Origin of the sequence: Saccharothrix tamanrassetensis (assembly GCF_014203665.1) — a bacterium.
GTDB lineage: Bacteria > Actinomycetota > Actinomycetes > Mycobacteriales > Pseudonocardiaceae > Actinosynnema > Actinosynnema tamanrassetense.
The window spans coordinates 573,693-630,445 of sequence record NZ_JACHJN010000001.1; the positions used below are offsets into that span (position 1 = coordinate 573,693).

53 protein-coding genes (2 of these 53 cut by a window edge) are annotated in these 56,753 nt (G+C 71.6%); 23 read left to right on the top strand and 30 right to left on the bottom strand.

The window, feature by feature from the left end:
- Positions 1-502, bottom strand: partial view of an aspartate aminotransferase family protein gene (locus FHS29_RS02255; protein ID WP_184687693.1) — the 5' end (the start) only. It extends 1,073 nt beyond the left edge of the window; the window shows 502 of its 1,575 coding nt (coding positions 1-502); its start codon is at positions 500-502; the stop codon falls past the left edge of the window.
- A gap of 109 nt (positions 503-611) precedes the next feature.
- Between FHS29_RS02255 and FHS29_RS02260 the strand changes: the two genes are divergently transcribed.
- Positions 612-1,124, top strand: a complete 513-nt coding sequence (locus FHS29_RS02260) for a flavin reductase family protein (RefSeq protein ID WP_184687695.1) — start codon at positions 612-614, stop codon at positions 1,122-1,124.
- Between the two features lie 54 nt (positions 1,125-1,178).
- Here the strand turns inward: FHS29_RS02260 and FHS29_RS02265 are convergent, their stop codons facing one another.
- Entirely contained in the window at positions 1,179-2,369 is a 1,191-nt protein-coding gene (locus tag FHS29_RS02265) for an acyl-CoA dehydrogenase family protein (protein ID WP_184687696.1), read from the bottom strand.
- Positions 2,370-2,575: 206 nt separating this feature from the next.
- Between FHS29_RS02265 and FHS29_RS02270 the strand changes: the two genes are divergently transcribed.
- Entirely contained in the window at positions 2,576-3,817 is a 1,242-nt protein-coding gene (locus tag FHS29_RS02270; protein ID WP_184687698.1) for a cytochrome P450 family protein, read from the top strand.
- Between the two features lie 49 nt (positions 3,818-3,866).
- On the opposite strand, the gene FHS29_RS02275 is transcribed toward FHS29_RS02270, so the two are convergent.
- The 6 genes from FHS29_RS02275 to FHS29_RS02300 form a co-directional block, all read right to left on the bottom strand.
- Positions 3,867-5,351 carry an aldehyde dehydrogenase family protein gene (locus tag FHS29_RS02275; protein ID WP_184687699.1) on the bottom strand — a complete coding sequence of 495 codons (1,485 nt, stop codon included), beginning with the start codon at positions 5,349-5,351 and terminating at the stop codon, positions 3,867-3,869.
- 185 nt (positions 5,352-5,536) lie between these two features.
- Positions 5,537-6,973, bottom strand: coding sequence for a flavin monoamine oxidase family protein (locus tag FHS29_RS02280; RefSeq protein ID WP_184687701.1), 1,437 nt, complete (start codon positions 6,971-6,973; stop codon positions 5,537-5,539).
- A gap of 118 nt (positions 6,974-7,091) precedes the next feature.
- The gene (locus tag FHS29_RS02285) at positions 7,092-8,276 is read right to left on the bottom strand and encodes an acyl-CoA dehydrogenase family protein (protein ID WP_312864710.1); all 1,185 of its coding nucleotides are present in this window, start codon (positions 8,274-8,276) and stop codon (positions 7,092-7,094) included.
- Positions 8,273-8,665: a YybH family protein gene (locus FHS29_RS02290; protein WP_184687703.1), complete on the bottom strand. Its 393-nt coding sequence runs from the start codon at positions 8,663-8,665 to the stop codon at positions 8,273-8,275. Before FHS29_RS02290 ends, FHS29_RS02285 begins: the two co-directional genes overlap by 4 nt.
- Before the next feature lie 173 nt (positions 8,666-8,838).
- Positions 8,839-10,359: a long-chain-fatty-acid--CoA ligase gene (locus FHS29_RS02295; RefSeq protein ID WP_184687704.1), complete on the bottom strand. Its 1,521-nt coding sequence runs from the start codon at positions 10,357-10,359 to the stop codon at positions 8,839-8,841.
- Positions 10,356-11,912, bottom strand: a complete 1,557-nt coding sequence (locus tag FHS29_RS02300) for a class I adenylate-forming enzyme family protein (RefSeq protein WP_312864711.1) — start codon at positions 11,910-11,912, stop codon at positions 10,356-10,358. The genes FHS29_RS02295 and FHS29_RS02300 overlap by 4 nt, the downstream gene beginning before the upstream one ends.
- Before the next feature lie 226 nt (positions 11,913-12,138).
- On the opposite strand from FHS29_RS02300, the gene hemA reads away from it, so the two are divergent.
- The 3 genes from hemA (at position 12,139) to FHS29_RS02315 (ending at position 14,760) form a co-directional block, all read left to right on the top strand.
- A complete protein-coding gene (hemA, locus tag FHS29_RS02305) occupies positions 12,139-13,374 on the top strand; it encodes a 5-aminolevulinate synthase (RefSeq protein WP_184687706.1) in 1,236 nt (411 codons plus the stop codon).
- A 260-nt stretch (positions 13,375-13,634) separates the two neighbouring features.
- Positions 13,635-14,156: a DUF6630 family protein gene (locus FHS29_RS02310; protein WP_184687708.1), complete on the top strand. Its 522-nt coding sequence runs from the start codon at positions 13,635-13,637 to the stop codon at positions 14,154-14,156.
- Between the two features lie 49 nt (positions 14,157-14,205).
- A complete protein-coding gene (locus FHS29_RS02315; RefSeq protein WP_184687710.1) occupies positions 14,206-14,760 on the top strand; it encodes a sugar O-acetyltransferase in 555 nt (184 codons plus the stop codon).
- 168 nt (positions 14,761-14,928) lie between these two features.
- Here FHS29_RS02315 and FHS29_RS02320 read toward each other — a convergent pair whose 3' ends face one another.
- Positions 14,929-15,771, bottom strand: a complete 843-nt coding sequence (locus tag FHS29_RS02320) for an alpha/beta fold hydrolase (RefSeq protein WP_184687712.1) — start codon at positions 15,769-15,771, stop codon at positions 14,929-14,931.
- A 143-nt stretch (positions 15,772-15,914) separates the two neighbouring features.
- Here FHS29_RS02320 and FHS29_RS02325 point away from each other — a divergent pair, with 143 nt between their 5' ends.
- On the top strand, positions 15,915-16,472 hold the full coding sequence (locus FHS29_RS02325; protein ID WP_184687714.1) for a TetR/AcrR family transcriptional regulator: 558 nt from the start codon (positions 15,915-15,917) through the stop codon (positions 16,470-16,472).
- 64 nt (positions 16,473-16,536) lie between these two features.
- Here the strand turns inward: FHS29_RS02325 and FHS29_RS02330 are convergent, their stop codons facing one another.
- The 9 genes from FHS29_RS02330 to FHS29_RS02370 all read right to left on the bottom strand — a co-directional run bounded on the left by FHS29_RS02330 (position 16,537) and on the right by FHS29_RS02370 (position 24,697).
- Positions 16,537-18,750, bottom strand: coding sequence for an AMP-binding protein (locus FHS29_RS02330; protein WP_184687716.1), 2,214 nt, complete (start codon positions 18,748-18,750; stop codon positions 16,537-16,539).
- Between the two features lie 94 nt (positions 18,751-18,844).
- Entirely contained in the window at positions 18,845-18,988 is a 144-nt protein-coding gene (locus FHS29_RS02335) for a hypothetical protein (RefSeq protein WP_184687718.1), read from the bottom strand.
- Entirely contained in the window at positions 18,985-19,188 is a 204-nt protein-coding gene (locus FHS29_RS02340) for an MbtH family protein (RefSeq protein WP_184687719.1), read from the bottom strand. Before FHS29_RS02340 ends, FHS29_RS02335 begins: the two co-directional genes overlap by 4 nt.
- A 314-nt stretch (positions 19,189-19,502) precedes the next feature.
- Complete coding sequence (locus FHS29_RS02345; RefSeq protein ID WP_184687720.1) at positions 19,503-19,988, bottom strand: hypothetical protein; 486 nt, start codon at positions 19,986-19,988, stop codon at positions 19,503-19,505.
- Positions 19,981-20,175, bottom strand: a complete 195-nt coding sequence (locus FHS29_RS02350; RefSeq protein ID WP_184687721.1) for a hypothetical protein — start codon at positions 20,173-20,175, stop codon at positions 19,981-19,983. Before FHS29_RS02350 ends, FHS29_RS02345 begins: the two co-directional genes overlap by 8 nt.
- A 601-nt stretch (positions 20,176-20,776) precedes the next feature.
- Positions 20,777-21,535: an ABC transporter permease gene (locus FHS29_RS02355; RefSeq protein WP_184687722.1), complete on the bottom strand. Its 759-nt coding sequence runs from the start codon at positions 21,533-21,535 to the stop codon at positions 20,777-20,779.
- Entirely contained in the window at positions 21,532-22,347 is an 816-nt protein-coding gene (locus FHS29_RS02360; protein WP_184687723.1) for an ABC transporter ATP-binding protein, read from the bottom strand. Before FHS29_RS02360 ends, FHS29_RS02355 begins: the two co-directional genes overlap by 4 nt.
- A gap of 1 nt (position 22,348) precedes the next feature.
- Positions 22,349-23,338 carry an ABC transporter substrate-binding protein gene (locus FHS29_RS02365; protein WP_184687724.1) on the bottom strand — a complete coding sequence of 330 codons (990 nt, stop codon included), beginning with the start codon at positions 23,336-23,338 and terminating at the stop codon, positions 22,349-22,351.
- Between the two features lie 33 nt (positions 23,339-23,371).
- Positions 23,372-24,697 carry an LLM class flavin-dependent oxidoreductase gene (locus FHS29_RS02370; RefSeq protein WP_184687725.1) on the bottom strand — a complete coding sequence of 442 codons (1,326 nt, stop codon included), beginning with the start codon at positions 24,695-24,697 and terminating at the stop codon, positions 23,372-23,374.
- A 395-nt stretch (positions 24,698-25,092) separates the two neighbouring features.
- Here FHS29_RS02370 and FHS29_RS02375 point away from each other — a divergent pair, with 395 nt between their 5' ends.
- The 6 genes from FHS29_RS02375 (at position 25,093) to FHS29_RS02395 (ending at position 29,376) form a co-directional block, all read left to right on the top strand.
- Positions 25,093-26,736: a choice-of-anchor B family protein gene (locus tag FHS29_RS02375; protein WP_184687727.1), complete on the top strand. Its 1,644-nt coding sequence runs from the start codon at positions 25,093-25,095 to the stop codon at positions 26,734-26,736.
- An 86-nt stretch (positions 26,737-26,822) separates the two neighbouring features.
- A complete protein-coding gene (locus FHS29_RS36540) occupies positions 26,823-27,209 on the top strand; it encodes a hypothetical protein (protein WP_246439776.1) in 387 nt (128 codons plus the stop codon).
- Positions 27,206-27,691: a DUF8832 domain-containing protein gene (locus FHS29_RS36545; protein WP_246439778.1), complete on the top strand. Its 486-nt coding sequence runs from the start codon at positions 27,206-27,208 to the stop codon at positions 27,689-27,691. The genes FHS29_RS36540 and FHS29_RS36545 overlap by 4 nt, the downstream gene beginning before the upstream one ends.
- Before the next feature lie 159 nt (positions 27,692-27,850).
- Positions 27,851-28,186 carry a hypothetical protein gene (locus tag FHS29_RS02385; protein ID WP_184687729.1) on the top strand — a complete coding sequence of 112 codons (336 nt, stop codon included), beginning with the start codon at positions 27,851-27,853 and terminating at the stop codon, positions 28,184-28,186.
- Positions 28,187-28,486: 300 nt separating this feature from the next.
- Positions 28,487-28,921 carry an Hsp20/alpha crystallin family protein gene (locus FHS29_RS02390; protein WP_184688597.1) on the top strand — a complete coding sequence of 145 codons (435 nt, stop codon included), beginning with the start codon at positions 28,487-28,489 and terminating at the stop codon, positions 28,919-28,921.
- A 104-nt stretch (positions 28,922-29,025) separates the two neighbouring features.
- Positions 29,026-29,376 (top strand): J domain-containing protein, encoded by a 351-nt coding sequence (locus FHS29_RS02395; RefSeq protein ID WP_184687730.1) that lies wholly within the window; start codon positions 29,026-29,028, stop codon positions 29,374-29,376.
- A 17-nt stretch (positions 29,377-29,393) separates the two neighbouring features.
- On the opposite strand, the gene FHS29_RS02400 is transcribed toward FHS29_RS02395, so the two are convergent.
- On the bottom strand, positions 29,394-30,407 hold the full coding sequence (locus FHS29_RS02400; protein ID WP_184687732.1) for a coiled-coil domain-containing protein: 1,014 nt from the start codon (positions 30,405-30,407) through the stop codon (positions 29,394-29,396).
- Positions 30,408-30,786: 379 nt separating this feature from the next.
- On the opposite strand from FHS29_RS02400, the gene FHS29_RS02405 reads away from it, so the two are divergent.
- Positions 30,787-32,556, top strand: coding sequence for an oleate hydratase (locus FHS29_RS02405; RefSeq protein WP_184687734.1), 1,770 nt, complete (start codon positions 30,787-30,789; stop codon positions 32,554-32,556).
- Between the two features lie 88 nt (positions 32,557-32,644).
- Here the strand turns inward: FHS29_RS02405 and FHS29_RS02410 are convergent, their stop codons facing one another.
- Positions 32,645-33,520 carry an NAD(P)-dependent oxidoreductase gene (locus tag FHS29_RS02410; RefSeq protein ID WP_184687736.1) on the bottom strand — a complete coding sequence of 292 codons (876 nt, stop codon included), beginning with the start codon at positions 33,518-33,520 and terminating at the stop codon, positions 32,645-32,647.
- A gap of 118 nt (positions 33,521-33,638) precedes the next feature.
- Here FHS29_RS02410 and FHS29_RS02415 point away from each other — a divergent pair, with 118 nt between their 5' ends.
- The gene (locus FHS29_RS02415) at positions 33,639-34,001 is read left to right on the top strand and encodes a winged helix-turn-helix transcriptional regulator (protein ID WP_184687738.1); all 363 of its coding nucleotides are present in this window, start codon (positions 33,639-33,641) and stop codon (positions 33,999-34,001) included.
- Between the two features lie 262 nt (positions 34,002-34,263).
- Complete coding sequence (locus tag FHS29_RS02420; RefSeq protein ID WP_512700863.1) at positions 34,264-35,559, top strand: ATP-grasp domain-containing protein; 1,296 nt, start codon at positions 34,264-34,266, stop codon at positions 35,557-35,559.
- A gap of 462 nt (positions 35,560-36,021) precedes the next feature.
- Here FHS29_RS02420 and FHS29_RS02425 read toward each other — a convergent pair whose 3' ends face one another.
- From FHS29_RS02425 to FHS29_RS02440, 4 genes are read right to left on the bottom strand one after another with little or no spacing between them, the layout of a single operon-like run.
- Complete coding sequence (locus FHS29_RS02425) at positions 36,022-37,107, bottom strand: hypothetical protein (protein WP_184687742.1); 1,086 nt, start codon at positions 37,105-37,107, stop codon at positions 36,022-36,024.
- Between the two features lie 26 nt (positions 37,108-37,133).
- Complete coding sequence (locus tag FHS29_RS02430) at positions 37,134-38,159, bottom strand: carbon-nitrogen hydrolase family protein (RefSeq protein WP_184687743.1); 1,026 nt, start codon at positions 38,157-38,159, stop codon at positions 37,134-37,136.
- A gap of 8 nt (positions 38,160-38,167) precedes the next feature.
- A complete protein-coding gene (locus tag FHS29_RS02435; RefSeq protein WP_184687745.1) occupies positions 38,168-40,411 on the bottom strand; it encodes an oxidoreductase in 2,244 nt (747 codons plus the stop codon).
- Positions 40,408-40,950, bottom strand: a complete 543-nt coding sequence (locus FHS29_RS02440) for an acyl-CoA thioesterase (protein WP_184687746.1) — start codon at positions 40,948-40,950, stop codon at positions 40,408-40,410. Before FHS29_RS02440 ends, FHS29_RS02435 begins: the two co-directional genes overlap by 4 nt.
- Before the next feature lie 98 nt (positions 40,951-41,048).
- On the opposite strand from FHS29_RS02440, the gene FHS29_RS02445 reads away from it, so the two are divergent.
- Genes FHS29_RS02445 through FHS29_RS02465 form a run of 5 tightly spaced genes read left to right on the top strand, consistent with a single transcriptional unit; the run spans position 41,049 to position 46,388 of the window.
- Positions 41,049-42,158: a cupin domain-containing protein gene (locus tag FHS29_RS02445; protein WP_184687748.1), complete on the top strand. Its 1,110-nt coding sequence runs from the start codon at positions 41,049-41,051 to the stop codon at positions 42,156-42,158.
- Between the two features lie 25 nt (positions 42,159-42,183).
- Positions 42,184-43,059 (top strand): fumarylacetoacetate hydrolase family protein, encoded by an 876-nt coding sequence (locus FHS29_RS02450; RefSeq protein ID WP_184687749.1) that lies wholly within the window; start codon positions 42,184-42,186, stop codon positions 43,057-43,059.
- A gap of 47 nt (positions 43,060-43,106) precedes the next feature.
- The gene (locus FHS29_RS02455) at positions 43,107-43,829 is read left to right on the top strand and encodes a maleate cis-trans isomerase family protein (RefSeq protein ID WP_184688599.1); all 723 of its coding nucleotides are present in this window, start codon (positions 43,107-43,109) and stop codon (positions 43,827-43,829) included.
- Between the two features lie 53 nt (positions 43,830-43,882).
- Positions 43,883-45,523, top strand: coding sequence for an AMP-binding protein (locus FHS29_RS02460; protein ID WP_184687751.1), 1,641 nt, complete (start codon positions 43,883-43,885; stop codon positions 45,521-45,523).
- 4 nt (positions 45,524-45,527) lie between these two features.
- Entirely contained in the window at positions 45,528-46,388 is an 861-nt protein-coding gene (locus FHS29_RS02465) for a PaaX family transcriptional regulator (RefSeq protein ID WP_184687752.1), read from the top strand.
- Positions 46,389-46,390: 2 nt separating this feature from the next.
- On the opposite strand, the gene FHS29_RS02470 is transcribed toward FHS29_RS02465, so the two are convergent.
- Positions 46,391-47,932 carry an MFS transporter gene (locus tag FHS29_RS02470; protein ID WP_312864713.1) on the bottom strand — a complete coding sequence of 514 codons (1,542 nt, stop codon included), beginning with the start codon at positions 47,930-47,932 and terminating at the stop codon, positions 46,391-46,393.
- Between the two features lie 79 nt (positions 47,933-48,011).
- Here FHS29_RS02470 and FHS29_RS02475 point away from each other — a divergent pair, with 79 nt between their 5' ends.
- Entirely contained in the window at positions 48,012-48,728 is a 717-nt protein-coding gene (locus FHS29_RS02475; protein ID WP_184687755.1) for a TetR/AcrR family transcriptional regulator, read from the top strand.
- 23 nt (positions 48,729-48,751) lie between these two features.
- On the opposite strand, the gene FHS29_RS02480 is transcribed toward FHS29_RS02475, so the two are convergent.
- Positions 48,752-49,141 carry a hypothetical protein gene (locus FHS29_RS02480; protein WP_184687757.1) on the bottom strand — a complete coding sequence of 130 codons (390 nt, stop codon included), beginning with the start codon at positions 49,139-49,141 and terminating at the stop codon, positions 48,752-48,754.
- Positions 49,142-49,305: 164 nt separating this feature from the next.
- Positions 49,306-50,283, bottom strand: a complete 978-nt coding sequence (locus FHS29_RS02485) for a M64 family metallopeptidase (RefSeq protein WP_184687759.1) — start codon at positions 50,281-50,283, stop codon at positions 49,306-49,308.
- 186 nt (positions 50,284-50,469) lie between these two features.
- On the opposite strand from FHS29_RS02485, the gene FHS29_RS02490 reads away from it, so the two are divergent.
- Positions 50,470-51,429 (top strand): LysR family transcriptional regulator, encoded by a 960-nt coding sequence (locus FHS29_RS02490; protein WP_184687760.1) that lies wholly within the window; start codon positions 50,470-50,472, stop codon positions 51,427-51,429.
- 7 nt (positions 51,430-51,436) lie between these two features.
- On the opposite strand, the gene FHS29_RS02495 is transcribed toward FHS29_RS02490, so the two are convergent.
- From FHS29_RS02495 to FHS29_RS02505, 3 genes are all read right to left on the bottom strand, one after another.
- A complete protein-coding gene (locus FHS29_RS02495) occupies positions 51,437-52,225 on the bottom strand; it encodes an SDR family oxidoreductase (protein WP_184687762.1) in 789 nt (262 codons plus the stop codon).
- Entirely contained in the window at positions 52,222-53,430 is a 1,209-nt protein-coding gene (locus FHS29_RS02500; RefSeq protein ID WP_184687764.1) for a Leu/Phe/Val dehydrogenase, read from the bottom strand. The genes FHS29_RS02495 and FHS29_RS02500 overlap by 4 nt, the downstream gene beginning before the upstream one ends.
- Before the next feature lie 109 nt (positions 53,431-53,539).
- A complete protein-coding gene (locus FHS29_RS02505; protein ID WP_184687766.1) occupies positions 53,540-55,135 on the bottom strand; it encodes a PHA/PHB synthase family protein in 1,596 nt (531 codons plus the stop codon).
- Between the two features lie 586 nt (positions 55,136-55,721).
- On the opposite strand from FHS29_RS02505, the gene FHS29_RS02510 reads away from it, so the two are divergent.
- Positions 55,722-56,753 carry the 5' portion of a long-chain-fatty-acid--CoA ligase gene (locus FHS29_RS02510; RefSeq protein ID WP_184687767.1) on the top strand. Its footprint extends 696 nt past the window's final position, so the window shows 1,032 of its 1,728 coding nt (coding positions 1-1,032); its start codon is at positions 55,722-55,724; the stop codon falls past the right edge of the window.

Sequence of the window (56,753 nt, forward strand, 5' to 3'; positions counted from 1 at the left end):
CGGCGTCGGGCAGCACCGCGGTGCCGTCGGCGAGCGCGGCCCGCGCGGCACCCAGGTGCTCGGTGATCCCGTCGGCGAGCGCCTTGACCTTCAGCACCCGGTCGAACTCGGCGTGCTTGAGCGCGACCTCGATGGACTCCGCGCCGCTGTTGGAGAACACCGCGAAGTACGGCTCGTCGACGCCGAACTCCCGGCGCAGCACCGTGTTCAGCGCGGTGGCGACCCGGCTCGCGGCGGTCTGGCGGGACGCCTGGGCGAGCACGGGCGTGCCCGCGTCGAGGAACTCCCTCGCCGCGCCGACGATCCCGGGGTGGTTGTGCCCGAGGATCAGCGAGCCGTAGCCGCCGGCGTAGTCCAGCACCGGGACCTCGGCGCCGTCCGGGCCGACGAAGTAGAGGGTGTTGCCCTCGCCGCGGACGAACTCGACATCGACGCCGAGCGCGGTGAGCCACTGGAGCATCATGGGTTCGGCGAGTTCGAACTCGGCCGTTGCGGTGGACATGGGTCGACCGTAGGTGCGCGCGGTCACACACCGGTAAGGCCCCGGCCGGTGTACCCGGCGTGACCGGACGATGGGCGGCGCCACCGCGGCCTGCGGAAGAGTCCGGACCATGTCGACCACCGGAGGAGCCCCCGCGGCGATCGCCCCGGACTCGCTGCGCCGCACCATGGCCCGGTTCGCCACCGGCGTCATCGTCATCACCGTGGGCGGCGAGCACGCCCACGGCATGACGGCCAACGCGTTTTCCTCGCTGTCCCTCGACCCGCCGCTGGTGCTGTGCTGCGTGGCGCACACCGCGCGCACGCACGCGTCGCTGACCGCCGAACGCCGGTTCGCGGTGTCGGTGCTCGGCGCGGACCAGGAGCCCGTGGCCCGCTACTTCGCCGACAAGCGGCGCCCGCCGGGCGCCGCCCAGTTCTCCCGGGTGGACTGCACGCCGGGCGAGCACACCGGCGCGCCGGTGCTGGCGGACGCCTTGGCGTGGCTGGAGTGCGCGCTCGTCGACGCGCACGACTCGGGCGACCACACCATCTTCGTCGGCGAGGTGCTGGCGGCCGGGCGCGGTGCCGGGGACTCGGCACTGCTGTTCTTCGACGGCGGGTACCGCAACCTGCCGGTATGACACCGGGACCGGCGACGGCATCGCGCGCCGTCGCCGGTCCCGGCCCCGTTCGGGTCAGAGCATCTCGGTGCCGGGGTCCAGGCCGAGCAGCGCCCGGCCGTAGACCTCCATGTTGGTGGCGAACACGATCCACCCGTGCATGGACAGACCCTCGATGTCACGGCGGAACCGCTGCAACGGCTGGTCGCGGCGGATCGCCGTGGCACCCGCGGCCTCGTACAGCTCCTCCACGGCTTCCTTCGCCAGCCGCACGGCGAACGCGCTCTGCCCCCGGATCTCCACGCGCTCGGCGAGCGTCGGCTCCTCCCCCGCGTCCGCCCGCTCCTGCTGGATGCGGTACATCCGCTCGGCGAGCGCCTCGGCCGCGGCGATCCGGCTCGCCGCGACGCCCACCTTCACCTGGGTGACCGGGTGCTCCCGCTGCTCGGTCCACGACGTGTAGCTGATGCCGCGTCCGGGCAGGCGTTCGGTGAACAGCTCGTACGCGCCCTTGGCCAGCCCGATGAACGTCGACACGGCCTGGGAGAACAGGAACGGGTACAGGCTGTAGGCGCGGCCCGGCGGCAGCGCGGCGAGCAGCTCCGGGTGCTCGGCGAGCTGCGCGGCGGCCTCGGCCGGGATGACCACGCGGTGCGCGGGCACGAACACGTCCTCGGCGATGGTGGTGCAGCTGCCGGTGGCGGCCAGCGCCGAGGCGTGCCAGTCGTCCACGACGGTGAACTCCGACATCGGCACCATCGCGACCGCCTCGTCCACCCGGCCGTCGGGGTGTTCGAGGAGGGTGATCATCATGTTCCAGTCGGCGTCCTGGCAGCCGGAGTTGAACCGCCACGTGCCGTTGAGCCGGTAGCCGCCGTCCACCGGGACCAGCGTCCCGGTGGGCATGAAGCCGCCCGAGATGCGCGGCGCGGGCGTGGCGAAGACCTCCCGCTGGAGCTCCTCGGGGTAGAGCGTGGACATCCACGCGCTGGACAGCCACACCATCGCGACCCAGCTGGTCGAGCCGCAGCCGCGGGCGATCTCGGCGAGCACCCTCGCCTGGTCGGCGAGGGAGAAGTCCAGGCCGCCGTAGTGGCGCGGGGTGGCGATGCGGAACACCCCGGCCCGCTCCAGCAACTCCAGGTTCTCCGCCGGCACCCGCCGCGCGTTCTCCGCGGCCAGGCCGTTCGCCCGCAGCCGGGGTACGGCCTCCCGCACCGCGGCCACCACCACGTCGACGTCGGCGTCGGTTTCCACACTGACCATTGAAGACTCCCTGGAACTCGGATGCGGTCGGGGGTCGACAGCCCCGGTGGCGAGCCTGGCAGCCGGGGCGGAAGGCCCGGTCACACCGCGGTAACCGGCGGGGTGCGCACGGCCGCGTCCGGAGTGCGCGCGCGGTTACAACTCCTCCCTACGGTGGGAGCGCCGCGGCCCGTACGGCTCGGGTCCACCGGAGGAGAGGGCAGCACATGACCCAGACCGGCCTGCACGTGCTCGACACCACGGGTCGCGACATCCAGGGCGAGGCGGCCGCGCTGCGGGCGCGGGGCCCGGCGGTCCAGGTGGAACTGCCCGGCGGGGTCGCCGCCTGGCTGGTGACCGACACCGCGTTGATCAAGCAGCTGCTGACCGACGAACGGGTCTCCCGGGACGCCTACCGGCACTGGCCCGCGTGGCAGAACGGCGAGGGCGAGCTGGCCCGGACGTGGCCGCTGGCGATGTGGGTCGCCGACCGCAACATGATCACCTCCTACGGCGAGGAGCACCGCAGGCTGCGCAAGCTCGTGGCGGGCGCGTTCACCGCGCGCCGGACCCGGGACATGCGGCACCGGGTGGAGGCGATCGTGGCGGCGCTGCTGGACGGGCTGGCGGCGCACGGCCCGGACCGGCCGGTGGACCTGCGCGCCGAGTTCGCCCAGGCACTGCCCGCGGCGGTGATCTCCGAGCTGCTCGGCGTGCCCGACCGGGTGCGCGGCGAGCTGCTGGGCGTGATCGGGGGGTGGATGACCGCGCAGGACGAGGCCGCCCTGGTGGAGTACACCCGGCGCGGGTACGAACTGCTGCGCGACCTGGTGGCGCTCAAGCGGGTGGAGCCGGCGGACGACCTGGTGAGCGCGCTGATCTCGGCCCGCGCCGAGGACGGTGCGCGGCTGTCGGAGCAGGAGCTGGTGGACACCGTGCTGCTCACCTTCACCGCGGGGCACGAGACCACCACGAACCTGATCGACCAGGCCGTGTTCGCGCTGCTGACCCACCCCGACCAGCTCGCCGCCGCCCGGTCCGGCGCGGTGGGCTGGGCGGACGTGGTGGAGGAGTCGATCCGGCTGGAGGCCCCGTTCGCGAACCTGCCGATGCGGTTCGCGGTGTCCGACATCGACCTCCCCGGCGGCCCCACCATCCGCGCGGGCGACCCGATCATGATCTCGTTCGCCGCCTCCGGCCGTGATCCGCTGGTGCACGGCGACGACGCGGACGAGTTCGACGCGAGCCGCCCGACCCGCGCCGACCACATCGGGTTCGGGCACGGCGCGCACTACTGCCTCGGCGCCCCCCTGGCCCGGATGGAGGCCGTGGTCGCGCTGCCCGCGCTGTTCGCCCGGTTCCCGGACCTGGCGCTCGCGGTGCCCCCGCAGGACCTGCGCCCGCTGGAGTCGTTCGTCTCCAACGGTCACCAGCAGCTCCCCGTCCTCCTGGGACGGTCCGCGTCCTGACCGGGAGCGCGGAGGGCCGGGTCCGCTGTGGACCCGGCCCCCTTCCGCGTCACGGCGTGCCGTGCACGACCCAGACCGTCTTGGGCTCCAGGTAGGCGTCCAGGTTGGCACGACCCAGTTCCCGGCCGATGCCGGACGCCTTCACCCCGCCCCACGGCGCGGCCGGGTCGCCGACCGCCCAGGCGTTGACGTAGAACATGCCGACCCGCAGCCGTGCGGCCAACGCGTGCGCGGCGGCGAGGTCACGGGTCCACACGCCGGCGGCCAGCCCGTACGGGGTGTCCTCGGCGAGTTCCACCACCTCGTCCAGGGTGTCGAACGGGGTCACCGCGACCACCGGGCCGAACACCTCCTCCCGCGCGAGCGCGGCGGTGGCGGGCACGTCGGCCAGCACGACCGGCGCGATGAAGTACCCGCCGGCGGGCACCGGCGGGGGCAGCGCGCCCGCGACCACCCGCGCGCCGCGCTCGACGGCGTCGACCAGGTAGCCGCGCACGCGGGTGTACTGCTCGGCCGACACCAGTGGTCCGACCACGCCGGCCGGGTCGAGCGCGGGCCGGACCGGCACGCCCGAGGCCGCCTCGGCGAGCCCGGCCAGGACGTCGTCGTACACCGCGCGCTGCACGTACAGCCGGGCGCCGGCCACGCAGCTCTGACCGGTGTTGAAGAACGCCGCCTCGGCCGCGCCCGCGATCGCGGCGGGCAGGTCGGCGTCGGCCAGCACGATGTTCGGGCACTTGCCGCCCAGCTCCAGGCTGACCCGCTTGACCGCCGCGCCCGCCTTGGCCGCGATCTCCCGGCCGACCGCGGTCGACCCGGTGAACGCCACCTTGGCCACGCCGGGGTGGTCCACCAGGGCCGCCCCGGTGGTGCCGTCGCCCGTCAGCACGTTCACCACGCCCGGCGGGAAGCCCGCCTCCTCGACCAGCCCGGCCAGCCACAGCGCCGACAGCGGCGTCTGCTCGGCCGGCTTGAGCACCACGGTGCAGCCCGCGGCCAGTGCGGGGGCGAGCTTCCAGCCCGCCATCATCAGCGGGAAGTTCCACGGGATGATCTGCGCGCACACCCCGACCGGCTCCAGCCGCGTGTAGCAGAGGGTGTCGGGCAGTGCGACCGGGAGCGTCGCGCCTTCCAGCTTGGTGGGCCAGCCGCTGTAGTAGCGCAGGTGCGCGACCGCGCCCGGCACGTCCACCGCCGACGCGATCGACAGCGGCTTCCCGCCGTCCACCGCGTCGAGTTCGGCCAGCACCGCCGCGTCCCGCTCCACCAGGTCGGCCAGCCGTGCCAGCAACCGTTCCCGGCCCGCCGCGGGCACCGCGCCCCACGGCCCGTCCAGGGCCGCGCGGGCGGCCGTCACCGCCGCGTCGACGTCCGCCGGCCCGGCCAGCGCGACCTCGGCCAGCGGTGTCCCGGTGGACGGGTCGACCGAGGTGAACGTCCGCCCGTCGGCGGCCGGCCCGAACTTCCCGTCGACGAACAACAGCTTGTCCTGCCGCAGGAACTCCGCGACCTCCGCGCCGACAACCCTGTCCACGGTGTGCTCCTCTCCGATGACGCGGCCGGTGGCCGGCACCGCGTCACACGACGTCGACCGCGTTTCCGACCCGGCCGTCCCGGGTCACCGCACCGGCTCCGACACCCGCACCGGACCGGACGCGCGGCTCGCGGGTGCGGGCCGCGCGCCCGGTGTCGGGGTCGGGGTGTCGGAGCGGGTTCCCGCTAGTGCGCGAAGGCCGCCGCCGCCGGCCGCGCCACGGACGCGGCGTAGGCGGCCGCGGCGGCACCGGACTCGATCGCGCCGTCGATGTAGCCGCTCCAGCCGTTGGCCAGGTCGCTGCCCGCGAACGCCAGCCGCCCCCGCGGCTGCTGCACGGTGGTGAACGCGCCGCTCGCGAGCTGCCCCGGCCGGCGCACCGACCACCCGCCGAGCGCGTACGGGTCACGCGCCCAGTTGTGCGCCTTCACCGCCTTGACGCGCACGTCGGGCACGACCCGCCGCAGGTGGCTCTCCACGGTCGCGCGGTCGTTGAAGTTGACGTTCGGGTCGTAGCCGAAGCCGAACATCACCACGCCCTCCGGCGTCCGGGTGTGCGGTCGCACCGCGCCCAGCACCGTGCCCTCCGGCGGCTGGGTCGAGAACTGGCCGTCGGCCTCGTCGACCAGCAGCCACAGCTTCTGCACGTTGGGCGCGCCGATGCCCTGGGTGGAGATCTGCGGGTAGGCGGCCGGCAACGCCGGGCTGAACGAGATGTTGCGCCACACGTTGACCGGCACCGCGATCACCGCCACCGGGGCGGTGAACACCTGGCCGCCCTTGGTGGTGACCTTCACCCGGCTGCCGGTGTGCTCGACCGACACGACCGGCGAGTTGAGCCGGACGTCCGCCCGCGCGTCGGCGAGCATGGCGTTCAGCAGCGCCCGCGTCCCGGCCTCCGGGTGGTAGGTGTTGACGCTGAGGTAGCCCTGGAACGTGTGCCCGGACAGCGCCCACGACTGCATCAGCATGGTGTACGCGCCGTGGTCGGAGTTGCCGCCCGCCAGGCCGCTGAGCGACCCGCTGACCCACAGCCGGTCCTGGGTGGACAGGCCCATCTGGTCGAGCCTGGCCTTGAACGACCGCGAGTCGGCGGGCAGCACCAGGTCCGACCGGTAGAGCGGCTCGTAGGGCCGCGGGAACATCTCCCGCGAACCGTCGAAGAACGGCGTGAACAGCTGGGCCATCCGAGGCCCGACCTCGGCCGGGGACAGCGCGTTGTACACGCCGAACTCCGACGGCATGTACATCCGCTGCGCGGGCAGCGTGGTGCCCAGCGGGATGCCGTAGCGCTGCACCTCGCGCCACACGTTCGGCTGCTTCTCGTCGACGGCTTCGCCGCCCATCTCCACCGTGATCCCGGCGAAGTCGTCCGTCCAAGTGCGACCGCCGACGCGGTTGCGCGCTTCCAGGATCAGCGGGCGGAGGCCCTTGGCGCGCAGGTCGCGCGCCGCGGTGACGCCCGCGAACCCGGCGCCGATGACGATCGCGTCACAGGCCCCGACCTCGGTGTCGGCGTGCGCGGCGCCGTACCCGGTCCCGGCGAGCAGGGCGCCGGCCCCCAGCCCCTTGATCAGGGAGCGGCGGGACAGCGTCGGACGGTCTAAGTGTCTGCTGGACAACGTTATTCCCCCATGTCGGGCGGCGGTGTTTTCCGGTTGTGCGCACACGTGCGGCGGTCGGGCGGGAAAGGCTGGTCTCCCCCGCTCCGACCGCGCAGCGTGTGGGTATTTCCTCGGGCTACAGGAAGAGCGTGTCCGGCTCGTGTCCGAGCAGGACCCGGCCCTGCAGCTCCAGGTTCGTGTTGGGCGTGAGCATCCCGTGCCGGGACAGGCCCAGGATGTCGCGGTGGAACCGCTGGAACGGCTCCTTGCGCAGCAACGTGGACGCCCCCGCGACCTCGTGCAGCGCCTCCACGGCCTCCTTGACCAGCTGGACCGCGAACCCGGCCTCGCCCCGGACGCGGACGCTGTCGGCGACCGAGGGGTGCTCCCCCGCGTCCGCGCGGTCCTGCAACGCCCTGATGAAGTTGTCCGTCAGCGCCTCCGCCGCGGTGATCCTGTTCGCGGCGGTGGCGACCTTGATCTGGGTGAGCGGGTGGGCCGACAGGTCGGCGTGGTCGGTGTAGGCGATCGGACGACCGGGAGCCCGTTCGACGAACGCGTCGTACGCGCCGCGCGCCGCACCGGTGAACACCGCGGCCGACATCGCCATCACGTAGGTGATCAGGCCGTAGCAACGGCCGGCCAGTCCCGCGTTGGACCGGTCCCCGGTGGTGCCGGTGACCAGTTCGGCCGCGCCCGCGACCCGGTGCTTCGGGACGAACACGTCCTCGGCGGACGTGGTGAAGCTGCCGGTGCCGGCGGCGGCGCTGACGTGCCAGTCGTCGGCCACGGTCAGCTGGTCGACCGGGACCATCGCGTACACCGGCGTGTACCCGCCGTCCTCACCGGGCACGACGGCGGCCAGGAAGTCCCAGTGCGCGCCCCGGACGCCGGTGTTGAAGCCCCACGAGCCGTTGAGCACGTACCCGCCGTCGACCGGGACGAGGGTGGCCGTCGGGGCGAGCCCACCGGAGATCCGGGCCGTGCCGTCGGCGAACACCTCCTCCTGCGAGGCGTCCGGGAACAGGCTCGCCACCCAGCCGCCCTGGATCCACGCGCTCGCCACCCACCCGGTGGACGCGCAACCCCGGGAGATCGCGGAGACCACCGCGACCTGGTCGGCCAGCGGCACGTCCAGCCCGCCGAAGCGGGTGGGCACGGTGAGCCGGAACACGCCCGCCTTGTCCAGCAGGTCGATGTTGTCCTGCGGGATCCAGCGGTTGTCCTCGGCCTCCCGGCCGTTCTCGCGCAGGGTCGGGACGAGGCTTTCGACCGCGCCGAGGACCTCTGCCGCCGCGCCCGCGGCCACCGGGGAGCTCACTGCTCGCCGTAGGGGTTGTCGACGGCGAACAGCCACCGGCCGTCGCGCCGCCGGAGGACGTCCAGGCCGACGCCGCTGAACCGCTGCGAGCCGCCGTCCGCGGTCGCCACGTCGATCGCCCAGTCCACGACGAGCAGCGCGGTGTCCCCGGTGACGTGCGATTCCCGCAGCTTCGCGGTCATCTTGGGCTTCTGGGCGATGAACTCGCGCAACGCGTCCTTGCGCGCCTGGCCGGACAGCGGGGCGCCGGGCTCCCACACCGAGATGGCGTCCTCGGTGTAGAGGGTGTCCAGCGTGGCGATGTCGCCCGCGTTGAACGCCGCCACGTACCGGAGGCCGTGTTCCTCGGCCTCGCGGACGAGGTCGACGGTGTCGACTGTGCTGCTCATGACAGTGGTTCCCCAATCCCTATGCGCTTCGGGCGGTCTTGGGCGAGGCGGCAAGCCAACCGCACACCGCCCATCGGACGTCCACTCCCGACCACCGGGGGCCGGTGGGCTCGGAGTGGACCTGCGATTGCCCGGCGGTTACCGCCGGGCCGGTGTCGTGCCGCGATGCCTGGTCATCCGCGGTACCGGGAGACCAACTCGCGCTTGAGGACCTTCCCGCTGGGGCCCAGCGGGAAGGCGTCGACGAACTCGAAGCGGCGCGGGTACTTGTAGGCCGCCAGCCGCGTCCTGGACCACGCCACCAGTTCGGCGGCCAGGTCCGAGCCGCCGGACACGCCGGGCCGCAGCGCGACGACGGCGCACACCTCCTCGCCGTGGCGCTCGTCCGGCACGCCGATCACCGCGACCCGGTCGATCTTCGGGTGCCGCGAGAGCACCTCCTCGACCTCGCGCGGGTACACGTTGTAGCCGCCGCGCAGCACCATCTCCTTCTTGCGGTCGACCAGTCGCAGGTAGCCGTCGGCGTCGAGCACGCCCAGGTCGCCGGAGCGGAACCAGCCGTCCACCAGCGCCTCGGCGGTCGCCTCCGGGCGGTTGAGGTACCCGGCCATCACGTTGTGGCCGCTGATCACCACCTCGCCCACCTCGCCGACGGGCAGCAGTTCGACCCGCGCGTCGAGTTCGGCGCGGGCGATCGCGACCCGGACGCCCCAGACGGGTTTGCCGACCGTGCCGGGTCGGCGCGGCCAGGCCTTCTGGTTGTACGTCACGACCGGGGACGTCTCGGTCAGCCCGTAGCCCTCGTACACCGGGCAGCCGAACACCCGCTCGACGTCCTCCAGCACCCGCACCGGCAGCGCGGCACCGCCGGAGTAGGCGCGCTCCAGCCGGGGACGGCGGCGCGCGGTCTCGGCGACGGCCAGCAGGTCGTAGTACATCGTCGGCACGCCCATGAACACCGTGCAGTCGTGCTCGGCCATCAGGTCCAGCGCGGGCCCGGCGGCGAACCGGGACGCGAGCACCAGGGTGGCTCCGGCGGCGAAGCACGTGAGCATCCCGCATATCTGGCCGAACGTGTGGAACAGCGGCAGGCAGCCGAAGAGCACGTCGTCCGGCCCCATGTCGAACGGGGAGCGCATCGTCGTGCCGACGTTGAGCAGGACGTTGAGCTGGGTCAGCATCGCACCCTTGGGACGCCCGGTGGTGCCCGAGGTGTAGAGCACCAGCGCGAGGTCGTCGGGTGCGCGGGGCACGTACTCGGGAATCGGGGTGACGGGCCGGTCGAGCCGGTCCGGCCCGTCACCGGCCGGCACGGTCAGCACCCGCGCGCCGGTGCGGTCCGCGGCGGGCCTGCCGGTGGCCAGCAGGGACTTGGCGCACACCAGGTGCCGGGCACCGGAGTCGGCCAGCAGGTAGGCGATCTCGTCGGCCGTCAGCAGCACGTTCACCGGCACCGGGACCGCGCCGAGCGCGAGCACCCCGAAGTAGACCTCCGGGAACACCGGGTGGTTGGGCAGCAGCAGCGCGACCCGGTCCCCCGGTCCGACGCCGCGCTCGCGCAGCACGGCGGCGCGGGTGCGGGCCCGGTGCCACAGCTCGGCGTAGCCGACGCTCTCGCCGTCGTGCACGACCGCCGGGTGGTCGGGCCTGCGGGCGGCGGACTCGGCGAGCACCGCGGCCACCGACACGCTCATCGCCGGTCACCCGCCGCGGCGCGCAGCGCGGCCCGGTCGGGCTTGCCCGCGGCGTTGAGCGGCAGCTCGGCGCAGAACCGGATGTCCACCGGGACGTGGTTGGGCGACAGCACACCGCCGATGTGGCCGCGCAGCGCGTCCGGGGTGGGCGCGGCGCCCGGCCGGGGCACGACGGCGGCGTGCACGTGCTCCACCCGGTCGGCGTCGAGCACGCCGAACACCGCCGCACCGAGCACGTCGGGGTGCCCGGTCAGCACGTGCTCGACCGCGACCGGGTGCACCTTGATGCCCCGGCTCTTGATCACGTCCGAGATGCGGCCGTGCAGCCGCAGGTAGCCGCGCTCGTCGAACCGGCCCAGGTCGCCGGTGCGGTACCAGCCGTCGGCGTCGCGCACCGCCTCGGTGGCGGTCGGGTCGGGCCAGTAGCCGAGCATCGCGAACGGCGTGCGCACCCACACCTCGCCGGTCCGCCCCGGTGGCAGCTCCCGCAGCCCGTCCGGGTCGCGCACGACGACCTCGGCGAAGGTCGGCCGGCCCGCGCTGTCCAGCAGCGCCGGGTCGTGGTGGTCGGCCGGGCCGAGCTCGGTGATCGGTCCCAGCTCGGTGGTGCCGTAGGTCTGGGTGAGCACGTCGCCGAACACCGTCACCGCCTCGGCGAGCCGGGTGGGCGCGGCCGGGCAGCCCGCGTAGGTGAGGGTCCGCAGCGCGGACAGGTCGACCGGGTGGACCGCGAGGTGGTCCAGCAACGCGTACAGCTGGGGCGGGGACACCGTCATCCGGGTCACCCGGTGCCGTTCGACGGCCGCCAGCGCCTCGCCGGGGTCGAACCGCGGGTGCAGCACCACCGAACCGCCCGCGACGAGGGTCATGTCGGCGACCGCGCCGCTGGTGTGGCTCAACGGCAGGGTGGACAGGTAGACCGTGCCGGGGTCGGCGCTCAGGCCGCGCACCGCCGCGCGGCGCACCGCGAAGGACACCGCCACGCCCTTCGGCCGGCCGGAGCTGCCGCTGGTGTAGGTCACCGTCGCGGGCGCGTCCGGCGGCACGGGGGGTTCGACGAAGTCCGACGGCCCGTCGGCCAGGTCGACCACGTCGGCGGCGAGCGGCCCGAGCCCGGCGAGCGCGGGCGGCGCCGCGAGGGCGTCGCGCAGGGCGCGGGCGGCGTCGACGTGCTCGGCGTCGACCGCGAGCACGTCCAGGCGGGCGGTGTCCAGGGAAGCGCGCAGTCCGGCGAGGTCGATGCGGTCCAGCGGGTCGACCGCGTTGGCGGTCTGGAGGTGCACCGCGGTGGCACCGGCGAGGTTCGCCGCGTACCGCAGCACCAGGGTCTCCGGGGTGTTGGTGACGGTGAGCAGGCCGACCACCGGCGGCGCACCGCCCGACCGTTCCGCGAACACCCGGCTCAGGTTGCGCGCCGCGGTGGTGACCCGCGTGGCCAGCTCGCGCCCGGTCACGACCCGACCGCGCCAGTGCAGCGCCGGGCGGTCCGGGCCGCCCTCCGCGGCGGTCAGCAGGTCCCGCACGTAGTTCCCGGCTCGGTCGTTCTCGCTCACCCGCGGCCCCCTGTCGGCTTCCTCGCTCGTCGGCGACGATGGCACGAATTCCACCGGAGAAATCCACCTCCGACCCCAACAAGCGGTAACCGGGGCCGGTGGGTTCACGGTTACCGGGACCGGGAGCCGGGTCGTTAGCTTTCCGGGTGTCAGCTCCCTGCGACGCGGAAACCGGTCACCGGCGTCCGCGCCGATCCCGCCGTCCCCTGAGAGAAAAGGCGAGCCCGTGATCCAGCACCTGGAAATCTTCGAGCGCCGGATGAACGCGGTCGCCGACAGCAGGCGGGAGTTCCTCGAAGTCGGCCGGATCGCGGGCCGGTACCCGGCGGCCAGCGCGCGCGTCGAGCAGGACGGCGCCCTGTCGGAGATCCGGATCTGGTGCAGCAACGACTACCTGGGAATGGGCCAGCACCCGGAGGTGCTGACCGCCATGAAAGAGGCGATCGACAATTACGGGGCCGGTTCCGGTGGCTCCCGCAACATTTCCGGCACCAACCACCACCACGTCCTGCTGGAACGGGAGCTGGCCGGGCTGCACGGCAAGGAGCAGGCCCTGCTGTTCAGCTCCGGGTTCTCCGCCAACGACGGTGCGCTGACCGTGCTGGCGGGCACCATGGAGAACTGCGTCGTGTTCTCCGACGCGAAGAACCACGCGTCGATCATCGACGGCCTGCGGCACAGCGGCGCGGAGAAGCGGATCTTCCGGCACAACGACGTGGCGCACCTGCGCGAGCTGCTCGCCGCGACGGACCCGACCCGGCCGAAGCTGATCGTGCTGGAGTCGGTGTACTCGATGAGCGGCGACATCGCCCCGCTCGCCGAGATCGCCGAGCTGGCCCGCGAGCACGACGCCGTCACCTACCTGGACGAGGTGCACGCGGTCGGCATGTACGGCCCGCAGGGTGCGGGCATCGCGGCCCGCCTGGGCATCGCCGACCGGTTCACGGTCGTCATGGGCACGCTGGCGAAGGGCTTCGGCACGGCGGGCGGCTACGTGGCCGGTCCGGCCGCGGTGATCGACACCATCCGCACCTTCTCGCGGCCCTTCATCTTCACCACGTCGCTGCCGCCCGCGACCGCGGCGGGCGCGCTGGCGGCCGTGCGGCACCTGCGGGCGTCCGACCGGGAACGCGATCGCCTGTGGGAGAACGCGACCCTGATGCACCGCCTGCTGACCGAGCGCGGCATCCCGTTCATCTCCGACGAGACCCACATCGTCTCGGTCCTCATCCGCGACGAGCTCAAGTGCAAGAGGGCCTCCGACCTGCTCCTGCGCGACCACGCGATCTACGTGCAGTCCATCAACGCGCCGAGCGTCCCGGCGGGCGAGGAGATCCTGCGCATCGCGCCGGGTGCCACCCACACCCCGGACGACGTCCGCTCGTTCGTGGACGCGCTGGACGACGTCTGGCGCGCCGTGGACATCCCGCGCATCGCCGAGCCCGTCGCCAACCCGGCCTGACGGGTCGGGTGAGCCGCACGCCGTCCCTGAGGGTGGCGTGCGGCTCAGGTACGGACACGTGTCCCCGGAGCCGATCCCATCCGTGGTTCCGGCCCGGTCGTGTCGATGATCGGGCGAAGCGGCACCGGCCCGTGCGAGGTGTCGATAGGATCGTCGGCGTCAGGTCGCGCCGGCTCGCCGGTGCGGAACCGGCAGCCGGGCGGTGGTCCGGGCCGACCCCTGTCATCGCCTAGCTTCCCCGGTGCACCAGGAGGACCCGCGTGTCGTCGACCGTCCGAGACGCGCTGACCGCGCTCGCCGCACTGCTCGCGCCCGACGAACCGGACGTGGCCGGCCGGGTGGTCCGTGCCCACGACGACCCGGCCGCCTACCTGCGCGCGCACGCCGACCGGCTCGACGACCGGGGCATCGACGAACCGGTCCCCAACCTGGCGTGGATCGCGCTGGTGGACGCGCTCGCCGACCACCGCCTGCTGGCCGAGGTGGACTGGAAGGAGGACCCGGCGGAGGTCCTGTCGCAACTCCGGGCGCTCCGGTCCAGCCCGACCAACGCGGGAGCCTGGATCTGGCTGGACGACGCGAGAACCGACGTTCCCACCTACGACTTCCTCCAGTCGGCGGGCGACGGGCTGCGTGACGGCGGCACCGCCCTCGCCGTCCTGGACATCGAGTCCGACTGCTACCCGCTCGTGCTGCTCCGGGCCTCCCGTGCCCGCGAACTCGTGGACCTGGCCACCACCGCGGGATTCACCGCCGGCGTTCTCGGCACGTCGGAGGTCTGACGGTGGTGCCCGGCAGCCAGGTCGATCCGACCGGGCATCATCAGAGATCATGGGTGAACACAAGGATCGTCTGCTGCGTGGCGAGTGGTACCTCGACGAACCCGACCTGGTGGAGGAACGGCGGCACTGCGCGCGGGTGCTGGACGACTTCAACGCCACCGGTGCGGACGACGACGCCGAGCGGCACCGCCTCCTGAGCGGGCTGTTTGGCGGGTTCGGTCCCGGCGCCCGCGTCCTGCCGCGTTTCCAGTGCAGCTACGGCTTCCTGACCACCATCGGTGCGAACAGCTTCGTCAACACCGACGCGATCTTCATGGACGACGCCGCGATCACCATCGGTGACGACGTCCGGATCGGACCGCGGGCGCAGTTGCTCACCGCTTTGCACCCGGTGGAGGACCACGAACGCCGCCGCGCCGGCTGGGAACGGGCCGCTCCCATCACGATCGGCGACAACGCGTGGCTCGGCGGCGGTGTGATCGTCTGCCCCGGCGTCACCATCGGGCGCAACACGGTGATCGGTGCGGGCAGCGTGGTCATCCGCGACCTACCGGACCACGTGTTCGCCGCAGGCAACCCGGCGAAGGTGATCCGCCGGCTGTGAGGACACTATCCACAGTGGACGCGACGCAGATCGTCTGCACGGCGCCGGCCCTCTGTCCGGTCACCCTGGTCGGGGTGGGTAGAGCCGGGTCCGTTCTAGGCGGTGTCCGGCCTCGGGCGGTGGGGGGACCGACCGGTTCGCCCCACCGTGCCACCGCCCACGGGTGTCTCAGCCGGCCAGGAAGCGCACCAGCAGGTCGGAGATCTCGTCCGCGTGGGTCCACAGGAACCCGTGCGGCGCGCCCTCGATCTCGACGTACTCGGCGGCGGGCAGGCGCTTCGCGAACTCGCGACCGCTGGCGTCGATGGGCAGGATGCGGTCGGCGGTGCCGTGCGCGATGAGCACCGGCACCCCGGTCTCGGCGACCTTGGCGACGTCGTCCCGGAAGTCGGTCAGCCAGGTGGACACCACGGCCCAGGACGCCTTGGCCCCCGCACCCGCGGCGACCGCGTAGCTGGTCCGCACCGCGGCCTCGCTGATGCGGCTGCCCAGGTTCTCGTCGAGGTTGTAGAAGTCCTGGTAGAACTGGTCGAACCAGGCGTAGCGGTCGGCCTTGGCGGCGGCCCGGATGCCGTCGAACACGCTGCCGTCGACGCCGGTGGGGTTGTCGTCGGTCTTGAGCAGGAACGGCTCCAGCGACGCCAGGAAGGCGGCCTTCGCCACCCGTGCGGCGCCGTGCCGGGCGAGGTAGCGGCCGACCTCGCCGGTGCCCATGGAGAAGCCCACCAGCGTGACGTCGGTCAGGTCGAGCGTCGTCAGCACCTTGTCCAGGTCGTCGGCGAAGGTGTCGTAGTCGTAGCCGGTGCTCGGCTGGTCGGACTTGCCGAAGCCGCGCCGGTCGTAGGTGATCACGCGGTGGCCGGCGTCGAGCAGCGCCTGCTCCTGCTTCTCCCACGACGCGCCGGACAGCGGGTAGCCGTGGATGAGCACCACGGGTCGGCCGACGCCCCGGTCGGTGTAGTGCAGGGTGATGTCGGCGCTGTTCTCGCGCCCCACGGTGATGTACGGCATCTCGGGTCCCCTCCGGTGCTTCGTCAGGTCGTGACGGTGGCGACGCTATTACCGAACGATCGGTAAAGCAACGTGACAGGTTTGACATCACCCTCCCGGTCAACGCGCTTGCGCGTTGACCGTACGTTCGGTATCCATGGGGGATGGCGCGTCCCCCGTCCGTGCGTGACGACGACCTGAGCGACCGGCTGGCCGAGGTGTTCCGCGAGGCCGGATACGAAGGCGCGTCGCTGGGCGCCTTGTCCGAGGCCGCCGGACTGCGCCGGGCGAGCCTCTACCACCGCTTCCCGGACGGCAAGGTGCAGATGGCCGAGGCGGTGCTGGAGCGGGTGGAGCGGTTGTTCGCCCACGCCCTGCAGCCCATGCGCGAGGACCCGGACGTGCGGGCCGGGATCACCCGGTCGGCACGGCTGATCGACGGGCTGTACGGCGGCGGCCTGCTGTCGTGCGTGATGGACAGCATGACGCTCGGCGGCGTGCCCGAAACCGTCCGGCAGCGGGCCGCCGAGATCGCCGAGTCCTGGATCTCGACGATGGCCGACGCGGCCCGGCGCGGTGGCCGCTCGCGCAGCGCCGCGCGGACGTCGGCCGAGGACGCCTTCGCCTTGGTGGAGGGCGGTTTGGTGCACGGCCGGCTGTTCGGGGACAGCGGCCCGTTCCAGCGTGCCCTCACCCGCCTCCCGGACCTCTTGCTCGGCTAGGCGCATCGGCCTGGGGCCAGGAAGCGCGCGAACACGTCCGCGAGGTGGTCCCCCAGCACCGCCCTCACTCCTCCGGTTCCACGCGCACCCCTCGCACGTTCACCTGTTCGTCGATCCGCCCGAGGTAGCGGAGTCGACCGTCCGCCGTGCGGCAAGCGAGATCACCGGTGCGGTACAGCCGCGCGCCGGGCACCGCGGAGAACGGGTGCGGGATGAAACTCTCGGCCGTACGGGCGGAAGCGCCGAGGTAGCCGTAGGCGAGGCCTGCACCGCCCACGTGCACTTGACCCGGGAACCCGATCGGCACGGGCTCCAGGTCGTCGCCCAGGAGGTGGATGTCGGTGTTGGCGATGGGGCGACCGATCGGCACCGGCCCGGTGTCCCGGTCGGAAGCGGTCACCTCGTGCGCGCAACAGCCGGCGGCGGCTTCCGTCGGGCCGTACTCGTCGATCACCCGAGTGTGCCCGCGCCACGCCGGGTCCGCGTGCACCGCCCGCCCGGTCACCAGCGGGAGGAACAGGCCGGTCACCGTCAGGTCGAAGCCGATGGACGAGTGCAGGACACTGCCTTCGCCATTCGAGGCGTAGTTCTCGGCGCACCAGAGGAGGTAGTTGACCACCGCCCGGTGCGGCACGACCACTCCCTTGGGTTCTCCGGTCGAGCCGGTGGTGAACAAGACGTACGCGACGTCGTCGGTCCGCACCGACACCCGTGCGTCCGCCGACCCCGCAGGCACATCGGAGAAGGAGAAGTCCTCGTCCAACACGATGTCGCAGCCACCGAGCGCGATGAGGCGGTCGCGGCGCAACGCGGGGAGCACGGGATCGACCGGCACATAGGCTCCGCCGGCTTTCAACACCCCCAGCAGCACCGCGAGCAGGCCGGAGCCGTGACCGAGGGACACCGCGACCCGCTTGCCGGGACCGATCCCCTTGTCGGTCAACCACAACGCGATCCGACCGGCCAGCGCGTCCAGATCACGATAGGACAGCCGCCCGCCCGGATCCGCGACGGCGAGGGCGTCCGGAGTCCGGGCGGCCTGTTCCTCGAACAGTTCGTGGAGCGTCCGGTCCACCGGGCGCACATCACCTTGGACGAACCCGTCCAAGAGTTCGCCGCGCGTGCGCGGGTCGAGCGCACCGACCCGCCGGACGGGCGTCGAGCCGTCTGCGAGCAACCCGGCCAACAGGGTGCGGTACTGGCTGTCCAGGTGCCGCAGGTATTCCGAACCGAACCGGTCGGAGTGCCACACGAGCCGATCTCCGATGCACGTCAGCCTGACGTCGCACGGCTCCGCGTCGACGTCGTCCCACACCACCGGGAAACCTCGTGTCGGCACGGCGGGCACGTACTCGAACGCGGCCGTCCACCCGGTCGGATCCGCGTCCCGGATGAACTCCTCCACCTCCTCGGTGGCCGTCAGTTGCGAGTCGATCGCGGCGACCACCGCGCCGAAGCCGGTGGCGTCGCCGATCGAGGACCGCGTGCCGACCCAGAGCGTGAACGGACCGGGGCAGTCGCGCAGCTCCTCGTGCTTGCGGGCCGGGAACGCCGTGCCGACGGACACCTCCCGTTGACCGCTGATCCGGTGCAGCAGCACGTGCCAGACGGCGAGCAGCACGCTTTCCACGCGCACCCCACACGACCGGGCGTAGTCCCCGACCGCCGACCGCACGCTCTCGAACGCTCCCGCAACCCCACCGGGCAACGGGAACCACACCAGTGCCGCATCCGCGCGGGCGGTGACCAGCGCTGCCGTGCCGTGGGTATCGGCCAGCTCGTGTTGCCTCTCGGCGTACTGGACGTACCGCAGAGCCTCACCGGGCGTCCGACCCGCGTAGTGGTCCGCGGTCCAACCGACGACCAACCGCAACGTCGCACGGTCGGCGGCCATGGGGCACAACGTGATCAGCAGTCGGCGGGTACGTACGAACAGCGTCGCGCGCACCACGGGTCCGTGTTCAAGGTCGAACGGCCGCGCACGCTCGTCAGCCGCGATCCGCTCCACCGCACCGTCCACTTCGGACCATTCGAGTCCCATGTCGTCCCGGACCACCTGCACGGCGGTCCGCACCCCGGGGACGCGGTGGTACGTCGTGCGCAAGATCTCGTGCTCCCGCACCACAGCACGCAGGGCGGCGGCGAGCCGGGACGCGTCGAGCAACCCCTCGATCGCGACCAGCGCCTGAGCCGAGCACGGCCGCCCGGACTCCAGCACCCGCCACACCCGCCGTTGCTGCACCGAGAGCCGGTGGCCCTCCACCCGCACGCCGGTCACCGGAACCGGACCACGTCGCCCATGGCGGCCAACAGCTCACGCTCACCCCGGAACGGGTTGCGGGCGTGCGCTGCCGAGATGTTGTTTACCACCATCACATCACCGCGCTGGTCTGTCGGCACTCCAGCGCCGGCGCGAAGCCCGGGTTGCGCACCGGGTTTCCCGGGCTGATCCAGTCGGTGACCCACAGTCGCTCCTGCGCGAACGACGGCACGGCGAAGTCTGCGTACCCGTTCACCGGTCCGCGCTCTCCCGCTCGATCCTCCGGCGCAGGCTCAGGGGCCGGAGGTCGGTCCACACCCGCTCGATGTGCGCCAGGCACTCCTCCTTCGTGCCGCTGACACCCACATCGGACCAGCCCGGCGCGTTCGCGCGGTCGGTCGGCCAGATCGAGTACTGCTCCTCGTGGTTGACCACGACCTTGTAAACGGCCCCCATGTCGGGAAATCCCCCTCGGCGAGAACTGGATGCGGATGCGCGGTGCCCGCCCCACGGCGGCGTGACCGGTGCGGTGCAGCCGGTCGAGCTCCCGCGCCAGATCGGCGATCTTCGGGTGGTCGAACACCAGGCTGATCGGCGCACGCACCCCGACCACGCCACCACGACAGACGACCAGCGCCCGCAGGTGGTGCACCCGAGCTTTGGCCCTGCCCTCCGACCACCGGTGGCTCCAACGCACGTCGGACGTCGCAACGACGATCGCTTCGGGAGTCGCGACCGCCTGCGCGGCGACGCGTTCGTGCGCAACGGTGTCACGCCGGCACACGAGCGGCCTCCTCCAGTTCGGGGTACCGCGACCTGATCGGCGTGAACAGGCCCACGACGACCACGGCCGACAACACAACCGCCACCCCGAGCAGCGGGCCGCGAACACCGAACGCGGCCACCAGTGCGGTGAGCGCGCTCGCGCCGAGCGGGGCGAGCGCCGTGTGGACGGTCCAGAACGCCGACGTCACGCGGCCGAGCAGGTGGTCGGGCGTGACGGACTGGCGCAGTGACATCGAGGAGATGCCGGCCAGCGCCATGCCGAACGCGTAGCCGAGCACCGCGCCCGCCACCACCAGGGCCGACCCGGACCCCGCCAACACCGCGACGGCCGCCGCGCACAGCAGGACCAGCAGCGGCAGGGCGACCAGCGCGAACGAGTTGCCCAGCTCCGACAGCGTCTGCCCGGCCCAGAAGACCGTGAAGTCGCGGTCCGCCCGCAGCGGCCGGGAGGAAGCCGTCCGCTCAGCCATCGGTTCCGCCGTGCGGTTCGGCCATCGCCACCGCGATGCGGCGCGGACCGGTGTACGGCTCGTCCGCGTACACCTCCCGCAGGCCGCGTCGGACGGCGTCGGGCAACGTCGTCACGGGGAACATGGCCGCGTGGTCGAACCACACCCGAGCGTCGGTCACCGGGTCCACGTGCACCGCGTCCCGCACCGCCCGGACTCCCGCCGTACGCCGTCGGCGACAGCGCGACCGATCGGGAAATCGGTGGCCCGGACATTCCGGATGCGATCGCGCGGGCCAACTGGAGTGGAATTGCGGACACATTCACGATCCACCGACACCAGCCCCCAGGTCTCGCCGGTTCGACCGGCCACCCCCATAGCGGCCGATACTTCGCATAGTAACGACGACATGCCTCCTGGCAACCCCCGTTCGAAACCGATCGACCGCCCCTCAAATCCACCACCAGGTGCCCCGATGGCCCGCTTGACGCCCCGGAAGTCCTGTGTCACGTTGGAGTCGGCCCTGGCCGGCCGCGCAGTCCGCGGTGACTGCGGGGACCGACCTGACCAGGGCAGGAGTCGATCCAGTCGGGGGCCGACGACCAGTTCGACGCACCCGTCACCTTCCTCGCGACACATTCGGACCACTGATCACCCGACTGGCCGCAGGAACTGCCAGGGAAATTCCCGACCGGCTTCCGAAAACGGTCGCAACTGAGGAAAAGCGATGATTCCCCGGGCCCGCCGGGCGTCCACCAGTGGCCTGCCGTCGCCATAGCGCTGCTATTGCCACACCGCGCCGACGGGTGCTACCCGCTCGCCTTCCACGACGTGAAACGGCGTTCCAGCGCGACCAGCGCCTGGTTGAACACCAGGCCGATGATCGAGATCGTCACGATCCCGGCGTACATCTGCGGCACGGCGAAGTTGTACTGCGCGGAACTCACCAGGAACCCCAGCCCCGCCTTGGCACCCACCATCTCGGCGGCCACCAGCACCAGGATGGACACCGCGCCCGCGATCCGGATGCCGGTGAACACCGTCGGCACCGCCGCGGGCAGGATCACCTTCCGGAACAGCCGGTGCGGCGGCAGGTCCATCGACCGGGCCAGCCGCAGCAGGGTCGGGTCGACGTCCCGCACCGCGCTGATCGTGTTGAGCAGGATCGGCCACGTGCAGGCGTAGCACACGATCGCCACCTTGGACGTCTCACCGATCCCCAGCAGCAGCACGAAGACCGGCAGCAACGCGAGCGCGGCGGTGTTGCGGAACAGCTCCAGCAACGGGTTGAGCAGGTCGGCCAGCGGCCGGTACCAGCCGATCAGCAGCCCCGACGGGACGGCGATCGCCACGGCCAGCCCGAACCCGGACAGCGACCGCGTCAGGCTGGCCCGGACATCGCCGGCCAACCGCCCGCCCACCAGCAGTTCCCACCAGGCGGCGACGACCTCCGAGAACGGCGGCAGGAACGTCCGGTCCACCAGCCCCAGCCGGGGCGCCGCCTCCCACAGCGCGAGCAGCACCACGACGGTCGACAACCTCCGCGCCACCGCGAGCAGCACCGTCATCCCGACACCCCCGTCAGCCGTTGCGCGCGGACGACCTCGTCGTGCAGCAGAGTCCAGATCTCGTGCCGGTGGCGGGCGAACTCGGGGCTGGACCGCAGGTCCGCGACGTCGGCACGCGCGCCGAGGTCGATCGGCACCACCCGCTTGACCCGCCCCGGCCGCGACGTGAGCACCGCGACCCGGCCGCCCAGGTACACGGCCTCCTCGATGCCGTGCGTGACGAACACGACCGTCTTCCCGGTGCGCTGCCAGATCCGCAGCAGCTCGTCCTGCAACGACTCGCGGGTCTGGGCGTCCAGCGCGGCGAACGGCTCGTCCATCAGCAGCACGCCCGGGTCGTAGGCGAGGCTGCGCGCGATGGCGACCCGCTGCCGCATCCCGCCGGACAGCTCGTGCGGGTGCCGGTCCTCGAACCCGGTGAGCCCCACCAGGTCCAGGAACTCGCGGGCGATCCCGGCCCGCTCCCGGCGCGGCACCCGGGTGGCCTCCAGCCCGAACTCCACGTTGCCCTGGGCGGTGCGCCACGGCAGCAGGGCGTACTGCTGGAACACCATGCCGCGGTCCAGCCCCGGCCCGGTGACGGGTGCGCCGTCGACCAGGATCCGGCCCGAGGTGGGTGCGGTGAGGCCGCCGAACAGGTCCAGCAGCGTCGACTTGCCGCACCCGCTGGGTCCGACGACGACCAGGAACTCCCCCGCCGCCACGTCGAGGTCGACGCCCTCGACGGCGGTCAGCTCCGCCGGCCGACGGGTCCGCCGGTCCCGCACCCGGAACTTCTTCGTCACGCCCCGCAGGCTCAGGTGCGCGGTCACGTCACGACCCCACGCCGTTGAACTCGTTGGTGTAGCAGTCGGACGGCGTGACGCGGCTCCGGTCCACGTCGCCCCGGTCGGCCAGCCAGTCCAGCCACAGCGACATCTCGCGCTCCTGGATCCACCCGCCGGGACGGGCGACACCGGTCGACTTCCAGTACTTCAGCGACGACGCGTCCTCGTTCCGCTCGCGCTTCGCCATGATCTCGGTGAACCGCGCCACGACCTCCTCGCGCGGGCGGCTGCGGGTCCACTCGATCGCCCGCGCCACACCGGTGACGAACGTCCGCACGGTGTCCGCGTTGCCCTCGATGAACCTCTCGGTCAGCACGTACGTCCCGGCGGTGAACGGGCCGAGCAGCCCGAAGTCGGTGAACAGCGGCCGGAGCCCGCCCGCCGCGACCGCCTTCTCCCGCATGATCCCGCCGAGCACCGCCACGTCGACCTGCCGCTGCCGCAGCGACTGCTCGGTGCTCACCGGCGGCACCGCCACCACCTCCACCGACGCCGCCTCGTCCGGCGAGAAACCGTTGCGCTGCAGGTAGAGCCCGAGCATGGCCGCGGAGTGCGCGCCGAGGCTGTTCATCCCGACCGTGCGGCCGACGAGGTCGCGCGGTTCCCGGATCGGCGAGTCCTCCGGCACGTAGAAACCGTTGTAGGTGTCGTTGTCGATGCCGTAGTACCCGATGACGGACCTGACCGGCGCGCCCGCGCCCACGAGCTTCACCACCGTGCCGTTGAACGCGCCACCGAAGTCGATCTCGCCGGTCGCGGCGGCCTGCACGTCCTGCGGTCCGCTGGTGGTGTTGCCGACCCACTCCAGGCTCACGTCCTCCAGGAAGCCGAGGTCGGCGGCGAGTTCGGGCTGCAGCACCAGCCCCGACCAGCCCTGGTACCGCAGCGACTTCGTCTCCCCCGCGCCGCCGGAGGTGGTGCCGCAACCGACCGTCGCGGCGGCGAGCAGGGCGAGGAATCCCCTCCTGGTGGTCATGGCCGCCCTTCCCGATCGGAGGTGCCCGGAACGTCAGACGGACAGCGGGAACCTGTTGCGCGGCTCGGTCAGCCCGTAGTGCTCGCGCAGCGTGCGGCCGGTGTACCCGCTGCGGAACAGGCCGCGCCGGCGCAACAGCGGCACCACGTGGTCGACGAACTCCTCCAGCCCGGACGGCAGCAGCGGCGGCATCACGTTGAACCCGTCCGCCGCCCCGCCCCGGAACCAGGTCTCCACGTGGTCCGCGACCACCTCGGGCGTGCCCACGACCACCTTGTGCCCCCGTCCGCCGCCGAGCCGGCGCAGCAGCTGCCGCAGCGTCAGCGCCTCCCGCGCGGCGAGGTCCCGGATCAGCCGGAACCGGCTCCTGGCCCCGTTGACCCGGTCGACCGGCGGCAGCGGCGGCACCGGCTCGTCCAGCGGGTGCCCGGTCAGGTCGACCCCGAGCAGTTCGCTGAGCCGCCCCACCGCCCGCGCCGGCACGATCAGGTCGTCCAGCTCCTCGGCCAGCCGGCGCGCCTCCTCGGCGGTGGACCCCAGCACCGGCACGATCCCCGGCAGCACCACCACCTGGTCCGGAGCCCGCCCGCGGGCCGCGACCCGGGTCTTCAGGTCCTGGTAGAACTCCCGCGCCTCCTCGACCGTCTGCTGCGCGGTGAACACGGCCTCGGCGTGCGCCGCGGCGAACGCCCTGCCGTCCTCGGACGATCCCGCCTGCACCAGCAGCGGACGCCCCTGCGGGCTGCGCACCGCGTTGAGCGGCCCGCGCACCCGGAAGAACCTGCCCCGGTGGTTGATCTCGCGCACCTTGTCGGGGTCGGCGAACACCCCGGAGGCGGCGTCGAGCACCAGCGCGTCCTGGTCCCAGCTGTCCCACAGCGCGGTCACGACGTCCACGAACTCGGCCGCCCGCTGGTACCGCTCGTGGTGCTCGACGTTCACGTCGAGGTTGAAGTTCTGCGCGGACCGGTCGCCGGCGGTGGTGACGATGTTCCACCCGGCGCGGCCACCGCTGATGTGGTCCAGCGACGAGAACCACCGCGCCAGGTTGTAGGGCTCGGTGAACCCGGTGGACGCCGTGGCGATCAGTCCTATGTGGTCGGTCACGCAGGCCAGCGCGGTCAGCAACGTCAGCGGTTCGAACGCCCCCGCCACGCTGTGCCGGACGTCGCCCCACAACTGGACCCCGTCGGCCAGGAACACCGAGTCGAACGCCCCGCGTTCCGCGATCGCGGCCAGGCGCTGGAAGTGCCCGACGTCGGCGACCAGCCCGGGATCGGTCCGCGGGTGCCGCCACGCGGCCTCGTGGTGCCCGACGCCCATCAGGAAGGCGTTGAGGTGCAACTGCCTCTCCAACATGGAATCACCACCGTCGCAGTGCCGGACGAAAGCCGGTTCCCAGCATGTTGATCCCGGTCGGGCCGGTCAACCGCACGACAGGCGAACCGACTGCGCCTTCCAGGGGACGGGCCGTCTCGATCGACAGACTTCCCCGACCGGACTGGTGCCGATGATTCTTCGCGACGTGTCCACCAGCGCTCGGATTCCCCGAGTACGCACGCGATCGGTCGATATTTGTCCACAGTGGATAGAGCAGGGGCGTTACCAGGCCCGCCGGTGTGGAAAACCGGTCAGGGAACAGACGATCGGAGGTTCATCTCCGGCTGCCTCTTCTTCTAACGTCGTGAGCAGATCGGAAACCCTGCTTCCGGCCCGCAGTCGCGGTCCGGTTCTCCGGTGAGGAGAAAAACACCATGAGGACCCTGCGAACAACGGGGTTGGCCGTGCTCACGGCCTCCGCGCTCGCGTTGTCGATGACAACGGCGTCCGCGCACGACCCCGAGACACCCGAAGGACAGGCGGCGGCCCGCGCGTTCATGGCCGACCACCAGCCGGCCGAGCGCCACGCGGTGGTCGGCACCGCGGCCGGCGTGCCGTGTGCGGGCGGCAAGGCCGACATCTACCCCTGCAAGAACGTGGACCTGCTCAGCGTGCTGCCGCTGTCGGCCATGGGCGGCGGCAACGGCAACGACGTCTGGGGCTGGACCGACCCGTCCTCCGGCAAGGAGTACGCCATCGTCGGCCGCACCAACGGCACCGCGTTCGTCGACGTCAGCACGCCCACCTCGCCGAGGTACCTGGGCAACCTGCCGTCCAACGGCGGCAGCAGCAACTGGCGCGACATGAAGGTCTACAAGGACCACGCGTTCATCGTCGCCGACTTCATCACCGGGCACGGGATGCAGGTGTTCGACCTGACCCGGCTGCGCACGATCACCACGCCGCAGACGCTCACCGCCGACGTGCTGTACCGGGAGTTCGGGCCGGCGCACAACATCGCCATCAACGAGGAGACCGGTTTCGCCTACGCCATCGGCTCCAACACGTGCAGCGGCGGACCGCACATCGTCGACGTCCGGACGCCCAAGTCTCCCAAGAGGGCCGGCTGCGTGTCCCAGGACGGCTACACGCACGACACCCAGTGCGTCGTCTACCGCGGCCCCGATGCGGCATACAGCGGCAAGGAGATCTGCTTCAACTCCAACGAGGACACGCTGACCATCGTCGACGTGACCAACAAGGCCAACCCGGTGCAGATCTCGCGCAAGGGCTACTCCGGCTCGCAGTACTCGCACCAGGGGTGGCTGACCGAGGACCAGCGGTACTTCCTGCTGGACGACGAACTGGACGAGCAGAACGGCTCGGACAAGCGCACCAAGACCTACATCTGGGACCTCGCCCGCCTGTCCGCCCCGGTGCACACCGGCACCTACAACTCGCCCGCCACCGCGAGCGACCACAACCAGTACATCCGGGGCAGGTACTCGTACCAGGCCAACTACCAGGCCGGCCTGCGCATCCTGGACGTGGACAAGGTGTCCTCGGCGCAGCTGACCGAGGTCGGGTACTTCGACATCTACCCCGCCGGTGACGCGGCGCGCTTCAACGGGGCCTGGAGCAACTACCCGTACTTCGCCAGCGGCATCGTGCTGGTCAACGGCATCGAGCAGGGGCTGGTCGTGGTCAAGCCCAACCTCGGCGGCAGCCAACCCGGTGGGAAGTTCGAGAACGCCGCGGACGTCGCCATCCCGGACGGCGGTTCCGCGGTGACCTCGTCGGTGACCGTGACGGGCGCGTCGGGCAACGCGCCGGCGACGCTGAAGGTGAACGTGGACATCAAGCACACCTACCGCGGCGACCTGGTGATCGAACTCGTCGCGCCGGGCGGTTCCGTGTTCCGGTTGCAGGGTTCCAGCGCGGATTCGGCCGACAACCTGCTCACCAGCTACACGGTGGACGCCTCGGCCTCGGCCGCCAACGGCGAGTGGAAGCTGAAGGTGCAGGACGTCTCCGACAACGACACCGGCTACATCGACGCCTGGAGCCTCCAGTTCTGAGGTGAGACCCGTGCGTGACGGGCGACCCTGTCGCCCGCCCGTCACGCACCAGCTCCCCAGCCGGCACCGCGACGTGAGGAGTGACGATGCGCAATCTGCGGTTCACCGACTGGGTGTTCGTCGTGGCGGCCGTCGCGATGGTGGTGGTGGCGGCGCTGACGTTGTTCCGCCCGACGCCCGGCCCGGCGCACTCGGCGCACCAGCGTGCGGCACCCGCGGACCTGTTGCCCGCCGCGCACAGCGACGGCCTGTCGGAGACGGAGGGCGGGTACCGGTTCGAGCGGGTCACCACGCCGGACACCCGCGGGCCCGCCGTGCCGGTCGCGTTCCGGATCATCGGCGAGCGCAGACCACCTTCCTGGACAACCAGACCAAACAGCTGCACTTCTTCGCCGTCCGCGACGACCTGCACGTCTTCCAGCACGTCCACCCGACGCTCGTCGGCGACACCTGGCACACCACGCTCGCGTTGACCGACGGCGGCGCCTACCGGATGTTCGCCGAGTTCGTGCCACGCGACACCAAGGACGCCCGGCACCCGGTGGTGCTCGGCGTCCCGTTCAGCGTGCCGGGCGACACCACACTGCTGCCGGTCCCCGCACCCGGCGCCGAAGCGGTGACCGACACCGGGTTCACGGTGGTGCGCACCGATGAGCCGACCCGGCCCGCGCCGATGCGGCCACAGGCGCTGAGGTTCGCCGTCCGCGCCCCCGACGGCACCCCGGTGCGCACGCTCGACCCGCACCTGGGCGCCTACGGGCACATGACCGGGTTCCACACGATGCTGCTGTCCGCCACGCACCTGCACCCGCTGGAACCACTGGGCGCCCCGTTGATCGACGGCGAGCTGACCTTCCAGGCGGTGTTCGCCGACCGCGGCGAGTACCGCCTGTTCCTGGAGTTCTCGCACGGCGGGAAGGTGCACACCGCCGCCGTCACGGTCGCCGTGGCCTGATCGGCCCGGTCCGCCTGCACGTCATCCGTCGGCGCGGTGCCATCGGGGAGACACTGTGCTCACCAACGAAGATTATCCACGGCCCCTGGTTGACAGAACCTGCACTGCGAACTATAAGTAAGTTACTTCGATCAGGTACCTAGTGACGACTCCCTGGGAGTGATCGACGTGGACGGCGAGATGACGCGCGCCCGGCCGGGGCTGGTGGAGTTCGCCGAGGTGGTCTACCGCGACCACCGGTGGCTGAACGCCGAGTTCGACGCGATCGTGGCCGCCAACTTCGGCGCCACCGCTCGGCCGTGGACGCCCGTTCGCCGCCGGAACCAGCCCCTGCGTGAAGGCGGGTACAACGCCGGTCGGCGGGATGCGCTCCTGCCCGCGCCCGTGGCGGTCGCCGGGTACGGGTGGATCGCCCGCCTGGTCGGCGCTCGGCAGCGTTCCCCTCCGCGGCGGACCGGCGGCCGCCCTGTGCCGAACGAGTGTCAGGAGTGTTGATGACAGGGAGGTGAGCACAGGCGACGCGCGGCTCGACCGCCGCAGCGGCACCCGGTGGTTGTCGCCGCACCAGTTCGCCGGTTCCACGGCGAAGGACACCGGCCCGGCGTCTCGTGACGCGATCCGGCGACAACCCCGCGGCACGACGGCAGGCCACGCCCGCGCGTACCGCAGTCGCCCTTCTGACCCAGCGATCCGAACCGCCCGCCCCGGTCCGCTCCGGGGCGGGCGCCCGGACGCGCTGGTTCGACGTAGCTGCACCGGTTGGAGCGAGATGGTTGCTGGAAGGAGACCGTGGAGATGTTGATGCGCACCGATCCGTTCCGTGAGTTCGACCGGCTGACCCAGCAGTTCTTCGGTGGCAACGGAACCCTCACACGCCCCGCGGTGATGCCGATGGACGCCTACCGCTCGGGCGAGCAGTTCGTGGTGGAGTTCGACCTGCCCGGGGTCGACCCGGCGTCGATCGACCTGAACGTCGAGCAGAACGTGCTGACCGTCAAGGCGGAGCGGTCCGTCACCGACGGCGACCGGACCGAGTTCCAGGTGGCCGAGCGGCCGCGCGGGACGTTCAGCCGGCAGTTGTTCCTCGGCGAGGCGCTGGACACCGACCACATCCAGGCGGGCTACCAGGCCGGCGTGCTGACCCTGCGCATCCCCGTCGCCGAGAGGGCGAAGCCGCGCAAGATCGAGATCAGCGCCGGCGACGGCGCCAGGCAGATGATCAACGCCTGATCCGGCGTCGCGTGCCGCCCCGGGGTGTCGCTCCTCCGGGGCGGCACGGACCGCTTCGGGCGACGCGCGGAGGATCGTCGACAGCCGGGAGGTGACCACCCGCGATGCCGCGCTCCGCAGAGCCTCCAGACCCCTACCGCACGCTCGGCGTCCCGCGCGGCGCCCCACCCGAACAGGTCACGGCGACCTACCGCGCGCTCGTCCTGGCCCTGCACCCGGACACCCGGCGCGAGCCCGCCGACCCGACGCGCCTGGCCGAGGTCCTGGCCGCCTACGCGCTCCTGCGCGACCCACAGCGCCGCAACGCCTACGACCGCGAACACCCCGAACCGCGCGAGCACTCCGAACCGCCGCCACCCGGCCGGGTAGCTGTTCCGGTGCGCGTCCACCACGGCCGGCAGGCCGCCCGGCAGCCCGACATCCGGGTCGGCCCCGTCCGTCACCACCCGCACTGACACCGCGCCGACCGGTTTCACGGCACCAGCGGCACCGACCGGGACGGTCCCCTACCGGCGAGCCGGCACTCGGGACGGATCACCTGCCTGAGCGTGGACCGCGTCGCGGTGTCCTGCGACGACACTTCCCGCGCCGACGTCTCCCGCAACGGCACTTCCTGCGCCAACAGGTCTTGTGGCGACAGGTCCTCCGGCGACACTGCCTCCGGTGACGCCTCCTCCGGCAAGGGGTCGAGGAGCGGCTCCACCTCGGCGAGCAGGTGCTGAGCGGTGCGCAGGTCCTCGGCGAGCCGATCACGGTGTCCGCGCAGCACGTCGACCTCCCGCCGCGCTTCGGCGACGATCCGCTGCGCGTGCTCCTCGGCCTCGCGGACCAGCCGGTCGGCGCGGGCCTTGGCGGCGCGGTCCTGCTCGGCCAGCGCGTGCAAGGCCTCGGCGCGGCGGGCGGCCATGGCCAGTTGGAAGTCGGTCTCCACCTGCTCCCGCAGCCGTGCGGCCTGCTCGTCGAGTTCGCGGCGCCGCCGCACGGCCTGCCGGGCCATCGTCGTCACCTGCTCCCGCGCCCGGCTCATGAGGTCGGCGTGTTCGGTCTCCATCTCCCGGCGTCGCCGGTCCAGCTCGGTGACCAACTGCTCCGCCCGGCCGCGCAGCCGGGCGGCGGCCCGGTCGGCGGTGGCCCAGCTCTGCTCGGCCGCGGCCCGCGCCCGCGCGGTGACGTCCGAGGCTTCCTCCTCGGCCAGTTCGACCATGCGCCGCAGCCGCCCGGTCAGCGCGTCGGGCTCGACCGGCGTCCGGCAGATCCGGTCGAGGCGCCCGCGCAGCTCCGCGATCTCGGTCCGGGCGGTTTCCAGCTGCCGGGCGAGGTCGTCGGCACGGGCGACGGCGGCGTCCCGGTCGACAGCGGTCAGCCGCAACTCGGCTTCCGCGCTGTGCACGTAATGCCGGACCTGATGGCGGTCATAGCCGCGCCACACCAGGTCGAAGTCGGTCCGCAGCGGCACCAGGTCTCCACGGGTGTCCGCAGCCGTCACCATTCCTCACCGTCCTTTCGCCCTGATATCGACAAACGCCCGCGCGGTCTCGCGCGATCACCTCTTATGACGAACCTGCGTCGCGCTGTGTTCCCGCTCTTGAGCCCCGTCGACTCACCGCCGTACACGGTCACCGGATCACCCATTGGTGTCGAGCTCGGTAACGCGCGGGCAGCGGGCACCTCTCGCCCGCGCGCAGTGGAGTTGCGGTAGTCGGGGTGCGAGGTACGTTCACCGACAAGCGCACCTGCTACGGAAGGGAAAGCGCCGGACGGGTGATTTCCCGGCCTGTTCGTCCCGTTCCGGATCCACCACCTCGCCGGTCCGGACAACGCGTACTCGGCGGAAGCCGAACGGCACACCGGAGGGCACGGTTTCGATGTACTACAGCAACGGGAACTACGAAGCGTTCGCCCGTCCGCGCAAACCCGAAGGGGTGGACGAGAAGACCGCGTTGTTCGTGGGCGCGGGGCTCGCCTCGCTGTCGGGCGCGGCGTTCCTCATCCGCGACGGGCAGATGCCCGGGAACCGGATCACCGTGCTGGAGCGGCTGGACCTCCCCGGTGGCGCGCTCGACGGGATCAAGGAACCGAAGAAGGGCTTCGTCATCCGCGGCGGACGCGAGATGGAGAACCACTTCGAGTGCCTGTGGGACCTGTTCCGCTCCATCCCGTCGTTGGAGGTCGGGGGTGCGAGCGTGCTGGACGAGTTCTACTGGCTCAACAAGGAGGACCCGAACCGCTCGCTCCAGCGCGCCACCGTCGACCGCGGCCAGGACGCGCACACCGACGGCCTGTTCACGCTCAGCGAGAAGGCGCAGAAGGACATCATCAAGGTCTTCCTGGCCACCCGCGAGGAGATGGAGGGCAAGCGCATCGACGAGGTGTTCGGCGAGGACTTCCTCAAGAGCAACTTCTGGCTGTACTGGCGGACCATGTTCGCCTTCGAGGAGTGGCACAGCGCGCTGGAGATGAAGCTGTACCTGCACCGCTTCATCCACCACATCGGCGGGCTGCCCGACTTCTCGGCGCTGAAGTTCACCAAGTACAACCAGTACGAGTCGCTGGTGCTCCCCCTGTACAAGTGGCTGCTGGACCAGGGCGTGGTGTTCCGGTTCAGCACCGAGGTGACGGACGTCGACTTCGACATCACCCCGGAGCGCAAGCAGGCCACCCGCGTCCACTGGGTGCGGGACGGCGCGGAGGGCGGGGTGGACCTCGGCCCGGACGACCTGCTGTTCATGACCATCGGGTCGCTCACCGAGAACTCCCGCAACGGCGACCACCACACGCCCGCCCGGCTCGACGAGGGCCCGGCGCCCGCGTGGGACCTGTGGCGGCGGCTCGCGGCCAAGGACCCCTCGTTCGGGCGCCCGGACGTGTTCGGCTCGCACATCCCGCAGACCAAGTGGGAGTCGGCCACCGTCACCACCCTCGACCGGCGCATCCCCGAGTACATCCAGAAGATCTGCAAGCGCGACCCGTTCAGCGGTCGGGTGGTCACCGGCGGCATCGTCACGGCCAAGGACTCCAACTGGCTGATGAGCTGGACGGTCAACCGGCAGCCGCACTTCAAGCAGCAGAAGCCGAACGAGGTCGTGGTGTGGCTCTACTCGCTGTTCGTGGACAGGCCGGGCGACTTCGTCCCGAAGCCGATGCAGGACTGCACGGGCGAGGAGATCACCCGGGAGTGGCTCTACCACCTCGGCGTGCCGGTGGAGGACATCCCCGAACTGGCCGCGACCGGGGCCAAGTGCGTGCCGGTGATGATGCCGTACATCACGTCGTTCTTCATGCCCCGCCACGCCGGCGACCGACCGGACGTGGTGCCGGAGGGCTCGGTGAACTTCGCGTTCATCGGCCAGTTCGCCGAGACCAGCCGCGACTGCATCTTCACCACCGAGTACTCGGTGCGGACCCCGATGGAGGCCGTCTACACGCTGCTGGACGTGGACCGCGGCGTGCCGGAGGTGTTCGGCTCGACCTACGACGTCCGCGCGCTGCTCGCGGCCACCAGCCGGCTGCGCGACGGGAAGGAGCTGCACGTGCCCGGGCCCGCCCTGCTCCGGAAGTGGCTGCTCGGCAAGCTCGACGCCACCGAGGTGGGCGAGCTGCTGACCGAGTTCGGGTTGGTCCCGGACAAGCCGTAGACCGGGGGGCGGGCACGTCCGCGACGTGCCCACCCCGTGAGCGCGAGCTGCCGACGGATACCCGGCGCTGTCACGCCGGGACCGTCGTTCAACGCGGGTGCTTGATGCTCTCGATGATGCGGGCGAAGCCCTCCTTCCCGTGGCCGGCGTCGATCTGGCGTTGGATGAGGTTCTGCACCATGTCGATGGCCTCGGTGCTGATGCCCTGGGCGACGCTGGCGTCGATCATGTTGCCCAGGTTGGAGAACTCCAGGCTCTGCTGCCCCGCGACGGTGTAGTCGCCACCGTCGATGACCGCGGCGTACCCGGCGAACCCGCCGGTCATGGCGGTCAGCCAGGACCCGGCCCGCCGGGCGAAGTCGCCGGCCGTCACCCCGGCACCCGCGACCATGGCCGCGCCGTGCGCGAACCCGGCGAACATGATGTACATGGCGGCGAGCAGGGCCAGGTCGTACAGCGACGCCAGGCCCGCGTCCTCGCCGAAGTAGACGCTCTCGCCCCAGAGGTCGAGCAGCGGCCGGTACTGCTCGAACGCGGCCTCCGACCCGCTGTAGAAGATGGACGAGCCGGGCGAGCCGATCATCTCCGGGACGGCCATGATGCCGCCGTCGAGGTACACCACGCCGTGACCGGCCGCCCAGGCGGCGATCTCCACGGCCTGCTCGGGCGAGGTGGTGGTCACGTTGACCAGGGTCCGACCGGCGAGCCGGTCGGCCACCGGGTCCAGGACCTCGTGCACCGAGGCCGCGTCGAACAGGCACGCGATCACCACGTCGCCGGCCGTCAGCGCCTCACCCACCGTGTCCGCGGCGGTCGCGCCCAAAGCGACGAGTGCGTCGGCCTTGCCCGCCGACCGGTTCCAGACCGTGGTGGTGTGCCCGGCTTCGACCAGGGCGGTCGCGAGGGCGGCGCCCATCGCGCCCAACCCGAGAACGCTCACCCGGACACCGTTGCTGGCACTCATGTCGTGACTCCTCCGTGTTCGTCGAGTGCCTTGATCATCGCCCGTGCCGGTAAAGTCGACCAGTACCGACTAATTAGTCCGGTACCCACCTTTTGGTAAGCATGGCCGAGGAGAGCAGATGGCGACGAAGGCGCGGCGCGGTCCCTACTTCTGCGGCATCGACGCCGCGATGGACGTGGTCTCCGGCAAGTGGAAGTCGCTGATCCTGTGGGAGCTGAACGACCACGGCGTCCGCCGGTTCGCCGAACTCCGCCGCGGCCTGCCCGGCGTGAGCGAGAAGATGCTGACCCAGCAGCTGCGGGAGATGGAGGAGGACGGGCTCGTGCACCGCGAGGTGTACCGGGAGGTGCCGCCGAGGGTGGAGTACTCGCTGACCGAGCACGGCACGTCGCTCAACCAGGCGCTGGCCTCGCTGGGCGACTGGGGCGTCGAGCGCATCCGGCGCATCGGCGCGGAGAAGGTGACCGTCAGCGCGTCCTGAGCGCGCCCATCGGCGTGGCGTGCCTGGTCACTTCCGCACGGTCCGGGAACCAGGACGGGGACCGGGCTCGCGGTGGGTGGTCGGTCCGGTCGCGGCCGGGTCCGGTGCCGCCGGTTGGGTGCCGCGGCGAAAACATGAGACCCTGTTACCACACGGCCCGCATCCGGGTTGTTCGCCCACGGTTTCGCAGAATCCGGCTCGCGGTCGTCGACCCGGGCCCGGCAGTGGACGCCTCTTCGTCAGGTCCGCTCCATCGTTCCCGGTGCCCACCGCACTGCACGGTCCACGCTGCGCCTCGTCCTCACCACCCGAGCGACGAGCGCGGCCGACTCGACTCACCTCACGGGGGATCCCCATTAGCGTTTCCACCCTGTCGTCGCCATCCGTCGGTGCCCCTCGTGCGCTCGCCGACGTCTACGGCCCCGGCGTCGCCGTCTCCGCGCGGCCGGCGCTGGAGGCCACCGTGCCGCTGAGCAGGCACCGCACCACCCGCGACTCGCTCTCCGCCAGGCCGATCGCGGTCGCCGGGGACACGACGCTGATCTGCAGCGCGGGCGGCACGGACCCGGTGTTGCTGGCGCAGTTGCGCGCCGGCGGCCTGCCGGTCGGCACCGACCTGCGCGAGTTCCGCAGCGAGGACGAGTTCGCGGTCCGCGTGAACGAGGCGATGGGCGACGGCCTGCTGATCGCCATGGAGTACCCGCAGCCGACCGCGCTGTGCCCGGACGAACGCGCGGTCAAGACCGCGCAACTCGTCGGCTACCTGAACAACAAGGCGAGCATCAGCACGTTCGTCGACCCGCGCTTCCAGGCGCGGCGCAGCGTCGTGCCGCGCGGTGAGTTGGCCGAGGCGACCCCCGAGGAGAAGTCCTGGGTGCTCAAGGCCGCCACCAACGACGCGCACGGCGGCAGCCTGGACGTGTACCTGCACCGGGCCGGCGAGCAGATCGCCCTGCCCGCGTTCACCGACCTGCTCGGCGAGTTCGTGGTCGAGGAGTACCTGCACATCCTGCGCAACTGGGGCATCCAGCTCTACGTCGGCGCGGACGCGGTGGCGCGGCTGCTCGCCGTCACCGAGCAGCGGGTCGACGAGACCGGCGTCTACGTCGGCGGGCGGTTCGGCGGCGTCACGCCGCTGCCCGCCGAGCTGCTCGCCGAGTGCCTGGCGATCACCCAGCGCGCGGCCGACGTCGGGTACCGGGGCCTGTGCAGCCTGGACTGCGCCCAGACCCGGGACGACCAACTGGTGATGCTCGACCTGAACTTCCGGATCACCAGCGGGTCGATCCCGTTGCTGGCGCTGGAGTCGGTCCGGCCGGACGCGCTCGAAGGACACGCCGAGTCGGTGAAGCTGACGGTCGCCGCCCCGATGGCCGACCTGCTGGCCGGACTGCGCCCGGCGCTGGCGGCCGGCGGCCTGCTGGTCACCTCCGGCCACGACACCACCCGCACCGACAACGACGTCCGGCAGAGCACACTGCAACTGCTGGTCTACGGCGACGACCCGGACGACGTGACGACTCGTCGAAGCGCACTGGAGGCGTTGATCACCCGCTGACCGGCGGCCGACCTGCGTGTCCACCTCGTCCACGACTCTGCGTCCAAGCTTCTGAGATGGTCTACGGCAGCTTGACGGCAGAAGAGGGACCACGGACAACGGGCTCCAGAAGACCTACGAAGCTCGAAGCACCTACGAAGCTCGGAGCGACTTCGAGGCTCGGAGCGACTTCGAGGCTCGGAGCGACTGCCGGGCTCGGAAGCGTCGCGCAGGTGCAGGCTGCAAGAGCGCGCGGCTTGGCACGCTGGGGGGGTGCGTTGCAGGCGGCGTGCCCCGCTGAGACCGGTCCCCCGGCAGCTCTTGGGGCCGGAGCAATGTGGTCCCGTTGCTCAGTGTTCCCGGCTTGAGTCCAGACCTGCGTGCTTCTGGAGTGCTTTGAGTCCGTGGTCGCCCTTCTGCCGTCAAGCTGCGTAAAAACATTTGAGAGCTTGGGGTTCGTTCGAGTCGTTGCGCTGATCACCTTCAGGCGAGGCGCGGGAAGGTTCTGCGGAGTTCGGCGAACAGTTCGTGCTGGCGGCCGTAGCCCATGGTGGCGGCGGCGGTGTGGACGACGTCCACTGCGGCTTCCAGTGGATCCTCGTGGACGACGGAGAACAGCACCGGGAATGCCATGGCCTGCTGGAGGAAGTTGTCCGTGCGGCCGTCCGGGGTGGTGATCAGGGTCTGGGGCACGCTCGGGTCGGAGAACAGGCGGTCCCAGGGGGTCCGGTCGTCGTCGAACGGCCGGTCGCCTCGGTCCATCGCGTCCAGTGCGGCTGCGATCCACGGTACGTCGCCGAGTCGGGCTTCGGCGCAGGCTCGTCGTGCGGCCCACCGGGCGATGTCGCGCTGCGTCCGGTCCGGGACCGCCGCGAGTGCGTTCACCAGCGGACGGTCGAACCTCGCGAGTTGCAGCGCGGGCCCGCGCAGTCGTCGCAGCCGCTCGTCGGGCAGGTTGCCGCCCCACGCCTCCAGCTCGGCCGCCAGGCTCGCGGCCTCGGCTGCCCGCTTCCGCTCTGCCTCGGCGATCCTCAGCGCCTCCGCCTTCTCCTCCGGCGTGGGCGGTGGTGGCTGCTTGCGTGCGAACTCGTGCCAGTAGGCGGCGCTCCGGCTGGTCTGCCGCACGATCTCGTCCTCGGCAGGTGGCGCGGGCCAGAACTGGAGCAGGTAGCGCTCCAGTGCCGGATCCTCGTCCAGACCTTGCTGTTCGCGGTCCATCCCGAGCCCGGAGTACCGGACCCGGTAGTCGAGTTCGACCAACTCCAGCGGCTCCGACCACTCCCCCGCCCAGCCGACCAGCGCCGAGTCGCCTACGGGGCGGAACGACACCTCGACGACGTCCTCCCACTCCGCGCCGATCTCCGGAGCGGTGTCGTGCACCTCCACCGTGAACCCGACCTCCCCGGTGTGGGTGCCGGTCATCAGGAACAGCGTGCCGGGCACCGCCCCACCGCACAGCCCGTTGCGCTGCCCGCCGAAACAGGCGCCCATCTCGCCCGACTCGACGTCGCTCTCCACGGACAACTGTCCGTAGTGCACCCAAGCCTCGCCCTGGAACACGACTCGCACGACCGCCCCCTTCGTCGCACCCCAGGCTATCCACTCCCGGCCGCGGCCTCGTCGGGTGACCACGGTCCGGTGATCGGGCCGGGGTGGACGGACGGTTCCCGGACGAGCGGAGTGGTCGGGTTCGTGTTGTGGTGCAGGCGGAAGACGTCGAAGCGGTTGTAGTGGCCGATGATGTCGTGCATCTGCTTCGGCTGGATGCACCGGGCCAGGTCGATCTCCGCGTAGACGATGCCGTCGGCGTCGATCAGCGGTTCGGTGACGGGATTGCCGTCCGGGCCGAAGATCCCGGACAACGCGCTGTGCGGGCGGCGCATCCGTTCGGCGATCTCGGCGTCGTCACCGGCCGCGACCTCGATCATCTCCTCGGTGATGGTGGAACAGGCGACGACGGAGAACAGCTTGCCCTCGAACGCGTGCGCGGCGGTGCGGATCGCGATGGCCTGCGCCATGTCGTAGTCGGCGGGTGCGACGGGCAGGGAGATGTAGTTGGCGGCGTGCACCAGTTCCCCCTGCGCCAGCAGGGCGAACCGGGCCAGGGTGTTCGTGTTCTCGCCGCACGCGAGGACGCCGAGCGGGCCGATCGGCGTCTGGTGCACGACGACAGTGCTGCCGTCGCCGGGCGTCCAGGTGAGCTTCTCCGCCCACGTCGGCACGAGCTTGCGGTGCAGCCCGAGCACCGCGCCGTCCGGCCCGATGGTGAGGACGCTGTTGTACAGCACGCCGAGGCTGTGCCGCCCGCGTTCGTTGACACCGATGACGACGGTCGTCCCGGTGGCCGCCGCCGCCGCGCGCAACGTGTCGACGTGCGGCCCCGGCACGTCGACGGAGGCGCGGTACAGGCGTTCGTACAGGGGTGAGGCGGCGACGGGGTTCATCGTCCAGTTCCAGTACGGGTACCCGGCGACGAAGACCTCGGGGAACACCACGAGTTCCGCACCCTGCCCGGCTGCCTCGTGGATGATCGACGCGGCCTTGGCGACCGTCGCGGCGGGGTCCAGGTAGACCGGGGAGGCCTGGACGGCGGCGGCGGTGAAGCGGGGGAAGATTTCCACTGGTTCTCCTACCGTCCCGGACGCCAACGTTGGTGCACTGCTTCGGTTTCGGCGGGTCGGAGCGCGAGCACCGGCCGGGCGCGGCCTCCGGACGGCGGCTTCGCGCTGCCGGCGGCGTGCATCGACGGCCAGTGCGCGCCCGGCCCGGTGTAGCCGAGGTCCGCCGCCGCGTGCAGCGTCCAGGCCGGGTCGTACAGGTGGGCTCGACCGACCGCGATCAGGTCCGCACGACCCGCGAGCAGGATGGAGTTCGCGTCGTCGTAGGTGGAGATGCCGCCGACCGCGATCGTGGGAACGCCGGTCGCGGCACGGATGCGGTCGGCGAACGGCGTCTGGTAGCTGCGTCCGTAGGCGGGTCGCTCGTGCGGCACGACCTCACCGCTGGACACGTCGATCGCGTCCACGCCGCGTTCCGCGAAGGCGGCGGCGATGTGCACGGCGTCGTCGACCGTGGTGCCGCCGGGTGCCCAGTCCACGGCGGAGATCCTGGCCAGCAGCGGCTTGTGCGCCGGCCACGCCGCGCGAACGGCGTCCACCACCGCGAGCGGGAACCGCAAGCGGCCGTCGAGCCCCGCGCCGTAGCGATCGACGCGCTGGTTGGTGAGCGGTGAGATGAAGGTGGACAGCAGGAAACCGTGGCCCGCCTGGAGTTCGAGGACGTCGAAGCCGGCGGCGTCGGCCCGGACCGCCGCGGCGGCGAAGTCCTCGGCGATCGAGTGCAGCTCGGCGGCACCGAGTCCGGAGGGGGTGGCGTTGCTCCGGCAGCCCTTCCGGCCTGAGTGGCTGAGCTGCACGCCGATCGCGGCCCCGCTGTGCTCGTGCACGGCGTCGGTGATGCGCCGCCACGCCTCGGCCTGCTCGTCGTCGTAGAGGCCCGCGCAGCCGGCCGTCACCCGGCCGTCGGCGCTGACCGCTGTCATCCCGGTGAGCACCAGACCCGCACCGCCCAGCGCTTTTCCGGCCAGGTGCAGGAGTTCGGCGTCGCCGGGCACGCCGTTCTCCGCGCGGTCGATCGCGATCGGTGCGGCGACGGCCCGGTTGCGGAGTGTCAGCCCGCGCAGGGTGTAGGGCTGGAACAGCGGCGGTGTGGGGTGCTCGCCGGAGAACCAGCGGTCCAGTGCGGCGATGTACTCCGGATCGCGCAGCCGCAGGTTGTCGTAGGTGACGCGCCGGCTGCGGGTCAGCAGGTTGAACGCGAACTGCTCCGGCTGCTGGCCGATGGCGTGCTCGATGGTCTCGAACCACTCCAGGCTGGCCTGCGCGGCCCGTTGGGTGGACTCCACGACCGGCCTGCGCGCTGCCTCGTAGTGGTCCAGCGCGGCGTCGAGGTCCTGCGGGCTCTGGATGGCGGCGGCCAGGGCGAGCGCGTCCTCCATGGCCAGCTTGGTGCCGGAGCCGATGGAGAAGTGCGCGGTGTGCGCGGCGTCGCCGAGCAGCACGAGGTTGCCGTGCCGCCAGGTCGCGTTGCGGACCGTGGTGAACCGGACCCACTTGGAGTTGTTGGTCAGCAACGAACTCCCGTCGAGGAAGTCGCCGAGCAGGTCGGCGCACCACGCCACGCTCTCCTCGTCGCTCTGCCCCGGCGGTAGGTCACGCGCGGCCCGGTTCGCGAAACCCGCCGCACGCCAGGTGTTCTCCGGCAGCTCCACGATGAACGTGCTGCGCTCGCCGCTGAACGGGTACGCGTGCACCTGGACCGGGCCGAACTTCGTCTCCCGCACGATGAACGTGAACGCTTCGAGCGCCCGGTCCGTGGCCAGCCACATGTAGCGGCAGTTGCGCTCGTCCAACGACGGCCGGAACACGTCGGCGTACTTGGCGCGGGTCGCCGAGTTCACCCCGTCCGCCGCCACCACCAGGTCGTAGTCCCGGCCGAGCTCGTCGGGCGAGGGCGCGAGGGCGGAGAACCCGAGGTCCACGCCCAGTTCCCGGCAACGGCGTTGGAGGATTTCGAGCAGCCGCTTGCGCTCGATCGCCGCGAACCCGTGCCCGCCGGAGGTCTGCACGGTGCCCCGGTAGTGGATGTCGATGTCGCTCCACCGCGCGAACTCCGCCTCCAGGGCGGCGGCGATCACCGGGTCCGCGCCGGCGATGCCGTCCAGCGTCTCGTCGGAGAACACCACGCCGAATCCGAACGTGTCGTCGGCGGCGTTGCGCTCCCAGACGGTGATCTCCCGCCGGGGGTCGAGCCGCTTGGCCAGCGCCGCGAAGTACAGCCCACCGGGTCCGCCGCCGACGACCGCGATCCTCATCGGCCGCCCACTTCCGCCGGGCCGCCCGCCGAACTCGCGCCGCCCGGCGAACTCGTGCCGTCCACTGCGGTTGTGCCGCCGACCGGACTCGTGCCGCCCACCGCAGTCGCGCCACCCGCCGGACCGGTGCCGTCCGGTGCCGAGCCGCCCAGTTCCGCACGGACGTCGTCGGGCCACGGCGTGGCGCCGGGCGCGCCCGGTGCCACGTGCGCGACGACCATGCTGCCTTCGGCGGCGACGCCCGACTCGCCGTGCACGGTGAACTCGTACCGCAGCGAGGTCCGCCCCAGCCCGGCGATGCGCAACCGGGTCCGCACCGGCTCGCCGAACCACAGCCGGGACCGGTAGTCCACCTCGTGCCGCACCCTCGGCGTGCGCCCGAACAGGCGGGCGAGCCCGTGGCGGCGCAGCAGTTCCGCTTCCGCCTGCTCCACCCACCGCAGGATCGCGGAGTGGTGCTGGTGGCCCGCCGCGTCGGTGTCGTGCCACTCGACCCGGCGTTCGATCGTCACTTCGAGGCCCTGCGTGGAATCCGCCATCACTGCTCCTCCAGGACTCTTGACACCTCGAACCGTATTGCGCCATGGTGACGCCCGTCAAGACAACGAGATACCGTACGGAGTGGCGAGGAGCTGCCGTGACGACGTACAGCGATGACGTGCTCGGCCGGGCCCGCGTGACCGACAACGCGGACCTGCACGCCTACTACGACAAGTTGGCCCGGCTCGACGCCGGCGCGCTGTGGACGATCGCGAACAAGATCGAGCCGTGGTTCCCGCAACCGGAGTCGGTACCGGTCAAGTGGAGCTACCAGGAGCTGCGACCGCTGGTGCTGGAGGCGCTGCGGCTGGTCAGCGGCGACGACGCGGGCCGTCGGGTGGTCGCGCTCTACAACCCCAGGCGGCGGGACATCGCGGCCACCGTCGGCCTGCTCTACAGCGGGCTCCAGATCATGGGGCCGGGCGAGTCGATGACCGCGCACCGGCACCAGGCCGCCGCCCTGCGGTTCGTCCTGGAGGGCACCGGGGCGTGGACGATCGTGGACGGCCAGAAGCTCAAGGTGGGGCCGCGAGACTTCGCCATCACCCCCAACTGGACGTGGCACGAGCACGGCAACGAGGGCGACGACGGGCCGGTGATCTGGCAGGACGGCCTGGACATCCCGCTGGTCAACGCGTTTGATGCGGGGTTCTACGAGGTCCACCCCGACGTGTACCAGAAGCAGGAGGGCATCACGAACTCCTCGCTGCACGTCTACGGCGCGGGGCAGCTGCGGCCGTTCGGCGACACGTGGCACAAGAACCACTCGCCGCTGCTCGCCTACCCGTGGGAGCCGACCTACGAGGCGTTGCTCAACGCCGCCGAGGCGACCGACGGCTCTCCGTACGACGGCATCATCATGGAGTACAGCAACCCGTTGACCGGCGGTTCGGTGATGCCGACGATGAGCGCCCACATGCAGCTGCTGCGTCCGGGTGAGTCGACGCTGGCGCACCGGCAGGTCGGCTCCAAGATCTACACGGCGGCCAAGGGCAGCGGCACCTCGGTGGTGGCCGGCCAGCGCATCGACTGGACCGAGGGCGACATCTTCTGCGTCCCGTCCTGGGCGTGGCACGAGCACGCGAACGCGAGCCGTTCCGACGACGCGTGCCTGTTCTCGTTCAACGACTTCCCGGTGATGCGCGCCCTCGGCTTCTTCCGGGAGGAGGCCTACCCGGACAACGACGGCCACCAGCCGGTCGGCTGAGCCCCCACCTCAGAACGGAAACCCCATGCTGCTGGTCACCTTCTCCACCGACGGCCCTCCCCGCCTCGGCGTGCAACGGGAATCCGACATCGTCGACGTCGCCGCCCTGTCCCCCGACGCCCCCACCTCGCTGTGGGACGTCGTTCGCGGGGACGCCGCGGACGCGGTCACGGCGTTGCTGTCCGGGCCGATCCCGGAATCCGCGCTCCACCCGATCGACGCCGTCCGCCTGCACGCGCCGCTGCGACCGGGGAAGATCGTCGGCGTCGGGCTCAACTACACCGAGCACGTCACGGAATCCGCGCGAGCCCTGGACACCGCGCAGGAACTCCCCCAGAAGCCGGTGCTGTTCTGCAAGCCCTCCACCGCGGTCATCGGCCCCGGCGAGGCGATCGAGCACAACGCGGCGCTGACGTCGCAGCTCGACTGGGAGTGCGAGCTGGCCGTGGTGATCGGCCGCACGGCGAAGCGGGTGACGCCCGAACGAGCCTTGGACCACGTGTTCGGCTACAGCATCGTCAACGACATCAGCGCCCGTGACCAGCGTCGGGCGGGGTTGTGGTTCTACTCCAAGGGACAGGACACGTTCGCGCCGTTCGGCCCGGCGATCCGCACCGCCGACGAGATCCCCGACCCGCACGCGCTGGACCTGTCCCTGCGGGTGAACGGCGAGGTGCGGCAGAAGTCCAGCACCCGGTACATGCTGTTCCGGATCCCCGAGCTGATCGCCGACATCAGTGCCGGCATCACGCTGGAACCCGGTGACGTGATCGCCACCGGCACGCCGTCCGGTGTCGGCGCGGGCATGTCGCCGCAGCAGTGGCTGTGGCCGGGTGACGTGGTGGAGGCGACCGTGCAGCACATCGGCACGCTGCGCAACCCGGTGGTGGACGTCCGGTGAACCGCCCCTACCGGATCGGCCAGATCGTGCCCAGCTCCAACGTGACCATGGAGACCGAGGTCCCGGCGATCTTCCGGGCCCGGGAAACCGTTGCGCCCGAACGGTTCACGTTCCACTCCAGCCGGATGCGGATGAAGCGCGTGCGGGCGGAGGAACTCGCCGCCATGGACGCCGACTCCGGCCGGTGCGCCGCGGAGCTGTCCGACGCACGGGTCGACGTGCTCGGCTACGCCTGCCTGGTGGCCATCATGAGCCTCGGCGAGGGCTACCACCGCTTCTCCGAGCGGAAGCTCGCCAAGGTCGCCGAGGAGAACGGCGCGCCCGCGCCGGTGGTCACCAGCGCCGGGGCCCTGGTCAACGCCTTGCACATCCTGGGTGCCCGCACGATCACCGTGGTCTGCCCCTACGTGAAGCCGTTGACCGAGACCGTGGTCGGCTACCTCCGCGACGAGGGCATCGGCGTCACCGACTACACCGCCTTGGAGATCCCCGACAACCTCGACGTGGCGGCGCACGACCCCGAGGCGCTCATCCCGATCGCCGCCGCGCTGGACCACCGGGACGCGGACGCCATCGTGCTCTCGGCGTGCGTCCAGATGCCGTCGCTCGACTCGATCGAGATCGTGGAGGACGAGTTGGGCAAACCCGTGCTGTCCGCGTCGATCGCCACCGCGCACCAGCTGATGCGGGCGCTCGACCTGCCCGCCGTCGCACCCGGAGCCGGCACGCTCCTGGCAGGCGGCTACGCGGAGACCCCGTTCCCCGCCTGATCGCCCGCCCCGGGACTGTTCCGCGTCCGACACTCCGGGAAGGAGTGCTGCCGATGCCCCTGTCACGATCCGCCCACGTCGACACGTTCTGCCGAGACCACCTCCCGCCGCCGGAGCAGCAGCCCGAGTTCCTGTTCGAGCTGCCCGAGCTGCGCTACCCGGAACGCCTGAACTGCGCCGAACGGTTGCTGGAGGACGCGATCCGCCGGTTCGGCCCGGACCGGCCGTGCCTGCGCACCGCCACCGAGACCTGGAGCTACGGCGAGCTGGCCCGGCGCAGCAACCGGATCGCCCGCGTGCTCACCGAGGACTTCGGGGTGCGCCCCGGCAACCGGGTCATGCTGCGCGGCCCCAACAACCCGTGGACGGTGGCCGCCTGGATGGCCGTCGTCAAGGCCGGCGGTGTCGCGGTGACGGTCATGCCGTTGTTGCGCGCCAGGGAGATCGCCGAGCTCGTGGAGATCACCAGACCGAGCCTGATCATCACCGACCACCGGTTCGCGGAGGACGTTCCCACCGGCGGACCTCCGACGCTCGAATACGGCTCCGACGCGTCGACGGACCTGCTCGCGCGGTGCGAGTCCAAAGAGGACAGCTTCGACTGCGTGGACACGGCTGCCGACGACGTCGTGCTGCTCGCGCCGACGTCGGGCACCACCGGCAGACCCAAGGCCACCATGCACTACCACCGCGACGTGCTGGCGTGCGCCGACACGTTCGCCAGGCACGTGCTGAAACCCGAACCCGACGACGTGTTCACCGGGACGCCGCCGATCGGGTTCACCTTCGGCCTGGGCGGTCTCGTGGTGTTCCCGCTGCACTTCGGGGCGTCGACCCTGCTGCTCGAACGCGCCACCCCCGACGAACTCGCCCAGGCGATCGCCGACCACGGCGTGACCGTGCTGTTCACCGCACCCACCGCGTACAAGGCGATGCTCGCCGCGGGGAAGGCCGATGCGCTGGCCGGGCTCCGGCGCTGCGTGTCCGCCGGCGAGCACCTGCCCGCGTCGACGTGGGAGCACTTCCACCAGGCGACCGGGCTGCGCATCATCAACGGCATCGGCGGCACGGAGTTGTTGCACATCTTCATCTCCGCCGCCGACGACGACATCCGGCCCGGCGCGACCGGCAGGGCGGTGCCGGGCTTCCGCGCCGCCGTCCTGGACGACGACGGCAGTCCCGTGCCGGACGGTGTGCCGGGCAGGCTGGCGGTGAAGGGGCCGACCGGCTGCCGGTACCTGGCCGACGAACGCCAGCGCCACTACGTGCGGCACGGCTGGAACGTCACCGGGGACACGTACGTCCGGGACGCTGACGGCTACTTCTGGTTCCAGGCCCGGGACGACGACATGATCATCTCGTCCGGCTACAACATCGCGGGCCCCGAGGTGGAAGCCGCCCTGCTCGACCACGCCGACGTCGCCGAGACGGCGGTGGTCGGCGCGCCGGACCCGGAGCGGGGTGCGGTCGTGTGCGCGTTCGTCGTGCTGCGGCCCGGCGTGCCCGGGGATCCGGCCAAGGCCGCCGAACTCCAGGCGTTCGTGAAGAGCGTGATCGCGCCTTACAAGTACCCCCGGCGGATCGAGTTCGTGTCGGAGCTGCCGAAGACGCCGAGCGGCAAGATCCAGCGGTACCGGCTTCGGGAGCTGGTGGGAGAGCAGGAAATGCGGTCCGGCGACGCACTGATACCGTGACGCCGTGACGACTGGATCGGGCGAGGCGGGGTTCGCCGACGGCGAGACTTTCACGAAGGCGGCCCAGCCCCGGCAGTTCATCGTGACGCTGTACGGACTGTTCTCGCGCGGCCACGGCGGCTGGCTGTCGGTCGCCTCCGTGGTGAGCCTGCTGCGGGAACTCGACATCGACGAGGCCGCCGTGCGGTCGTCCATCTCACGGCTCAAGCGGCGGGACGTCCTGCAGGCCGAACGCCGCGACGGGACCGCCGGGTACGCGCTGTCCCCGGCGGGCCTGGCCATCCTCCAGGAGGGCGACCACCGCATCTTCCGCCGCAAGCGGGCGACGTTGGCCGACGGCTGGCTGCTGGCGGTGTTCTCGGTGCCCGAGGCGGAACGCCACAAGCGGCACCTGCTGCGCTCCCAGCTGAGCAGGCTCGGCTTCGGCACGGCCGCGCCCGGCGTCTGGATCGCGCCCGCCCACCTGCACGAGCCCACCGCCGACATCCTGCGCAGCCAGGACCTGCACGGCTACGCGGACCTGTTCCGCGCCGACCACCTGGCGTTCGGCGACCTGGCCACGAAGGTCCGCTCCTGGTGGAACCTGGACCAGCTGGAGTCGCTGTACTCGTCGTTCCTGACCGAACACGGCCCCGCCCTGGACCGCCACCCGCGCAGGCGGGTGGTCGACGAACGCGAGGCGTTCGTGGACTACGTCCGCCTGCTCACCGACTGGCGACGCCTGCCGTACCTCGATCCGGGCCTGCCGGAGGAACTGCTCCAACCGGACTGGATCGGCATCCGCGCGGCCGACCTGTTCTTCACCCTTCAGGACCGACTGGAGGACCCGGCCCGTTCGCACGGCACCCGCACGATCGGCACCTGAGGTCAGGTTCTCGTTGCGGTGGAACGGTTCTGGACCACCTTTACGGTCGTCCAGATCAGGTCGGCGATCAGGATGACCGCCCAGACCCGGCCCGCTCCGTAGAGGAACGCGCCGCCTCCGTCCCGTTCGACCCGACCCAGGACCACCGTGCCGAAGTCGCGCGTGATCAGGTCCCGCACCCAGGACAGGTCGAAGAAGGCCAGGACCACTTGGGACACCGCGAACAGCCCGATGTGCACACCGAGGTCCGTGAGGAGCCGGGCCTGGCTCTTCAGCGGTTTGGTCTTCGACGCAGGCCTCGGCTGCTCCTCGGAGACCACGACAGGTTTGGAGATCACAACAGGCTCGGTCATCCCAGCCGGCTCGGAGGTCACGGCTTCCTCGGCTTTCGGTGGTGGTGGAGGGAATTCCCGCACCCCCAGCCGGCGTACCGCACGCGGCACCACGACGGCCCCGGCCAGGATCATCCCGCCGGCGACGACGCACGCCACCGGCCAGTTCGCCCCGTCGTACAGCACGCCGGCCACCAGACTGCCGATCAGCCCGCCGACCAGGCAGGCCGACTCGTAGACGCCCATCCCACGGCCGACCTGCGCCCCCGACGCCTCGGCGATCACCGCCTGCTGGACCGGCATCACCGCCGCCCACGCCAACCCGCTGAGCACCCACAGCGCCGCGATCACGTAGGGACCGGGCGCCCACGCCAGGCTCACCGCGAACACGCAACTGGCCGACGACGCCGCCATCAACACCCGTGACCGCCCGAACCGCACCACGTACCGGTGCAGGTACTCGGCCGCCACGCTCATCGCGATGGCACCCGGCAGGAACACGTACGCGACCTGGACGACCTCCAACCCGAACCCGCGCTGGAGGTGCAGCAGCAACAGCAGCGACACCGCCGACTCCGCCGCCATCGTCATGGCCACCGCGAACAGCATCGGCCGCAACCGCCGCCCGACCGCCCCGATCCCGGCAGCCGCGAGGCCTTCCCCGGGCCGCACGCCACGCCGGGGCGCGGACAGCAGCAACCCGGCCGCCACCAGGCACGCGACCGCGCACGCCCAGAACAGGCCGGCGAACCCGATCACGCCCAGCAGCGTCATCCCGCCCACGAAGGCGACCCACGACCCGGTCTCCTGCGCCGTCAGCAGCCGTGGGAAGACGGCCGAGTCCTCGGCCAGCCGCTCACTGACCACCGCCCGCACCGCGACCCACAGCAGCGCACCGCCCGCGCCGCCCACCGCCGCGGCGGCGTACGCGACGAACACGTGGCCGGCCAACGCATACCCGGCACACGACACCGCGTAGAGCAGCGCCCCGACCGCCGCCACGTACCGGCGTTCACAGCGGTCGGCGAGCACTCCGGCGATCGGCCGCACGACCACCGACAACGCCATCTCGACCGCCATCAGCACGCCGACCTCGGTCGCGCCGAGCCCCAGCGCCACCCCGGCCCACAGCGGCAGGACGAAGTCGATCAGCTCGGTCGGCCCGTTGGTCAACGTGGCCGCCCACAACGTCTGCCGTTCTCGGCGACGCACGTCCCGCACAGTCGTCACCCGCCCCCCAGAAACTCCGAACACCGTTCGATCTACTCCGAACGGTATACTGAGTTTTGCCATGAACGCAAAGAACCAGGCACTCGAACTGCTGTGGGCCGACGGTCGGCGGCCGGCCAGGGGCCCGCAACGGGGCCTCACCATGGACCGCATCGTCGCCGCCGCGATCGAGGTCGTGGAGGCGGAAGGCCTGTCGGCGCTGTCCATGCGCCGGGTGGCCACCCGGCTGGGCGTCGGGACCGCGTCCCTCTACACGTACCTGCCGGGCAAGACGGAGCTGGAAGCGCTGATGCTGGACGCGGTCGGCGCGGACGAACCGCTCCCCCACCAGCGGTCGGGCGACTGGCGCGCGAAGCTGGAAGCCTGGGCCCGCGCGGACTGGGTCGGCTTCCGCCGGCACCCGTGGGTGCTCCAACTGATGGCCACCACCACGGCTCCCGGACCGAACACGCTGCGCTGGCTCGACTCGGCGCTGACCGTGCTCGCCGACACCGGCCTGAGCGAGCCGGAGAAGATGGCCGTGATCGAGGCCGTGGACGCCTACGTCCGGGGCCTGGCGCGCCTCCAGATCGACACCGACGCCAACGCCGAGGACCCGACCGCCACCCGCGAACGCGACCGGACCCTGGGCAGACTGGTCGACTTCACCCGCTACCCGGCCCTGCTCAAGGCGTTGCGGGCCGGGGTGTCCCCGTGGTCCGGCGACCAGTTCGAATTCGGCCTGCAACGCCTTCTCGACGGCGTCGAGGCCCTCATCACCGCCCGCGCGTCCGGTTGACGCGGACCCCGGCTACCCGGACCTCAGCGGCCGAGCGCGGCGCGCACCCTGCCGATCACGGCGTCCTCGTCCTGACCCACCCGACCGTCGGCCGAAGCGACCTTCTCGCACATCCCGACCACGGCGTCGGCGAACGCGGAGGCGTCGGCCGCGGACCGTTCGGCCAGCAGCGCGACCGACTCGCGGAGGGCGGCCAGCACGCCGTTCTCCACGTCGGCCACCGAGCCCTCGGGCAGTTCCGGGGCGCCCGCGTCGACCACCTGCCGGACGTCGGCCGGGAGGGTGGCCATCGCCTCGATGCCGGCGTGGCTCTCCTGGTCGAGAGCACCCTCCTCCGCGACCGACACCAGCACCATCGCACCGTAGACGGCGGTGCGCAGGGTCCGGCTCTCCGCCTCCGTGTAACCACTCATGCGGTCGACTTTAAGGCGATCCGGCGCCCGCCGGTGGCGACTCGCGGGCATTGCGGGCGCACGGTGGCGCGGGTAACAAGACCCGCGCCGGACAGCGTGTCGTACGCGGAACGGACCTTACGACCGGAATCGCCCGAAGGCTTCTTACCGGCGGATGTTCCGGTTCAGCCGGTCTTCCGTTGGATGCCCGCGCGCACGGCGTCGAGCCCGATCAGGTTGAACGGTCGGCCGAGCGTCCGCATCAGCGAGTTCCCGGTCGGCCGGTACACGCCGCGACGGTGGTAGTACCCGCCCTGGTAGGTGCCGACGACACCGCCGTCCGGGGACGCCTGGCCCAGGTAGGAGTGCCACTTCAGGCGGTACTGGGACATCGTGGCGGCGGAGTGGGTCGACACGTTCACCTCACTCGGCTCGGCACCGGTGTAGAGGTCGTCCGGGTAGTCGTACTCGTCGGCCAGGCCGCCGATGGAGTGGCCGAGTTCGTGGGCGACGATCCCGCCCGACTGGGCGTTGCCGCCGGACGACGTGGCGACCCCGCCGCCCGCGCCGCCGTACTTGGTGCTGTTGGCGACGGCCAGGACCTGGTCGACCTCGGGTGCGGCAGCGGCGTACCGGCGGGCTTTGGACTCGTTGACGCACAACAGCCGTTCGGTGTTGCCACACCAGAAGTACATGTCCAGCGCGGTGTTCCGCTGCACGCCCTGGCTCGGGTCGTTGTCCACCCCGGACTGGGGCGAGACGACGTTGACCTGCCAGACGTTGAACGACTCCTTCATCGAACGGTAGGGCTCGATCCGGGTCAGCTCGTCCCAGCGGTCGACCACGTGCTGGTCGTAGGTCGCGAGCTGCGAGGAGGTGTAGCCGTTACCGACGAACACCAGGTCGAACCGGGACGACGACGGACCTGTCCGCTGGATCGGCACCACCTCCGCCACAGCGGCCTGGATCGCGGCACGCGCCGACAGCGGACTGGACGGCGCGAGCGTCACGCGGGCGCGGGTGATCGTGCCGTCCGGGGAGAACACCTCCTTGACCGTGGTCTCGGCGGGTCGCGGAGCAGGGGCGGCCTCCGACGGGGCCACGGGTTGCAGGACGAAGGCCGCCGCCGCGGCCAGCGCCACTACGGCCGGGAGAGTGCGCATGGGAACGCTCCGTTCGTGGGCAGGGAGCCACGGGTGCCCCGTGTGCGGCAGGGGGAGGACACCCGATGACCAAACGCCCGCCACTATCGGCCGCCACCGTCCAGCAGCGGAAATCCCGCCTCCGATCCACGCCGTTTATGACCCGGCGGCTGGTTGGCCCGGTCGTGGCGGCCTACCCTCGGACGGATGGAACTGGAGATCCGCCACCTGAGGACCGTGTGCGTGATCGCCGAGACCGGCAGCCTGACCAAGGCCGCCGCGGTGCTGCGCATGTCGCAGCCCGCGCTCTCGGCCCGGCTCAAGCGCCTGGAGGACGAGATCGGCGCGGCGCTGTTCGTGCGCAGCTCCCAGGGCATGGTCCCCACCGTCGTCGGCGACTTCGTCCTGCTCCGCGCCCGCGCCGTCCTGCACGGGGTGGCGGAGCTCCGCCGTGACGCGGCCCGTTGCTCGCAGACCACCACGGCGGTCGTCGCGCTGGGCGGTGCGGTCGGTTCGGTGTCGGTCGGGCTCGCGGAACTGCTGGGCGAGTACCTCACCGACATGGAAGTGCGGCTGACCATGGAGTACTCGCCACTGCTGCTGTGGGACCTCGTGACGGCGGGCCGGCTCGACATCGCGACCACCGTCGACTACCCCGGCTACGAGCTGCACTCCACACCAGCCGTGCACTGCGAGACGATCGTGCGCGAGCCGGTGTTCGTCGCGATCGCCGCCACGGATCCGCTGGCCCATCGGGAGGAGATCCCGCTGGAGGAGCTGGCCGGCCACACCTGGGTGATGACGCCGTCCGACGGCGCGGGCTGGCCGGACTGCTTCCACGCCGTGTGCGAACAGCGGGGCTTCCGCCCGCAGGTCCGTTACACGACACCGAGCACCGATTCGATCCGCGCCCTGGTGGCCACCGGGCGCGCCGTGGCGCCGTGCCAGCCCGTGTACCTGTCCAGCGAGGACGTCACCGTGCGGCCGATCGAAGGCAGCCCGATCTCCATGCGCCACGTCCTGGTGTGCCCGCGCGGAGGTCCGTTGGTCGAACGCCTGCCGACGATCGTGGACCTGGCCCGGGACGCCTACTGGTCCTACGTCCGCGACCACACCACCCACTTCGACTTCCCCCGCGCCCGGCAGACCAGCCTCACGCCCGGCTGACGGGCGGTCACAGGTCCGGGAGGTCGAGGTCGACGTTGGGCCCCTGGAGGCCGCCGTCGACCTCGACGACGGTCCCGGTCACGTACGCGCTGGCGTCGGTCGCGAGGAACAGGACCGCTGCGGCGACGTCCTCCGGATCGCCGATCCGCCGCAGGGGCGTCGACATCTCGACCCTCCTGCGCATCGAGTCCTCGCCGACCATCGCCTCCAGCGCCGACGTGAGCACGGTGCCCGGAGCCACCGCGTTGACCCGGATCCGGGGCGACAGGTCCGCAGCGGCGAGACGGGTGTAGTGCGTCAACGCCGCCTTGGCGGTGCCGTAGGCGAGGAATCCCCGAGCGGCGATGTGTCCCACCACCGAGGAGATGTTGACGATCACGCCGCCGTCGCCGCGCAGCATCACCTCGGCCGCGGCACGGGTCAGCGCGTGCGCGGTGGAGACGTTGAAGCGGAAGACCTTCTCCAGGAACTCCGGCGAACTCTGCGCCAGCGGCCTCGGCAGGGAACCGCCGACGTTGTTCACCACCACGTCGACCCGACCGAACTCGGCTTCGGCGTGACCGGCCAACGCCGCCACGGCTGCCGGGTCCGACAGATCGCCCGGCACCACGTGCGCCCGGCGTCCGAGGCTCCGCACCTGCTCGGCCACGGAGAGCAGTTGCGCCTCCGTGCGCGCGGCGAGCACCACGTCGGCCCCGGCCTCGGCCAGCCCGACGGCACTCGCCGCGCCGATACCCCGACCCGCGCCGGTCACCACGGCGACCTTCCCGTCCAGTCGAAAGCGGTCGAAGATCACGCGTCGACCTCCCTGGAGCCCGAGCGGTCGGTGACCGGACGCGCCCACCTGTCCCCTGGATCGTCGTGCGGAGGCACACGGTCGGCTACCCGACCACCCGGCTGGAGCGCCCGCTCCTCCGCCCGCTTCTCCGCCGCGGCGTCGATGCGCTGTCGGGCGATCCGCTCAGCGGCCGTCCCGGGCAGGATGCCCTCCGCTTCCGCGCGGCGCAGGACTTCCAGCGTGGTGTCGAAGATCCGTTCCACGTTCGCGGCGCTCTGGCTCAGCGACTGCCCGAGTACTTCCCCGGCACCGAGGATCGCGCCTCCCGCGTTGACCACGTAGTCGGGGAGGTAGAGCACGCCGCGGTCGGCGAGCTGCTGCTCCACGTCCGGGTGGGCGAGCTGGTTGTTGGCGGCGCCGCACACCACCTCCGCGGTGAGCACGGGCACGACGGCTTCGGTCAGGGCGCCGCCGAGGGCGCAGGGGGCGTAGACGTCCATTCCCCCGAACCGGACCAGGGCATCGGTGTCCTCCACGACGACGGTCTCGGGGAACTCTTCCACGATGCGGCGCACGGGCTCGTCGAGCACGTCGGTGACCACCACCTTCGCGCCTTCCCGGAACAGGAGGTCCACCAGCACCCGACCCACCTTCCCCACCCCGGCGACGCCGATCGTCCGTCCTCGCAGCGACGCGGTGCCCCAGCGGTACCGGGCCGCCGCCCGCATACCGTGGAGCACACCATGCGCGGTGAAGCCCGCCGTGTCCCCGTCCTGGTCCAGCTCACGGGAAAGGCACGCCGTCCACGGGCACACACGGGACACGACCTCCATGTCCCGCACTCCGGTGCCGACATCGGAACCGGTGATGTACCGGCCGCCCAGTGCGGCCACGGACCGACCGAAGGCCAGCAGCAGTTCCTCCGTCTTGTCCCGGTCGGGGTTCCCGACGATGACGGCCTTGCCGCCGCCGAAGTCGAGCCCGGCCATCGCGTTCTTGTACGACATGCCGCGCGACAGCTTCAGCACGTCCCGCACGGCCTCCTCGTCGCTGCGGTAAGCGCGGAAGCGGGCGCCTCCCAACGCCGGACCCAGGGCGGTGGAGTGGATGGCGATGACGGCCTTCAGGCCGGAGGTCGGGTCCTGGCACACCACGACCTGCTCGTGCTCGAAGGCGTCCGGACCGAGCGCGGTGAGCGGTGTGCCGAGCGTGAAGGTGCTCATGGTGTTCCTCCTCGGGTCGACGACCTGTCTTCCGTCGTGACGGGCGCGCACGGGGAACCGCAAGGCCCGCCGAGCGGCTCCCCGGCCGGACGTGCCCGCGATGCGCACTTCACCGCGACCGCACGTGGTGACCGGGTGCCGGGGAACCGGCGGGATGTCGGGCGCTGCCCGTGGCCCTACCGGGTACGCGTGGTCCCGAACGCGAGGCGAGCCACCGGGACCACGCCGACCACCAGGACTCCTGTCGCGCCACCGAGTCCGCCGACCACGCCGAAGGGTCGGCCGGCAGTCCGCCCGACCTCGTCCGGTAAGCGGCTTTGGGGCGCGGCGGGCTGATGATGCCGCCCACGTGACCGGAGGGCACCAGGTGGAACGCGACGTCGCCGCCGAGCAGCCGCGCGCTGCGGTACACCGTTTCCCAGGGCGAGATGTGGTCCCGGGTACCGGCCACCACGAATGCGTCCTGCGTGACGGCGGAGAGGTCGAGCAGCCGCCCCGCGATCCGCAGCCTGCCGCGGGCCAGCGTGTTGTCGACCGCGATGCGCAGCGCCTGCCGGAACAGCACGGGGGGCACGTCTATCCAGTCCTCGCTCCACGCCCAGATGTCGAAGGACTTCGGCCGCTCGCCCAGCAGCCAGCCGGAGACCAGGGGCTGCCACACCGTGTCCCGCGAACGCAGCAGGTCGAACAGCACGCCGACCATCCCTCCGTGGACCAGGCCGGCGCGGTTCGACAGGATCCGGGTCAGCACTTCTATCTCGACCTCTGCCCACGGGTCACCGCTGTCGTCCGGGATCGTGTGATCGAGGGCGGACATCAGCATCGTCAGCGACGCCACACCCGTCTCACCGCCCGCCGCGAGCCAGGCGGCCGTGGACGCGGCGAGCATCCCGCCCGCGCACACGCCCACCAGGTGGACCTGCGAGGAGCCGGTGATCTCCCGCACGACGTCCAGGGCGACCAGCGGGATCCGCCGGAAGTACTCGTCCAGCCCCACCTCGGCGTGCCGGGGCTGCGGGTCGCGCTGGCTGATGGCGAACACCGTGAAGCCCGCCCGCACCGCCCACTCGACGAGACTGCGTCCCGGGGCCAGGTCGAAGATGTAGAACTTGTTCACCCACGCGGGAACCAGCAGCAGGGGCACCTGGTGCACCTCGGCGGTCTGCGGTTCGTACTGGAGCACTTCCACCAGGTCGTCGCGGTACACGACCCGGCCGGGCGTGGTGGCCAGGTCCCTGCCCAGGTGGTAGGAGCCGGGCGGCATCTTGGCCGGGCGTCCCCGCCGGTGCCGCAGGTCCTCCAGGAGGTTGCCCGCGCCGCGGACCAGGCTCGCGCCCCGGGTCGCCACGGCGCGGCGCAGCGCGGCGGGATTCCCGAGGAGGGTGTTCGTGGGAGCCAACGCCTCGGTGACGACCTGGGCGATGAACTGCGCCTGGCTTCGGCGCCGCGCCGGCACGAACGGCGCCTCGGCACCCGCCAGGACGAGGTTGCGCCACGCCAGGTAGCTCCGCAGCAGCAACCGGTAGACCGCGGTGTCCCAAGCGGGATCACGGAAGCGCACGTCATCGGTGTCCGGGCCGGCCGCTGTGGCCGCTAGCAGGTCACGGCACTCCCGGATGGACCACCGCGCCACCTTCGCGCCCAGACTCCCGTCGGCAGCCTCCAGGTCGCCGTGGCGGTACGCCTCGCTGCCGCGCGAATCCACTGGTCGCACTCCTCGTCCGGCCGGCGGTGCGGCCGGCCCTCACCGTCGTGGCATCGGACGCTCCGGTGCCGTTGCCGGCGGCGTCGTGTGAAGACGGCGGGCGATCGCGTGACGATCCGGCGGCATCCGGTTCCTGTGCAAGAAACGTAGATCCGCGAGCAGTGCACCGTAAGGCGCGTTGGAAGACCGAGGCTTCCGACGTTGCCCCCCACGGCGTGCGGGAAGCGCGAAGGTGGTGCGAGGGAGCGTTCGGACGGCGGTTTCGCCACCGCACGCCACAAGAGCGCACCGTCTCAGGTGGGACGTGTCCTGGCCTGGGGAACCCGACGTGCCGCCTGCTTCACCCGGGCGCTGCGCACGAGGCGGGGCCGCGTCCAGTGCGCTGAGCGGAAAACGCGCGGTGATGCGGGTTTCCGGGTGCGACGGCCAGTACGAGCGCACCGCACGTGGTGCGGGTCGGTCCACCACGAGGGACCGCCGCGAAGGGCGACACGACCGAGTGCGCCGCGTACGTTCAGCGGCACGGACCCGCGGGTGTCCGGGGTCCGATCGACCTCGACGGTGACATCCGATCCGGAGGCTCCCCATGCACAGCACCATGTTCGCCATGCCGCTCACCATCGCCCGCATCCTGCGGCACGGGTCCACGATCCACGGTTCGTCCACTGTGGGCACTTGGAACGGGGACGGTTTCGACCGCCTCACGTATGCGGAGGTGGGTGAACGCGCTGCCCGCCTGGCGCACGCGCTCCGCACCCGGCTGGGAGTGGACGTGGGCACCCGACCGCAGGACAGACAGGGCGTCGTCGGCACCTTCATGTGGAACAACGCCCGCCACTTGGAGCTGTGCCTGGCGGTTCCCGCCATGGGGGCCGTCGCGCACCCCGTCAACCTGCGCATGACGGACGCGCAGATCGCCTACACCGTCCGGCACTCCGGCGACGAGGTGCTCGTCGTGGACGCGGTCCTGATCGACGTCCTCGCCCCCGTCCTGCCCCTGTTGCCGTCCACCCTGCGGCACATCGTGGTCGCCGGTCCCGGCGACCGAGGCCCGCTCGCCGGGTTCGCCGGCGAGGTGCACGACTACGAGGAGCTGATCGCCGACTCGCCGAGCGACTACCCCTGGGAGGAGGAACTGGACGAGCACACCGCCGCGGTGATCTGCTACACGTCCGGGACCACCGGGCACCCCAAGGGCATCGTCTACAGCCACCGGTCGATCTACCTGCACTGCCTGCAGGGCGCGGCGCCGAACCGCTACGACCTCACCCTCCGCGAGACCGCCTTCCCCATCGGGCCCATGTTCCACGTCAACGGCTGGGGCATCCCCCACGCCGCGTTCGCCACCGGCGCCGACCTGCTGCTGACCGACCGGCACTCCAAGCCCGCTTCGCTCGCCCGCATCATCGAGGCGGGACGACCGGGGGTCGCGGCTGCGGTCCCCACCGTCTGGACGGGCCTGCTGGACGAGCTGGACGCCCGCCCCCGTGACACGTCGAGCCTGCGCCGGGGACTGGTGGGCGGGTCCGCGTGCCCGCCCGGCCTGATCGCCGCCTACCGGGAACGCCACGGCGTCGAACTGCTCCACGCCTGGGGGATGGCCGAGACCTCGTCGCTG

What these genes read in the sequence shown, in the direction of transcription:
- FHS29_RS02260 (WP_184687695.1), top strand. Translation starts at nt 612, where the DNA reads ATGTCGACCACCGGAGGAGCCCCCGCGGCGATCGCCCCGGACTCGCTG.
- FHS29_RS02265 (WP_184687696.1), bottom strand. Translation starts at nt 2,369, where the DNA reads ATGGTCAGTGTGGAAACCGACGCCGACGTCGACGTGGTGGTGGCCGCG.
- FHS29_RS02270 (WP_184687698.1), top strand. Translation starts at nt 2,576, where the DNA reads ATGACCCAGACCGGCCTGCACGTGCTCGACACCACGGGTCGCGACATC.
- FHS29_RS02290 (WP_184687703.1), bottom strand. Translation starts at nt 8,665, where the DNA reads ATGAGCAGCACAGTCGACACCGTCGACCTCGTCCGCGAGGCCGAGGAA.
- FHS29_RS02295 (WP_184687704.1), bottom strand. Translation starts at nt 10,359, where the DNA reads ATGAGCGTGTCGGTGGCCGCGGTGCTCGCCGAGTCCGCCGCCCGCAGG.
- FHS29_RS02315 (WP_184687710.1), top strand. Translation starts at nt 14,206, where the DNA reads ATGGGTGAACACAAGGATCGTCTGCTGCGTGGCGAGTGGTACCTCGAC.
- FHS29_RS02320 (WP_184687712.1), bottom strand. Translation starts at nt 15,771, where the DNA reads ATGCCGTACATCACCGTGGGGCGCGAGAACAGCGCCGACATCACCCTG.
- FHS29_RS02325 (WP_184687714.1), top strand. Translation starts at nt 15,915, where the DNA reads ATGGCGCGTCCCCCGTCCGTGCGTGACGACGACCTGAGCGACCGGCTG.
- FHS29_RS02340 (WP_184687719.1), bottom strand. Translation starts at nt 19,188, where the DNA reads ATGGGGGCCGTTTACAAGGTCGTGGTCAACCACGAGGAGCAGTACTCG.
- FHS29_RS02345 (WP_184687720.1), bottom strand. Translation starts at nt 19,988, where the DNA reads ATGGCTGAGCGGACGGCTTCCTCCCGGCCGCTGCGGGCGGACCGCGAC.
- FHS29_RS02355 (WP_184687722.1), bottom strand. Translation starts at nt 21,535, where the DNA reads ATGACGGTGCTGCTCGCGGTGGCGCGGAGGTTGTCGACCGTCGTGGTG.
- FHS29_RS02365 (WP_184687724.1), bottom strand. Translation starts at nt 23,338, where the DNA reads ATGACCACCAGGAGGGGATTCCTCGCCCTGCTCGCCGCCGCGACGGTC.
- FHS29_RS02370 (WP_184687725.1), bottom strand. Translation starts at nt 24,697, where the DNA reads ATGTTGGAGAGGCAGTTGCACCTCAACGCCTTCCTGATGGGCGTCGGG.
- FHS29_RS02375 (WP_184687727.1), top strand. Translation starts at nt 25,093, where the DNA reads ATGAGGACCCTGCGAACAACGGGGTTGGCCGTGCTCACGGCCTCCGCG.
- FHS29_RS36540 (WP_246439776.1), top strand. Translation starts at nt 26,823, where the DNA reads ATGCGCAATCTGCGGTTCACCGACTGGGTGTTCGTCGTGGCGGCCGTC.
- FHS29_RS02390 (WP_184688597.1), top strand. Translation starts at nt 28,487, where the DNA reads ATGTTGATGCGCACCGATCCGTTCCGTGAGTTCGACCGGCTGACCCAG.
- FHS29_RS02395 (WP_184687730.1), top strand. Translation starts at nt 29,026, where the DNA reads ATGCCGCGCTCCGCAGAGCCTCCAGACCCCTACCGCACGCTCGGCGTC.
- FHS29_RS02405 (WP_184687734.1), top strand. Translation starts at nt 30,787, where the DNA reads ATGTACTACAGCAACGGGAACTACGAAGCGTTCGCCCGTCCGCGCAAA.
- FHS29_RS02410 (WP_184687736.1), bottom strand. Translation starts at nt 33,520, where the DNA reads ATGAGTGCCAGCAACGGTGTCCGGGTGAGCGTTCTCGGGTTGGGCGCG.
- FHS29_RS02415 (WP_184687738.1), top strand. Translation starts at nt 33,639, where the DNA reads ATGGCGACGAAGGCGCGGCGCGGTCCCTACTTCTGCGGCATCGACGCC.
- FHS29_RS02435 (WP_184687745.1), bottom strand. Translation starts at nt 40,411, where the DNA reads ATGAGGATCGCGGTCGTCGGCGGCGGACCCGGTGGGCTGTACTTCGCG.
- FHS29_RS02440 (WP_184687746.1), bottom strand. Translation starts at nt 40,950, where the DNA reads ATGGCGGATTCCACGCAGGGCCTCGAAGTGACGATCGAACGCCGGGTC.
- FHS29_RS02450 (WP_184687749.1), top strand. Translation starts at nt 42,184, where the DNA reads ATGCTGCTGGTCACCTTCTCCACCGACGGCCCTCCCCGCCTCGGCGTG.
- FHS29_RS02455 (WP_184688599.1), top strand. Translation starts at nt 43,107, where the DNA reads ATGGAGACCGAGGTCCCGGCGATCTTCCGGGCCCGGGAAACCGTTGCG.
- FHS29_RS02460 (WP_184687751.1), top strand. Translation starts at nt 43,883, where the DNA reads ATGCCCCTGTCACGATCCGCCCACGTCGACACGTTCTGCCGAGACCAC.
- FHS29_RS02475 (WP_184687755.1), top strand. Translation starts at nt 48,012, where the DNA reads ATGAACGCAAAGAACCAGGCACTCGAACTGCTGTGGGCCGACGGTCGG.
- FHS29_RS02480 (WP_184687757.1), bottom strand. Translation starts at nt 49,141, where the DNA reads ATGAGTGGTTACACGGAGGCGGAGAGCCGGACCCTGCGCACCGCCGTC.
- FHS29_RS02485 (WP_184687759.1), bottom strand. Translation starts at nt 50,283, where the DNA reads ATGCGCACTCTCCCGGCCGTAGTGGCGCTGGCCGCGGCGGCGGCCTTC.
- FHS29_RS02490 (WP_184687760.1), top strand. Translation starts at nt 50,470, where the DNA reads ATGGAACTGGAGATCCGCCACCTGAGGACCGTGTGCGTGATCGCCGAG.
- FHS29_RS02500 (WP_184687764.1), bottom strand. Translation starts at nt 53,430, where the DNA reads ATGAGCACCTTCACGCTCGGCACACCGCTCACCGCGCTCGGTCCGGAC.